This is a genomic window from Clostridium sp. 2218st1_F5_2218SCRN_220325 (assembly GCF_039062665.1).
Lineage (GTDB): Bacteria > Bacillota > Clostridia > Peptostreptococcales > Peptostreptococcaceae > Intestinibacter.
In genome coordinates, this window is record NZ_JBCLNH010000010.1 from 57,672 (window position 1) to 99,755 (window position 42,084).

A 42,084-nucleotide genomic window follows, 5' to 3' on the forward strand; every position below is an offset into this window, starting at 1 on the left:
TATACGGAGATTCAGACAGAACGATGGATTTAGGTGATAATAAAGTACTACATATATTTGAAGGCCGTAAATTCGAGCTTGCTTTATTTGACTCAAATGATGTCGCTATAGGAGCTGCCACTATATTTGGAGGGGGATTTAAAACTTATTTAAATGAAAAACAAATAGAAGAGATATTTGTAGTTCAATCAATTGAACTCAAATAATATATTTTAATAAATTTTTTATAATTATATATCAATCTTATAATTATATATCAATCTTATAATTATATATCAAAATGGCGAACCAAATGGTTCGCCATTTTTTATATGTTAAATTAGTTATAATAAGTAACTAATTTATAAATTCTATTTTATATTAGACACAATATGATTCTTATTGATCAGCTAATCTCTTATAGCTTTCTAATCTATCTTTAGAAGATTGTTCAGCCATAGCAAATAATTCTTCAGCTTGTTCTGGGAATTGTTTAGCTATAGAAGCATATCTTACTTGTCCAAGTATGAAATCTCTGAAGCTTTCAGTTGGTTCTTTAGAATCTAATGTGAATGGATTCTTACCTTGTTCTTTAAGTTCAGGATTATGTCTGTATAAATGCCAGTATCCACATTTAACTGCATCTGCTTCGTTTTGTATAGTTTTACCCATACCACATTTTAATCCGTGGTTTATACATGGAGCGTAGCATATGATTAGAGATGGTCCATCATAAGCTTCAGCTTCAACTATAGCTTTAACGAATTGGTTATAATCAGCACCTATAGCAACTTGAGCAACATATACGTTACCATAAGACATTGCCATCATACCTAAATCTTTCTTTCTAGATCTCTTACCAGCAGCAGCGAATTTAGCCATTGCAGCAAGTGGAGTAGCTTTTGAAGATTGTCCACCAGTATTTGAGTAAACTTCTGTATCGAATACTAATATGTTTACATTTTCACCAGAAGCTAATACATGGTCAACACCACCGTAACCGATGTCATAAGCCCAACCGTCTCCACCAAGGATCCATTGAGATCTCTTAACTAGGTAGTCTTCTCTAGATTTTATACTTTCTATTAAAGCTTTTGCTTCTTCGTTTTCTGGTTGAGCGTTGTTTAATAATTCAACAACTGCTTTAGAAGCTTGTACTGAAGCAGCACTATCTTCTTTAGCATCTACCCAAGCACCTAATACTTGAGAACATTCTTCAGAACCACAAACGTTCATTAAAGCTTTCATATCATCTTCTAATTTATTTCTCATTTGTTTAACTGCAAGTCTCATACCTAAACCATATTCAGCATTGTCTTCGAATAAAGAGTTTGCCCAAGATGGACCTTTACCTTCATGGTTGCAAGTATATGGAGTTGAAGGTGCAGAACCACCCCAAATTGATGAACAACCAGTTGCATTAGCTATCATCATTCTATCTCCGAATAATTGAGTTACTAATTTGATGTATGGAGTTTCACCACATCCAGCACATGCACCACTGAACTCGATAAGTGGTTGTTTAAATTGACTTCCTTTAACACTGTTAGGGTTCATTAAGTCAACTTTTGGAGCAACTTTCTTAGTATCAACAGCGTAAGCCCAGTTATCAACTTCTTGTTCTTGAGTTTCTAATGGTTCCATAACTAATGCTTTTTGTTTAGCTGGACAAACGTCAGCACAGTTTCCACATCCTGTACAGTCCATTGTACTAACTTGCATTCTGTATTTTAATCCTTTTAATTCTTTACCTTTAGCATCAACAGCTACAAATGATTCTGGAGCTTGAGCTAATTCTTCTTCAGTTACAAGAACTGGTCTTATACATGCATGTGGACAAACAAATGAACATCTATTACATTGTATACAGTTTTCTGGTTTCCATTCTGGAACATTAACTGCTATACCACGTTTTTCATATGCTGCTGTACCACATGGGAATGTACCATCTTCGTATCCTAAGAATGAAGATACTGGAAGGTCATTACCTTTTTGAGCAACCATAGGTCTTAATATATCTTTTATGAATGCTGGTTCATCTACTTCTGGTTTTTCGCCTTCAATAGCATCAGCCCAAGAAGCTGGAACATCAACTTTTACTAATGAATCTATACCTGCATCAACAGCTTTATAGTTCATGTTTACTATAGCTTCACCTTTTTTACCGTAAGCTTTAACTATAGATTCTTTTAAGTATTTAACAGCATCTTCTACTGGTATTATATCAGCTAGTTTGAAGAAAGCAGCTTGACATATCATGTTTATTCTGTTTCCTAAACCTATTTCTTGTCCTATTTTAACAGCATTTAATGTGTAGAATTGTATATCATTTTTAGCGATATATTGTTTCATTTCAGCTGGTAAATGTTCATCTAATCCTTCAGCGTCCCATATAGTATTTAATACGAAAGTTCCGCCTTTTCTAAGTCCTTTTAATAAATCATATTTGTAAACATATGATTGGTTGTGACAAGCTATGTAATCAGCTTCATCTAATAAGTAAGTTGATCTGATTGGAGTATCACCAAATCTTAAGTGAGACATAGTTATACCACCAGATTTTTTAGAGTCATAATCGAAGTATGCTTGAGCATATTTGTCAGTATGGTCACCTATTATTTTTATAGCTTGTTTGTTAGCTCCAACAGTACCGTCAGATCCTAATCCCCAGAATTTACATCTTACAGTTCCTTTTGCAGATATTTTTATTGGTTCTGCAGCTGGAAGTGAAGTGTTAGTAACGTCATCAACTATACCTATAGTGAATCCGTCAGCTGGTTGTTCTAAGTTTAAGTTTTCAAATACTGCATTTAAGTCAGTAGGTGTAGTATCTTTAGAACCTAATCCGTATCTACCACCAACTATAAGTGGAGCATTTTCAACACCTTTGTAGATGTTGCATATATCTAAGTATAATGGTTCTCCTAATGAACCTGGTTCTTTTGTTCTATCTAAAACTGCTATTCTTTCTACAGTTTCTGGCATTGCAGCTAAGAAATGTTTTTTAGAGAATGGTCTGTAAAGGTGAACTTTAACAACCCCTAATTTTTCTCCCTTAGCATTTAAGTAATCTATTGTTTCTTCTAAAGCTTCTGTAACAGAACCCATAGCAACAACTACATGTTTAGCATCTTCTGCACCATAGTAATCGAATAAACTATGTTTTCTTCCTGTTAATTCACTAACTTTAGCCATATTTTTTTCTACTATATCTACAATATTTTCGTAGTATTTATTTGAAACTTCTCTTGTTTGGAAGTAAATATCAGGATTTTGAGCAGTACCACGAGTAACAGGGTGATTTGGAGATAATGCTTTATCTCTAAATGCTTGAACAGCATCCATATCTAGTAATTGTGCATATTCTTCGTTATCCATTAATTCAACTTTTTGTATTTCATGTGAAGTTCTGAATCCATCAAAGAAATGTAAGAATGGTAAAGAACCTTCTATAGCAGACATATGAGCTACTGGAGCTATATCAGCAACTTCTTGAACAGAACCTGAACATAATAAACATGCTCCTGTTTGTCTACATGCCATAACGTCTTGATGATCACCAAATATTGATAAAGCTTGAGATGCTATTGCACGAGCTGTAACGTGGAATACACCTGGTAATAATTCACCTGCTACTTTGTACATATTAGGTATCATTAATAATAACCCTTGAGATGCAGTAAATGTTGAAGTTAATGCACCTGCTTGTAATGAACCGTGGAATGCCCCAGCAGCACCTGCTTCTGATTGCATTTCAACAACATTAACTTGTTGTCCAAATATATTTTCCCTTCCTTGTGAAGCCCATTCATCAACTAATTCTGCCATAGTTGAAGAAGGAGTTATTGGATATATAGCAGCAACATCAGTAAACGCATAAGCAACGTGAGCAGCAGCTGTATTTCCATCTACAGTTTTCATAAATTTAGCCATTTTAGTACTTCCTCCTTATAAATAAGTAAATATTATTCTTAACATATAATTTGCCATCATAATATTGTTCTATTTTTAACAAAGTGTTTATATTTAAACATTCCTATCTAAAATTCTATATTCATTGTCAAAATCCTCTTAAAAAATTATTTTTTTTTTAAAATGTAAGTATTTATTATAATTGTTTATATTATTTATATATTTTTATTATTTTTCTTAAATAAATAAATAACTTAAAATCATATTGCCTCTATTACTAATTTTTTGATAACTTAAATTAACAAAAACACCCCGTTAATTGATTAGTTTTTTAACAATTTATCAGAGGTCAAATATGTTTTGACAATTTTTACAGTTTTTAAATTTACAACTATTTTTCCCGTATGAGGATTTTTTATAATATGTATATTTTTGTAATATATAAATACGTAATAAATTATATTTAGGTTGAGTAAAAACGCCCTATTTTCTACAATTTTCCAATAAACATATTTTGGTAAATATAAACTTATTTGCAATTATTATGTTAGCACATCTAAAATTTTTTTTAAAGTATTAATAATTTTTTCTTTTTTTTTTAGTAATTTTCTTAATTTAGTTAAAAAAAAAAGAAGTGTATACTATATACATACACTTCTTATTACTTTTTTAATCATAAAATTTTATAAATAGATAAAATTATTTTATTAACTCTACTAAATCTCCGTTTTTAACGCCAGCTGCATTTCCTTCTTCTATGTCAACGTGCATTTCTAAAGCAAAGTTAGCATTAGCTCTAACTAATATGTTGTGGAAAGTTAATCCTCTTAATCCTTCAGTTTTAACACTTACTACATCTTTATCTTTAACACCGAATTTTTCAGCATCTTCAAGACTCATGTGTATATGTCTAGCTGCTACTATTATACCTTTTTCACATTCAACTTCACCATTTGGTCCTACTAATTTGAATGCTGGAGTTCCATCTATATCTCCTGATTGTCTAACTGGAACTGATAAACCTAATCCTCTAGCGTCTGCTAAAGAAACTTCAACTTGAGATTCTGGTCTAACTGGTCCTAAAACTCTCATTGTTTGTTGTCCTTTAGGTCCTACTACAGTAACTTTTTCTTCACATGCATATTGTCCTGGTTGAGATAATGGTTTAAATGGAGTTAATTGGTATCCTTCTCCGAATAATACATCAACGTCAGCTTGACTTAAATGTACGTGTTTATTTGATAATGCTATTGGTAATTTCATAATAAAAACCTCCTGAAATATAGTTTAATTTTTAATAACCGCAATTAAATTATATCTAAAATTTATAATAAAATCAATTGTTATAATATATTCGTATATTGTATATTACAATCTTTTACTTTATTTATTAAATCTTTTACATTTTTTAACATCATTTTATTGCATAATTTATACTATTTAGCTAAATCTCTTAACAAATCAAAGTATCCAGGGAAAGATATATTTATACAGCTAGGATCGTCAAGAATAACTCTAGAATCACTTACTAAATCTGCTATAGAGAAAGACATTGCTATTCTATGGTCTTTAAATGTTTCTATAGTAGCTCCATGAAGTTTAGTTTTTCCTTTTATTATCATGCCGTCTTCTAATTCTTCTATATCTGCACCCATTCTCTTTAAGTTGTCTACAACAGTTTTTATTCTGTTGCTTTCTTTTACTTTTAATTCTTGAGCATCTTTTATTATAGTCGTACCTTCAGCCTGTGTTGCCAAAACGGCTATAACTGGTATTTCATCTATTAATCTAGGAATTATAGTTTTATCAATTGTAGTTGCAGTTAAGTCTTTAGAGTATTTAACAAGTAAATCTCCTACTTTTTCTCCACCTACTATTCTTTCATCTATAATTTCTATATTTCCATTCATATTTCTGACAACATCTATTATTCCAGTTCTTGTTTCATTTAATCCGACATTTTTTATTAAAACTTCAGAACCTTCACTTATTAAAGCTCCTACTATTATAAAAGCTGCAGAAGATATATCTCCAGGAACATAAATATCCTGGTTAAATAGTTCATCTACAGGATTTACAATTATATCTAGTCCATCTTCTTTTATATCTGCACCAAATGCTTTTAACATTATCTCTGTATGATTTCTCGATTTAACTTTTTCTCTTATTATACTTTGTTTATCAGCATATAAACTAGCAAGTATAATTGCTGATTTTACTTGGGCTGATGCAACGGGCATTTTATAATCTATACTGTGTAAATGACCACCTTTAACTGTTATAGGCGTAAAGTTTGCATCATCTTTTCCAGTTATGTCACATCCCATCATTCTAAGTGGGTCTGTCACTCTCTTCATAGGTCTTTTACCTATAGAGGCATCACCTATTAATGTAGATTCAAAATCATTTCCAGCAAGAATACCCATAAGTAGTCTTATTGTTGTTCCTGAATTTCCTACGTCTAATATATCAGTTGGTGCTTTTAATCCTCTAAGCCCATTTCCTTTAATGAATACATCTTTCCCATCTATTTCTATGTCTACTCCCATTTTTCTAAAGCATGCAACTGTACTTAAACAATCTTGTCCCATTAAAAAGTTACTTACTTTATTGTTTCCTTTTGATATAGCAGAAAACATTATCGATCTATGAGATATAGACTTATCCCCTATTAATTCAAAACTTCCTCTAAGCATATTTGCACTCCTTTATTATTTCTAAAATTGTCTCATCATCTACATCATTAAATAAATCCACTTTACCATGTTCTACTGGCAAAATCATATTTACTTTTGAAAAACTATTTTTCTTATCAGTTTTCATTATAGATAGCACTTCTTGTTCGCTTGGCCCCTCAAATTCTGTTGGCAAATCAAATACCTTACATATATTTAAAAATTTATCATAATATTCTTTAGTTATTAAATTTTTTCTTAAAGAAAGTTTAAATGCCATATTCATACCTATGCTTACAGCTTCCCCATGAGCTATATGGCAAAGTTTCTCTACTCCATGGCCGAAAGTATGTCCAAAGTTAAGGATTTTTCTAAGTCCTCCTTCTTTTTCATCCATTTCAACAACATGAGCTTTAATTCCTGCACATTTTTTTACTATGTATTTTAATGTTGAATCTATTTTGTCTAATATCTCTTCACTATTTTCTAATAAATAATTTATAAATTCATAATCATATATAAATCCATATTTAACAACTTCGCTCATACCGTTTCTAAATTGGTCATCTGGCAAAGTTCTAAGTGCTGATACATTTATAAAAGTAAATTTAGGTTGATAAAATGCACCGATTACATTTTTATAAGTTCCTAAATTTATGCCTGTTTTACCACCTATAGATGAATCTACTTGTGCTAAAAGAGTTGTAGGTACTTGTACAAAATCTATTCCTCTCATATATGAAGAGGCAACATATCCTGCTAAATCTCCTATAACACCACCACCTATAGCTATTATAAGTGATTTTCTAGTAAGACCAGCCTTTATCGCATGTTCTAGTATTTTTTGAAAAGTATCAAGGCATTTAGATTCTTCCCCTGCTGGAACTATATATTCACTTACAAATTTAGCTCCTAAAGAATCTATAAATTTATTTAATTGTGTTTTATATACATTTTCATCTGAAATTACTAGTACCATATCGTAAATTTCATTTATATTTTTATTAGTTGTGCCATTTACTTCATTTAAAGCTTTATTAAAACTTCTATAGCTATCATCAATAAAAATATTGCATACTTTGTTTTTTATTTTTTCCATCCTCTTTCACCCAACCTCTGAATATATGAATTATAATTTCTTTTTACGTCTTCTAAACTACTTCCTCCTATTGTTTCTAAGAAGAATTGACATATAACAAAAGCAACTACATTTTCACACACAACGCTACAAGCCGGAACTGCACAAGTGTCTGAACGCTCTACTGTAGCTTCATAGCGTTCTAATGTATTTATATTTATTGAGTTAAGAGGCTTGTATAGTGTTGGAATTGGCTTCATAGCGCATCTTATTATGACTTCTTCTCCAGTTGTCATTCCACCTTCTATACCACCTAATCTATTTGTAACTCTCTTTATTCCATCTTTTTCATTATATATTATTTCATCCATTACTTGAGAACCTGGAAGTTTTGCTACATCAAATCCTATACCGAATTCGACCCCTTTTATAGCTTGAGTTCCCATTAGATGCATTGCTAATACACCGTCAATTTTTCTATCAAATTGAGTGTATGACCCAAGTCCTGGAATTAAGTTTTTTATTCTAACTTCTACAACCCCACCGATTGTATCTCTTTCACTTTTTATTTCGTCTATTTGTGCAATCATCTTAGCTTCTACTTCTTTATTTGCACATCTAACTTCTGAATTATCTATATTATTTTTTATATAATCAAAATCATATATATTTTCATCCTTCACATTACCAATTTGTATAACATGAGAGACAAAGTCTATATCGAAATTTTTTAATAGCTGTTTGCAAATCGCTCCTACTGCTACCCTACTTGCTGTTTCTCTTGCTGATGACCTTTCCAGTACATTTCTTGCATCATCAAAATCGTATTTTAAGCAACCGACTAAATCTGCATGACCTGGTCTTACATTGTTTACTTTTCTAGTTTCAAAATCTACTTCATCCATTGGTGCCATATGTTCAGTCCAGTTTTGGTAGTCTTTGTTTTTTACTTCAATTGATATAGGTCCCCCTAGTGTTTTTCTTCCCCTAACACCACCAAGAATATTTACTTTATCACTTTCAATTTTCATTCTGCCACCACGGCCATAACCACATTGACGCTTTTTAAGTTCTAAGTTGATTTCATCAAAGTTTAGTTCTATATTTGATGGCAGTCCATCAATTATAGATATTAAACTCTGCCCATGTGATTCACCACTTGTCAAATACCTTAACATAATTCATCGCCCCTTACTTTTAGTATTAATTATTTTCTTTAATTCTTTTTATATATTCATCAACATCTCTGTTGAATCTAGCTTTGAAATCTTCATTTTCCATAAAAGGAACTTCATCTGAATTAGATAGGTATAAATTATAATCTAAATCTGTATTTATCGATTTATAAAATATATCCATTACAATTTGTCCACCTAAAAATTGATCTTTAAATTCAGGTTGTCCACCAATTGCAATATACATTCCCAGTCTAAATTTATCTCTATCTATAGATGGTTTTTTTAATATATATTTACTAGCGAAAAATGCTTGTGTTCTATCTACTACTGTCTTTACTTTTGTAGATACACTTGAAAAATACATAGGACTTACTGTTATTGTCCCTGTACTTTTATTAAATTCTTCATATATAGGTGTCATATCGTCTTTTATTCTACAGTAGCCTGTCTTTTCACAAGCTCCACATGCAGTACAATACTCGATATTCATTTGATATATGTCTAATACTTTGTAATTAATGTTGTTATCTTCAAATTTTTTTGTTATCTCTTTTATAATAGAGCTACAGTTTTTGTTTTTACGAGGACTTCCATTAATTATTAATACTTTATCATTTTTCCCCATATGAATCCTCCTATTTTAATGTTAAATCTTTTATGTGTTTTCATATTAATTATTATAGCACTTAATATGAATTTCTTTATATTATTTATTGCTCAAGCATACTACTAGTATATCATCATCAAAATTATGTTTAGGTACAAATTCACCTAATTCTTTTTTCAATGCATTTATAAAGTCATCTTTTTCTAACATATAATTCTTAAGTAAAAATGACTCAAACCTCTCTATTCCAAATTCTTCTTTATCTTTATTTTTTATTTCAATTATTCCGTCTGTATACATACAAATCATAGAACTATCTTTTATAGAGATTGTGCTTTGCTCATAATTTATATCTTCTAGGACGCCTAATGGAATATTTTTTTTGCATAGAGTACCATCAGTACATTTGAATTTTCCGGAATTATCTATTATTATTGGACAATAATGACCTGCATTAGAGATATCTAATGTATTACTTTTACTATCTATAATTCCCACTATACATGTTGTAAAAACATCCATTTTATCAAATTCATCATATAATATTTGATTTAATTTATTCATAATTTCTGCTGCAGTTTGATAATTATAACATAATGTCTTGAAGCATCCCTTTATCATTGCAACAATATAGTTTGATACTATACCATGTCCCATAACGTCGGCAATTATATATGCGACTTTATCTTCATTTATAACTTGTGCGTGATAGAAATCCCCACCTATAACTGTTGCTGGTTTATGGTAGAAATATAAATCTTTATCATTAGATAAATTCATTTCACTTTCATTCATTATAAGTTTTTGCTGCTTATTTAATATATTTAGTTCATTTGCAATTAATTTATGTTTTGTTTCAGCTTGATTGTATTTATATAATTGCATACCTAATACGATTTGTTTAGATATTAATTCTAATATATTAAAATCATCTTCAGTATATCCATGTCTATTGTTTGAGCATAATATACAACCTAATAACTTATTTCCATCTTTTAGTTTGTAGTACATGTAATTTTCTACTTCTATCTCATCTATAATTATAGATTTCGCTTGATTTATATAATTTCCATCTTCGTTGTATTCATCTATTTTAAGTAATATCTTTTGGAAATCAATTTTTTTCTTTAGTCTATTTTCCATAGCACTAAAAATTTTATAATCATAATTTAAGTCATCAATTACTATAAATGCCTCATCACTTTTAGTAAGTTTCTTGGCTTGACTGTTTAATGATTCCATAAACTCATTTACATCATTATTTAAGTGTAGTTTTGTCGTTATTTCATTTATATTACTTATTGATTCTCTAAGTTTGTCTATTAGTTCTTTAGTGTGTTCATTATCAAAAGTTATTTCTATTGATAATGATATAAGAGATACTACAGAAGATATAAATGTTATATCTGATTCTTCTAATGAATCTTCTTCAGTTAAAAAGCACGTCATAAATCCTATAACATTGTAATTTAAAATTAAAGGAAATACTATTCTTCCCTTATATCCTTCCATTTTAGCTAGTTCTCTTTCATCAACTGCTTTTGGATTTTCAAATATATCCTCTATATATATAATTTTTTTCTGTTCAACTGCCTCATGTATATATTTAGGATAAGATTTTTTAAAGTTTAACTTTGTTCCTATTTTTTGATTTGGTGGAAATACCTTTGGTATATAATCTAAGGTAGCTGAACAAACTAAATAAGCATGTTCAAAATCATTATCATAAAATAAGTTAATACATGCTTTAGTTGGCTCAACTACCTCTAACATTTTATCTACAATTTGGTCTTTTATTGCAAAAAAATTAGTGGACTGAGTTACCATAGCTGATATATCAACTAAATTTTTCATTAATTTTCTATACTTTTCCATCAAGCATCCTCCTTGATTGTTTCTCTAAAAAATTCCTTTAATTGTAGATAAATTTTATCACAATAATTATCATAATCCAAGTAATGTCATATAATCTTATTAATATTTAAAATTAAATAATCTTTAGTTTTTTCATAATCTTTTAAATATATTTTATATACTATTTTTATAGTTTAAATATATATCTCTGATTGTTACTCCCAATACTATACAAAAACTTAAAATTATAATCCAACTAAAATGTGTAATTACTCCAATTAATAAGATTGATATTAAAAATGAAATATCTTTTTTACCTTTTTGTTTTAAAATTTGTTCTCCATTTGTATTTATATTATTTTTTATATTTTCTATCTCAGATACTACTTTTGGCTTTAAGCTTTTTTTATAAAGTACATATATTATTTCTGTTAAAAATACTCCTATACCAAAATATATATTTATTTTAGAAGCAACAAACAATACAACTAGTGCAATTAAAATTTTAAATACTAAAAAAAGTACTTTATCAATCTTGATAGAAATTCCTTGTACCTTTTTAAATTGATCGTTAACTTCATATTGTCCATTTGGCAACTTGCTCATTTTATTTTTAACTACTTCTGTATAAAATAATTTCATTATTCCATTTATCATAAAAATACCTCCTAATTTATATTAGCTATATTCAAGTTTTTATTACCTTTTATTCATATTTTTGACTAAAAAATGATTTTTATACAAATATAAAAACTACACATAATCTTAAATTTTTATATTTACATATATGTATAGCAATGTCTTTTTTTGTTAAAAATAAAAGTAGCACAATTATTATTCTAAATAAATTTCAAGCCATATTTTGTTTTATAAATATCCAATTAATAAATTCTAAAAAGGAGGTTTTCTCACACATCATGAGAATATAAATATTATGCAAATAGAAGAATTAGACTTAAACACACGAAATCAAATTTACAATACGACCAAAAGAGTAATAAGAAAATATCAAAAAGGCATTAGCTCAGGAAAATTAACTGCTGAAAAATTTGCTGACAATATATTTGCAAACAATATACTTTTAGATATTTTAGATGAATCAGTTATAAACCAAGCTGAATTTCAAAATTCATATATAAACTATATAAACTCCTTAATGCAAAATCAAAACGAAAACTTTAAAAATTATATGGAGTCTAAATACAATAAAAATACGATTAAATCTACCGTTTCTCTACAGATACTTTTGAAAAATATTCTTAAAAATAGTGACTGTTCATTAAATATCCCTATAAAATATTTAAATAAAAAAGACATTGAAGCTATTATAAAATATATTCAAACTGATCAAATAGATATTGGTAATGAAAAAATATACAAATACGTAAGCAAAACTAAAACAAACTAAATTATAAATAAAAGAGCTGTTTTTATATTGCATTTTCTCTATTAGAATTTTAATCTAATTGATGAAATACTATAAAAACAGCTCTTATTTTGTAATATGTTTTTATTACTAGCCCAATGCCTTTTCTAATTTTGATAAGTATTTTATAGGATAATATTTTAATAATTCCCTAAACTGTTCTGTTGTAAGGCCTTCTGTTGTTGTATAAATACGTATTTTTTCATCTAAATCCGCATTTATAAAATCATTTTTTATTTTTTCAAAATCTGCTGCCATAATAATACACTCCTATATCTAAAATTTAAATGATTATAGCTTAATCATATATAAGTAAATTTGATATCTTCATAAAAGATATCTCCTATTTATGTTTACCTACAAGCAGAAAAATATAAGTGTATAATTCAAAAATATAATTTCTTTTTATTAATACTAAAATTAATAAAGTGGTAAACACTTTAAATTATTAAGCGCTTACCACTTCTATTTCACTAAAATCTTATTATTTTAAATTATTTTCTACTATTATTGTTGTTTATACTTGTCCTTTACCTGCCATTTGTTGTTCTGCCATTTCTACTAATTTTTTAGTCATGTATCCACCAACATAACCATTTTGTCGAGCTGTTAAATTTCCTTTGTCAACTTGTTGATAATCAGCCATTCCTAATTCATTAGCTATTTCTAATTTCATTTGATTTAATGCTTGTTTAGCTTGTGGAACTACTGTTTTGTTATTATTATTGTTTGACATATTTAATACCTCTTTTCTAGTGATTTTTGTTTCTTGGTAGTATTATATGAGATATTTGTTTTATAATACATACAATTTGTGACAAAATTCTTAATAGTTGGTACCAAACAAGAATCTCAATTTTTAGACTTTAATTTAAAATATATTTAATTATGTTTAAGCTTTATTTAGCAGTTTATACCTGCTAAATATGCAGTTGAAAATGCTATTTGTAGATTAAATCCACCTGTATATGCATCAATATCTATTACTTCACCTGCAAAGAATAACCCAGATACTAATTTAGATTCCATAGTACTTGAATTTATTTCGCTAGTTTTTATTCCACCTGAAGTTATTATAGCTTCTTCAATAGGTCTATAATTTTTAACTGTAAAACTTATATGTTTTATAAGGTGAACTAAATTTTTTCGTTCTTCTTTAGATATTTGATTTACCTTTATATATGGATCTATCTTGCTTAATTTAACTATTGTAGGTATTAGTTGTTTAGGCAATAAATCATTTAAAGAATTCTCGAAGTTTTTATTTGAGTACTTTTGGAAATCTTTTTGTATTCTTTTATCTAATTTTTCTTCATCTAAAGCAGGTTTTAAATCTAATACTATTTTATAATTATCTTTAGATAAATCTCCCATACGACAACTTGCAGATTTTATGATAGGGCCATCTATGCCGTATTTAGTAAATTCCATCTCGCCAAAATCATCATATATCTTTTTATTTTTACTATTATAAACTTCTATACTAACATTTCTAAGTGATAATTTAGCTAAATCAGCAACATAATCTTCCATAACTTCTAGTCCTATAAGAGATGGCTTTGGAGTTATTATTGTATGTCCTAAATTTTTGGCAAATCTATATCCATCTCCAGTAGAACCTGTTTTTGGATAACTAACTCCTCCTGTTGCAACGATTACACTATCACATTCTATTTCTCTTTTATCAGAAAGAACTACTTTTTTTACAGCTCCATCTTCTGCTATTATTTTATCTACTTTGGAATTTAATAAAACTTCTACATTTTTATTACTATTCATTTGTCTTTCTAATGCTCTTACTACATCTACAGCTTTGTCACTAACTGGAAAGACTCTTTTTCCTCTTTCTGTTTTAGTTTCAACACCCAAATCATTAAACATGTCTATTACTTGGTCATTTGTAAATGTATAAAAAGCACTGTACAAGAATTTTCCGTTTGTCGGAACATTTTCTATTAGTTCCTCTATTTCACAGTTATTAGTTATATTACATCTACCTTTTCCTGTTATCAATAACTTCTGACCACATCTTTTTTGCTTTTCTAATACTGTTACTTTATATCCTCTGTCTCCAGCAACTTTTGCAGCCATCATTCCACTTGCACCAGCGCCTATAATTACTACTCTTTTCAAAAAATCATCCTCTCAATATATTAAATTCCAATTAATTCAAACCAAATCTCTCAAACAGAAATGGTACTCCTGCAATTCCCCAAAATACAACTATAGTATATCTTATATAATCAGCTAGTAGTGATATTCCTTCAATAGTATCTATTTGAAGTAATATTACTAAAGATTTTAATGCAGCATATACAATACCTAGCGTGATTATCCCAACTATAAATCTAAGTATCTTTGTACTTAATTTTGGTTTTGATTTTGCATTTGTAAAAATATTAGCTTTTTTCTTACTTTCTTCCGTGCTAAAATCTATAAATTTATCTTCTACAATATACCCTAATACAAATCCTGTATATAAAGCAAAACTTTTTACTAGCTCTTCTCCCATAAAGAAGTAAACTATTACAGCAAATGCAATTAGAGTTAAAAATAATATGTAATAATTTTTATTTTGATCTACATAATCAAATAGTCTCACAAAAACTATGCTGACTAATATTCCAATAATCCATCCTGCAAGTACATCTTGTGGCCAATGAACACCTAAATAAAGCCTAGAAATCCCTGCACCTAATATCATTATAATTCCAAGTAAAGCTATCCACCATTTTCTAAAGTAGTCTATAATGGCAGTCCAAACAGTAGTAGCAGTTTGAGTATGACCACTTGGGAACGAATATCCTGTCGCAGTTTCAGTTCTTAAAGATTGTAAATTTTCACTATCTATTGGTCTTGGTGATTTAAAAAAGTTTTTTAATGCGGAGTTTATAGTTATACTTCCTGTAACGGCAAACAATAATCTCTGTCCACATTTTTTATCTACACACCAATACATTATCGCCGCAATTAAAACAACTGCTACTTGTTCTGTGCATATTGTAAATCCGGTAAATATAGTAGTTAAAATATCACTTCTTATACTTTGAAAATATAAAAGTATATCCATATTCATCACCTTCCCTTTTTACTATCATCTATTTTACATAAAATTATTACATAAATATATATTTTCACTTTAGATTTATTTAAAAATCTTTTAAATTATTTACAATTTCCTATATATACATACATTTTACAAGAAAATCTTTTTAATCTAAAGGTATTTTAAGTTAATTTTTATTAAATATTAAAATAGACTGTAGAACTAATATTTATTATTTCTACAGTCTATTTTAATACAAATATTGTATAAAATTATAGTTTAATCTTATACATCTTCAACTATACCTATATATGGTAAGTTTCTATATTTTTCAGCATAGTCTATTCCGTATCCAACTATGAATTTATCTTCTATAACAAATCCAACATAGTCAACTGGTATATCAGCTTTTCTTCTTTCTGGTTTGTCTAAAAGTGTACATATTTTTAAAGCTTTTGGTCCTCTAGCTTGTAATTCTCTTGTTAAGTTACTTAAAGTTAATCCTGAATCTATTATATCTTCTACTATTAATACGTTTTTATCTTTTATATCAACATCTAAGTCCTTAAGTATTTTTACTGATCCAGAAGATTCCATTGCATTTCCGTAACTAGAAACACTCATAAAGTCCATATTTACATCTAAGTTTATATTTCTTATTAAATCAGCAACAAATACACTTGCTCCTTTAAGTATACCTACTACTAATAAATCTTGTCCTTCAAAATCTTTTTCTATTTGTTTGCCTAGTTCTGCTACCTTAGCTTTTATTTGTTCTTCAGTTAGCATTGTTTTTGTAATCTTAAACATTTTTATCCTCCTGCATATACATATGTTTCTATTATATATTTTATTTTTAATTGTATCAATACAAATATTTTTTTTAATAACATTAATAAATTTCAGAAATTATTTACTTTTATTGTTTTTATTAGTTAAAAATGATATTTTCATGAAATTTTTTTATTTTTTTAACATATATTTATTTTTATTTAAAAAAGCAAATCCATTCATTTTTTTAGTTGTGCCTTTCAAAAAAATGTGGTTATATATATATTATTGATTATATTTTTATATATATTATACTCTAAATAAGAAAATAAATTTTTTTCAAGATTAAAATGTATTTTCTTTATATTAACGTTTAGGGAGGATTTAAAATGAGTGTAAATCATGGTGCAAATTTATATGATTTATCAAGTAAATATGGATTTTCAAAAGATGAATTTATGGACTTCAGTTCTAATATAAATCCTTTTGGTACTTCAAATAAAGCAAAAGAATATATAATTAACAATATAAATATGGTATCTATGTACCCAGACCCAGAATATGTATCTTTAAAAAAATCTATATCTAAATACTGCAATTGTCTAGATGAAAATATAGTTTTAGGAAGTGGAGCTACAGAATTAATTTCATCATTTATAAAAACTGTAAATCCTAAAAAAACTCTACTTTTATCACCTGCATATTCTGAATATGAACATGAATTAAATAAAATAGGTTCTGATATTATAAAATTTTTCTCTAAAGAAGAAAATAATTTCGCAATAGATATAGAGGAATTAGTAACTGATATAAATAAAGGCAACTATGATTTAACAATTATCTGTAATCCAAATAACCCTACAGGATTTGCCTTTTCTAGAGATGAAATTGAATATATATTAAAAAATACAAATTGTTATATTATGATTGATGAAACTTATATTGAGTTTACTGATACAAATACTTATTCATCTACTAAATTAGTAGATAATTATGATAAGCTTTTTGTAATTAGAGGTACATCAAAATTCTTTTCTACACCGGGAATTAGACTTGGATATGGTCTTATTGGAAATAAAGAAGTAAAAAATAAAATAAATGAAAATTTAGATTTATGGAATATAAATATAATTGCCGCTTCAATGGGAGAAATAATGTTTTTAGATAATATGTTTATTTTTAAAACTATCGATGCAATGCTTAGAGAAAGAGATTACTTAACTAATGAGTTAAGCACTATAAATGACTTAACTGTTTATCCTAGCAAAGGTAATTTTATATTATGCAAAATATCTTCAAAGAAGTTTACTGCTAAAGAACTTCGTGATAAACTCCTTCCAGAAAAAATTATAATTAGAGATTGTAATTCTTTCGAGGGGCTTTCTGAGTACTATTTTAGAGTTTGTATTTTAAAACCAAATGAAAATAAATTACTTGTAAAAACATTAAAAAATATATTTAAATAAATATCTGTACTTATATATTTTCTTTAAATATGCAAGTAAAGTTTAGATTTTAAAAGAATTTCAAATTAAATATATTATAAATATAAAAAAACTGCTTATTTTATAAGCAGTTTTTTTGCGGAATCATATTCATTGGGGATAGAAATACAACTCCATGGCATTTTAAAATTTTTTAAAATTGCCGTTTAAGTGGATATTTTAATTTTAGTTGATTACGTAATTAGTCTTAAGAAATTTTTCTAAGTGATTCAATTTCATAAAGCCACTTTTGAAAAAATTCTGTTTCTTTTCTTTCATTGTAGATTTTTCTTAGAGATTTTAAAGATACATTTCTAACTTCACTATGAGTATCTTTTAAACCTTCTTTTATTTTAGAAAGCACTCCGTCTAAATCTACAAAATTGCCAAGCGCTGTATATGCTGCAGCCCTTATCTTATAATTTTCTGATTTTGTACAAGCTATTAGTTTCTCCATTAAAGCATCTTTTTTTTCAAACTGATTATTCATTATAATCCTCCTTTATTGATTAAAACTTATGCTCCCTAGATTTAAAATTTAATAACCCTTAACAATTTCTTTTATTTTATATCTAAATTATAAATAAGAAATATGAACTTAATATAAATTATATCTTATGTTTTTCTTAATGAATATTAATATTTTCCTATTTTATTCGACCATATATCTTATAATATATATTTTTTTAACTCCTTTAGACAATTTTTGGTATATAATAACTATTATAAGATATAATTTTAATATTTAATTATACAAAGGGGGCACAATAATGGAATATAATTTTTCAAACAGATTTAAAAACTTAAAACCATCTCCAGCAGGAGATATATTAGCGACAATGGGGGATCCTAGTTTAATTAAATTTTCAGGCGGAAATCCTGCCACAGATTCATTCCCAATCGATAAAATAACAGAATTTTCAAATGAAGTTCTTACAAATAAACCATTATCTATACTAGAATATGGATTAACAGAAGGTTATCATCCTTTATTAGATGAAGCAAAAAAATTCTTTAATAGAGATGGAAGTGTTGTAAAAGACGGCGACATGATGATTTGTACTTCTGGTAGTCAACAAATAGCTGACTGTTTAGCAAAAATAATATGTAATGAAGGCGATACCGTTTTAACAGAAGATCCATCATTTCTTGGTGTTCTTGATTCAATAAGAAGCAATGGTGCTAATTTAGTTGGAGTAAAGATGGAGGATGACGGTATAGATTTAGCAGATTTAGAAGAAAAACTTCAAATAAAACCAACACCTAAATTTATATATGTTATACCTAATTTCCAAAATCCAACAGGTATAACAATGTCTCTTGAAAAACGTAAAGCTGTTTATGATCTATGTAAAAAATATAATGTATTAATTCTTGAAGATAATCCTTATGGACAATTGAGATTTAGTGGAGAGCCACTTCCACCTATAAAATCTTTTGATGAAGAAGGAATAGTTATATATGCAGCTAGCTTTTCAAAAATAATTGCACCTGGTATAAGAGTTGCCTGTGCAGTTGGTAAACCAGAAATTATAGGTGCACTAAAAAAAGTTAAATTCTTAAATGATGTACATAGTACTACTTGGAGCCAAGTTATATGCGAAAGAATTTTAGCTACTTGTGATATGGATGCTCAAATAGAAAAATTAAAAGATATCTATGGTGCAAAAAACAAAATAATGCAAGAAGAAATGGCTAAAAACTTCCACCCTAGTGTTAAATATACTAAGCCAGAAGGAGGTATGTTTGTCTGGGTTACATTACCTAATGGCGTTGATATGATGAAGTTTGTAGGTGAAGCATTAGAAAACAAAGTCGCATTAGTACCTGGAACAGCATTTTTAGCTGATACATCAATGCCTTGTCAAAGTTTCAGAATGAACTTCTCTACTCCATCTGTTGAAGATATAATAAAAGGAATAAGAATATTAGGCGAATTAACTTATAAATACTGTAAATAGTTATAATTAAAGCGAAGGAAATAACTAAATTAATTTGTTATACCTTCGCTTTTTATTTTATATGATTGCTTATTATTTTATTTTTTTATACTCTCTTCAATCTCAATTTTCTTCTTTATATTGTTTCAAAAAATCCTTATAGTCTTCTCTTGTAAAATTAAATGTCTTTATATAAGCAATTTTGCTTCCCACAAGTTTCTCTCCCGGCTTTGTATAATTATGATTTCCATAAGGCCATGCAACTCCAACTTCTATGCGGATTTTATCCACATTTTTATTATTATATAATTTTTCTATCTTATCCATAACCTCTTCTGTAGCCTCTTCTTTGACTTGGTTGTATATTTTATCATCAGAAGCTGAGCTTTTTTCTTCATCTGAAAGATTATTCTTTAATGCCTTTTTATAATTTTCTAAAGAAGGCACCTTAACTAGATAAAAAATATATGTCCTATCTCTTTCATTTGATTTTTCATTTATATGAACGATTCCTGTCCCCGTTGTTGAGCTATATTCCCCAAATACGGCATATATCGCATCTTTCTCACTGCTCGTCTGTGAAAATTCTTTAGTTGAATCTTTACTACACCCACACATAAAAATAGCAATTAAGTAAATCATCAAAAATAATTTTATTCTTTTCATAAAATTCCCCCGTTTAACAATCGTCTCGAAAAACCAACGTAAAATTTACCATTCTTAACATATATTATAGCAACAAAATCATCTTTAGTATCTGACTTTTTTGTAAGTTTACTAAATAATTTTAATATTTATTTTTAAATGTGATTATTCATCATCGTGGATTTCCCATTTAACATTTTCTATAATTTTTGACTTTGGACTATTTTCAAATTCAACCTTATATTTATTAAGTTCTTCATTTATTAGACCTATAGACCATACCAATATAAAAACATCATCTATAAATCCTAATCCTCCCAATAGAATTTCTGGTATAAAATCTATACTAGACATAAAATAAAATATAGTCACTAAAAATGTAGACACTATTTTTATTTTAGAAAAAACATTCGCCTCCCTATCCTTAAAAAATTCTGGAAGTATAAATAAATTCTTTATAAAAAATATCCCAAATCCCGCATTTTTAAATCTAACTAAAACAAGTTTAAACCAATCTAACAATCTATTTATTATACTTAATTTATCATTCATAATTTTTCTCCTTATTCTTTATTATATAAAAATAACAAATTTTATATTTTTTTAAAACAACTTTTTAATAAATTTAAAATTTCTTAAGATATTATTATCTAAAGTTTTCTTTTTAAAATAATATATATCTATATTACAAAAATACAACAATAAACACTAAAATTATACATATATAAAGTTACATTTTCTAACTATTTGATATAAAATATAATTATATCTTATTTTTAAGGGGGCAAATTTATGTTGAGTAAAGATTTAGAAAAAGTTATTAATGATCAAGTTACTTTTGAATTTTATTCTTCTTATACTTACTTAGCTATGGCTGCTTATTGTGAATCTATAGATTTAAGTGGTTTTGCTAACTTCTTTAGAGTACAAGCACAAGAAGAAATCGATCATGCAATGAAATTTTATGATTATGTATTCCAAAAAGGTGGCACTGTAGTCCTTGGCCAAATAGACAAACCAAAAGAAACTTATACTGATATTATAGAAGTATTTGAAACTGGTTTAGCTCATGAAGAATTAGTAACAAGAAAAATATATAACATAATGGATATAGCCGTTTCTGAAAAAGAACATGCAACTATTAGTTTTTTAAATTGGTTTGTCGATGAACAAGTTGAAGAAGAAGATAATTTCACAACTTTACTTAAAAAGGTAAAAAGATGTGCTGATAATCCTCATGCATTATACATGCTAGATGATGAGTTATCACAAAGAGTTTATGTAGCTCTTGCAACAAACGAATAATATATAATTTCCTTAGAATTAAAAAAATTCGCTTCGCTCATGGCGCCAACGAATCAAAGATTCCGTTGCTTAAGTTAATAGGTTGGAAATTATAAATTATCCACAGACCAGATAATATCTAATTTCCTTAGAATTAAAAAAGGTGTGAGAAATCAATCTGTCCCACACCTTTTATATTTATATTAAATTTATACCAACCCTTTATTTTCTTCTGTAGGCTTATCTTCTATTAAAAGACCTAATTTTTTAGCAACAAACTTTGTACTTGATCCCTGTATAATCAAAGTTATAAGTATAGTCATAAATACTACTGATGATATAATTTCTTTTCCCGGAATATTCATTGATGTTACTATACCACAAAGAGCTGCCGGTATAACACCTGTCTCTCTTACCCACATCATAAAAAATATCTCATTTTTCTTCCATTTTGCCTGTCTATCAACTAAAGTACATGCTAATACACTTATCGGTCTTACAATAAACATAAAACATGCAACACTTATAACTGATGGTACAAAGTATTTTCCTACTACTTGTAAATCAACTTGACTACCTAAAATTATAAATATACACATTCTACAAATTGTACCTAATGTTTCTGCTACATGACAATCTGCATCGTAGGATTTCTGACTTAGCCATAATTTGAAGTTTTGTTTATTTCCTGTAACTATACCTACTATAAAGCATGACATATATCCACTTCCGCCAAGTGCTGTAGATAATTCATATGCTATTATTACAGATATTATAGATATTATAGGTGTGTAATCTTGGAATATTCCCCTTGGACTGTCATTTACTAATGCTAATAAAATAACTCCTGTAAGCAATCCTACTACTAAACCTATTACTATCATCAATACAAGTTCATATAAGTTCTCTTGTAATGAGAATTTTCCTGATAACATAATAGCTAGTACAGCTGAAGTTAAAATTGCACCTGTGGCATCATTAAAAGCAGACTCACTTATAACTGTCTGTGATACCTTTCTATTTATTTTAATTTGGTTAAAAATAGGTACTAATGTTGCTGGGTCAGTTGAAGCAATTATACTTCCTGCTAAAAGTGCTACCATTGCACTTGTTTTAAATGAAAAACCTATTACTTGTTGCATAAGAAATGCTGATATTAAAACTCCTACAGTTGAAAGTAGTAACACACTTATTTTTACATTTTTTAATACCTTTAAACTTATCTCTTTACCACCCATATATAATATAAAAGCTGATCCAAATGTAAGTATAAGTTGATTTTCGACTTGATATTGGCTAATATCAATAAATTTTAATACTGATGGACCAATAAAAATACCTGCTATTAAAAATAATACAACGTCAGGAATCTTCAAAATATCACTTAATTTACTACATATTATTCCTGTCATTGTAACTACTGCAAAGAGTATCAATAAATGATTACATGCAATTGTGTGTATAGATGACTCCATAATATCCATCCCCTTACATTTATATTCTATATATTTATAGTAAGCTTTTTCCAAGTCAATTGCACTGGTTTTAACACTCTTTTAACATTTTTAACTGTATTTTAAAATTAAATATAAATTTATATTTGATATTTTTTTAACACTCTTTTCAAACACGAAAAATGCTATCGCAATAAAACACGATAGCATTTTTTATATAAATAGGTGTTTTTTTAAATACAATTAAATTTGGCTTAATACAAACTCAACTGCTTTTTTAGGATCTCTAGTTAAATTAATATATTCTACACCTTTTGTAGCAATAAGTTTCACATTAAGACGATCTGCATCTGCTTTTATGTCATCATAATATGAAGCAACTTGAGGTGCTAATATTATCATATCAAAATCCTTCATTATTTCATAATGAGAACCATATGCACCTGCTGTAGCAGATATTGGAAGATTTAATTCCTTAGCTCCTTCTACAAGTGCATTTGCAAGCATAGCACTTGTACCAGCCCCTGCACATAATACTAATACATTTGTTGGTTTAACTTCTTTATTATTATTTTCAGTTGCATCCTCATCAGATACTGTAGCTGCAACTTCTTCTTTTACTTGAGCTTTTTCTTTTGCTTCAATTTTTTCTTCTTCTTTTTCTTCTTCAGCATTATTTCTTTCTTGTTCTAATAGCTCATCATCATAAGCTTTAAAGAATGGGAAATAAATCACAAAATCAACTACTAGTAATACTACTACTAGTACAAATGCCCATATACTAAATCCTGTACCTAATACTAAACCTAGTGGAGCAGGAGTAGCCCATGGTAACACGTACATAAAACTGTTCATTCCTATTACATCTACAAAGAATTTAAATATACATACATTCACAATTGGTGCACATATAAATGGTACAAAGAAGTATGGATTTAAAATTATTGGTGTTGCAAATAATAATGGTTCATTTACTGCAAAACAAACTGGTACAACAGAAGCCTTTCCTACCGCCTTTAATTGTTTTGATTTTGCAAATAGTAAGAATATAAAAGGTAATATTAAAGTTGCACCTGTTCCTCCCATAGTACCTACAAAGTTACCAAGACCAACAGTTAAAACATTTGAAGCGTGTTCTCCAGCTTGATATAAAGCTAAGTTTGCATCTACATTTGCATATATTATCGCTGCTATAGCTGGTTCTACTATTGATGGACCATGCACACCCATAAACCAGAATAGTGCCATAGCTCCCCAGATTATAGATATTCCTACATATCCATCTGCAGCTGTAAATAATGGTTGTAATAAAGTTATAATAAATTCAGCAAATGAAGCTCCTGTTATATTTCTAACTACTAAATCTACAAGTACTATTAGAAATACAGATAAAGCAAAAGGTATTATATCTCTAAAAGTTTGAGATATTGTTCCTGGAACTTCTTTTGGCATTTTTATAGTTATATCTCTAATAACACAGAATTTATAAACATTAACTACTATAAATGCTGAAATAAATGAAGCTAATAAACCTTTAGTTCCCATATAAGTTGTAGAAAATCCTCCATCTATTGGATCTACACTTAATAGTAAAAAGCCTACTATTGAAGCTAACATTGTTGATACAGCATTTATTACTCTATTTTTTGGCATTGATCTATTCATAGATTCACTTAAACATCTAGCTGTTGTAGCTGAAACAAGTAAACCAACAACACCCATAGAATAATTATAAACTTTCCAAAGCCAAGTAGATACATTTTCTGGCCAATAAAAATTAAATACTTCTGGTACAGCTGCTATTAATATAAATATACTAGAAAATAATATTGCAGGCATAGCAGCTAAAAATCCATCTCTTATCGCACCTAAATAAATATTTCTTGAAATCTTTTCAAAAAATGGCTTCCCTTTTTCAATTTGTTTTATTATCGCTCCCATAAAAAAATCTCCCCTTTTTTATTAAAATACTATTTAGTTCTTTTATAAAGTTCTACAAAATCTTGAACAACTTCTTTTAATAATAAAGTTGTCATTAAGTGATCTTGTCCATGTATAAATATGAATCCTATATCTAAATCTTCACCAGCTGCTTCTTGAGATAATATTTTTGTTTGTGAACTATGAGCTAAATTTAAATTTTCTTCTGCTTCTTGTAAATATTTTTCTACATTTTCAAAATTTCCACTTCTAACTTCTTTTAATAATTTCATTAATGCGCTTCTAGCATCGCCTGCATAAGCAACTATTTCAAATCCAAGCATTCCTAATTCTTGTTTATTCATCTTATCTCCTCCTAAATACATATCTCATTATTTTTAATTATTACAAGGGTATATTATTATAATATTCCCTTGTAATATCATATTTTTATTTTAAAAATTTTCTATATTATTACCTTTGTTTCACTTACTGTTTTATACCAATAAGCTGATTCTTTTGGATATCTCTTTTGTGTTTCAAAATCTACATAGAATAGTCCGTATCTTTTATTATATCCATTGCTCCATGAGAATAAATCCATTAATGACCATAAGAAATATCCCTTTACATTTACACCATCTGCTATTGCATCACTTATAGCTTCTAAATAAACTTTTATGTAATCTATACGAGCTTTATCCATTATTATTCCATCTTCAAATTCATCTTTATATCCCATACCATTTTCTGTAATATATATTTTGTTATAATTTGGATAATCTTTCTTTATTCTCATTAATAAATCATATAGACCTTCTGGATATATTAACCAGTCCCAATCAGTTCTTTGTAAACCTTCTTTGTATATTCTTTCTCCTATACCTTTTACTCTATAAACTGAACTACCTTTATCTCCAGTTCCATTATGATGAATCATACTTTCTCCATCATAAGCTTTTATAAAATGACATTGATAGTGATTTATTCCTAAGTAATCATTTCTATTTGCTGCTTTTTTCATTATTTCAAAATCTTCATCTCTAAAATCATAAGTAGCATTATTAACTTTACAAATATGATCTATAGCTTCCATTGTTTCTTTTGAGTAATATCCTAAATATGTAGCATCTAATAAAAATCTTATTGAGAATGCATCTTCTATAAAAGCTGCTCTCTTATCTTCTTCTGAGTCAGTTGCTGGATATTTAGTTTCTAATGAATGAACTACACCTATTTCACCTTCATAGTTGCCATCTTTAAATAGATTTACTGTCATAGCATGAGCTAACATCATATTGTGAAGACATTGTATTATTTTTGTAAAATCAAATTTTATTCCTGGAGGGAATATTCCCAATAAGTATTGATTAGTTGCCACAGGATAAATTTCATTAAATGTAGACCAATAATGAACTTCTTTAAATTCATTAAAACAAAATTCTGCATATTTAAGGAAAGCATCTATTGTATCACGATTTAAAAAATCTCCGTTATCAAATAATGTCTTTGGTGTATCGAAATGATGTAGTGTTACAAATGGAGTTATATTTCTTTTTTTGCATTCTTCAAATACTCTATGATAGTAATCTACACCTTCTTGATTTACTTCCCCTGTTCCAGTTGGAAAAATTCTTGTCCATGCGATAGATATTCTTATAGAATCTATACTAAATTTTTCACATAATTTTATATCTTCTTCATATCTGTGATAAAAATCACTTGCTGGATCTGGACTGAATCTTCCTTGTTTTTCTAAGAATTCATCCCAAGCTACTGCCCCTTTTCCACCTTCTTTAGTAGCTCCTTCTGCTTGATATGCAGCTGTTGCTCCACCAAGCATAAAATCTTTTGGTAAAGTTTTAAACATACGATAGTCCTCCTGTACATTATATTTCATTGATTTATTGTATTTATTTATTTTTAATCTTTTTAAACGTTTTTTAATGTTTGTTATTGTTTTCTTTTGTTTAATTATACATCTATATATCTATTAAGTCAATCGTTTTCCAAATTTTTTTCCAAGAATTTCAACATATTTTATTCAAATATAAAATCGTTTACTTTCAATATATTCCTAGCTCATATGAATATTTTTCTACACACCTATAGCAGTATCATTTCTAACTTTATTTTTTGTTTGTTTTTGTTTGTTTTTATTGACTTAATATTTAATATATGATAAATTATGTTTAAAGCAAGGAGTGATAACTATGTTAAAAAGAGAGAGATTATATAAAATTGTCGAAATGGTAAATTCTAAAGGTATCATAAATGTGAACGATATAATAAATGAACTTAACGTTTCTGATATGACAGTTAGAAGAGATCTAGACGAATTAGATAAAGCAGGAAAACTTGTCAGAATCCATGGAGGAGCTCAAAGTATTTCTTATTCTATAAATCAAGAACTCTCACACACAGATAAAAAGGGGCTCCAAATCGATGAAAAAAGTAAAATTGCACAATTAGCTGCTTCTTATATACAAGACGGAGATACTATATTTCTCGGTCCTGGGACAACTATTGAGTTATTAGCTCAAAATATAATAAATAAGCGCATTCGTGTAATAACAAACAACTATCCAGTTTTTGATATTCTAAAATTATCAGACACTATAGAGTTAATATTAACTGGTGGTAACTTTAGAAAAAATACTAGAGCATTAGTTGGACCTGTAACTAATGCAAATTTAAAAAAATTAAATTTTAATAAATCGTTTATAAGTGCAAATGGTATACATAATGAAGCTATATGTAATTACAATATCGAAGAAGGAAAGGCTCAAGAAATCGCATTAGATAATTCAAGGGAAAAATACCTTCTTGTCGATCATAAAAAGATAAATAAAGATGATTTTTATGTATTTTATAACCTTCACAATATCGACTATCTTATAACTGATTGGGGTATCAATAGCGATGTACAAAAGCACTATGAACAATATGTAAATATAATAATAGCAAAAAAATAATACAAACAAAGGAGTAATTTATGAAAGGAATAATTTTTGATTTTAATGGAACAATGTTTCAAGACTCACACTTACATGAAGCCGCATGGGTTCATATGGTAAAAAAATACTCTAAAGGAGAATTAACTGAGCATGATATCTCTGTAAATCTTCATGGTAGAACAAATAAAGAAATTCTTAATTTCTTTGTTTCTGATTCTTTAACTGATGAGGAAATAGAAAAATTATCTTATGAAAAAGAAGCTTACTACAGAGAGTTATGTCTAGAAAGACCTGAAGAATTAAAACTAACAAATGGATTAACTGATGTTTTAGATACTCTAAAAGAAAATAATATACCTAGAACTATAGCTACTGCTACAGTTAAAGAAAACTTAGATTTTTATTTTGATATATTTAAATTAGGAAATTGGTTTGATATTAATAAAGTCGTTTACGATAATGGAACTTTTCCTGGTAAACCAGCACCAGATATCTTTTTAATAGCATCTAGTAAATTAGGATTAGATCCTAGTGAATGTTTAGTTGTTGAAGATGCATTCTCTGGAATTAAAGCTGCTAGAAAAGCAAATATAGGTAAAATAATGGCTATAGATCCTTTTGGAAAAAATGCTGAATTATTTGCTGAAAATAATATGTGTAAAGATGGTTTAATTAAAGATTTTACTAATTTCTTCGAAGTTTCTAAAGAATTTAAATAAAACTATAAATCATAAGAAAATGAGCTGTTCTATCTCAAGAGGACTATGAACAGCTCATTTTTTTTAAATTTTTTCAAAAAAAAGCCATCGCACTAATATAAAATTACGATAGCTTTGTATAAAATATAAAAATATATGTTATATATGAAAACAATCAAATTTAAATCATTACAAATTCAATTGTTTTGGGAGCTTTAATTAAATATTTATTTAATCAATCCAAAAGAATAAGTTGTGCTTTGAAGATATTGTTCATTTTCTTTTAATATAGATCTATCTATAAAGCACATATCTTTTCCAATTGGAGGTGCTTGTGTTTCAAAACAAATTCCATGGCGTATAGGAGGTAATTTTCCCATATAAGTATTTTTCTTTTGTTGAGAATTCATAGTATAAATAACTACAGCGTCTTGGCTGGTTTGAATAGTCATATTACGTTTACTTTTTGGATCTTCAACGTATATTTTTTTATCGTCTTTTAATAAAAACGCATGATCATACCCCTTGCCAAATTTTATTTGCTGATTATTATCATCGATATCTTTTCCTATAGATTTAAGTTCTGTAAAATCAAACGGTTTATTATCCTTTACTTTTAAAATTTTACCTGTTGGAATAGAAGTCTCATCAAGTTCTAAGAAACTGTCACAATCAAGCTTTAAATTAAAATCTGTTACAGGTCTTTTTATATTACCGCTTAAGTTAAAATAACTGTGATTTGTCATATTAACTAAAGTCGTTTTATCACTATCTGCCTTATAAATAATGTCTAATTTAAAATCCTTATATATTTTATAAACGACTTCAGCATATAATTTTCCAGGGTAATTCTCTTCTTTATCTTGTGAAACTCGACTTAAATTTAATAAAACATACTCTTCAGTTTCTTCAACTGCTACATCCCATATTTTTTTATTGAAACCTTCATCGCCTCCATGACCTTGATGTAAACCGTAGTTTTTATTTAGTTGATATTCTTTACCTTCTATAACTACTTTTCCATTACAGATCCTTCCACCTGTTCTTCCTATAATTGCACCATAATAATGTGGATTTTCTATATAGTCGTCTATATCTTCATACGCAACTACTATATTTTCTAAATTACCATCTTTATCAGGAGTTATTATTTTAGTTATAACACCTCCTAAATTAAGTACTTCTACTTCAAATCCATTTTCAAACTTTACATTATAAGCTACAATATCAGAATTATTCAAATGCCCTACTACTTTTTTTTTACATTTTAAAGTTTTTTTTTCAATACAATTTTTAAGATCTTCTAGATATCTTTTTATACCTTGTTGTCCTTCTTCATCCCATTTGAAAACACCACAATCTTCTAGCACTTTTTCAAATACGAATCCTACTTCATTTTCTATTATTGAATCTACATTTGATTCATTTATATTTACATATTTAGATTTAATTGAATTAAACCAATCTAGATGAGGTACTAAAGCTTCATCTTCATGCATTAAATGTTCTTTTGAACTATCTAATAAACATATTTTTACTTTAGCTAACTCTTCCTTAAGTCTAGCTGGTAATACAGCTAATCCTAGTACTTCTATTAGACCTATATTTTCTTTTTTGATATGATGAAGCTCTTTGTGTGGATGGAATATACCATCTGGATGCTCATCATCACATCTATTATTTCTTAAAACTAAATCTAATTCATAGTTTTCTCCTCTTCTTCTTGATATAGGTGTAATTGTATTATGAGGAGTTTCATCTGTATATGCATATATTCCTACTTTTTCATCACTGTAATTTCTCCAATGATTTAATATTTTATCTCCTAATTCACTTATCTTTTCTCTATCCTTGCCATTTATTCTGATAACTGATAATGGCCATTTTACTACAGATATTTTTAAATCTTCATATCCTTCTATATCTATATCGTAAACGGATTCAGCCTTTGCCATTGCAAATTCATATCTACCACCTTGATAATGATCATGAGTTAGTATTGAACCTCCTACTATAGGTAAATCTGCATTAGACCCTATGAAATAATGTGGAAATTTTTCTACAAATTCTAGATTTCTGTCAAAAGTCTTTTTGCTTATTTTCATAGGAACATGTTCACTAGATAACACTATGCAATGTTCATTATAATAAGAATATGGTGAATATTGTAAATTCCATTTTTCTCCTTGAAGTTCAAAAGGTATTATTCTTATATTTTGTCTAGCTGGATGATTTAATCTACCTGCATATCCAACATTTTCCTTGCATAACAGGCATTTTGGATAAGAAGCACTCTTTATATTTCTAGCTGCTGCAATAGCTTTAGGGTCTTTTTCTGGCTTAGATAAGTTAATTGTTATATCTAATTGACCGTATTTTGTATCTGTTTTCCAAGTCATATTTTGAGCAATTCTAGAAGTTCTAACATAATCACATGCTCTACTTAAGTCGTATAAATAATCTGTCGCTTTTTTTTCATCACATTTATATAATTCATTAAATTTATTGATAACTTGTGATGGTCTAGGCATTAATAATCCCATTATTTTTGTATCTAACAAATCTCTATATACTGGTGAATTAGATTCTAAAATACCTACTTCATATGCATAATCTAATATATTATTCATTATAGGTGTAACATTTTCTAAATCTTCATCTTCTACTTCTTCTACTACATATTCATCTATTTTAAATAATTCTATAAGAGAATTTCTCATAAAAATTACGTCTTCTTTTTCAAATAATTTATTTTTTAATCCAAAATTTATCAATCTTTCAAATTCTACAAATATATCCATAACAAATTCTCCTTATTATTTTTCAAATCCATTTGGATGACCTTGGTGCCATTTCCAAGCTGTTGCAATCATTTCTTTTATATTTTCATGCTTAGGATTCCATCCTAATTCTGTTCTCGCTTTATTTGATGCTGCAACAAGCTTAGCTGGGTCCCCTGCTCTTCTTTCACAAATCTTAGCTGGTATTTCATGTCCTGTAACTTCTCTTGCTGCTTGTACCATTTCTTTTACTGTAAATCCATTTCCACTACCAAGATTGTAAATGTTACTATCAGATCCACTTCTTAATTTTTCAACTGCTAGTATATGTGCATCAGCTAAGTCAATAACATGTATATAATCTCTTATACATGTTCCATCATGTGTGTCGTAGTCATCTCCAAATATTGATATAAATTCTCTTTTTCCTAGAGGAACTTGAAGTATCAATGGTATTAAATGTGTTTCTGGATTATGATCTTCTCCTATTTCTCCACTTTCATGAGCACCTGCAACATTAAAGTATCTAAGTGAGATATATTTTACACCATGTGCACAATCTGCCCATTTCATCATTTTTTCCATACAAAGCTTTGTTTCTCCATAAGCATTTGTTGGACAAGTTTGGTCAGTTTCTAATATTGGTATTTGTTTAGGTTCACCATAAGTTGCTGCTGTAGATGAAAATACTATCTTTTTAACACCATTTTTAATCATAACCTTTAATAACACTTCTGTTCCGTGCACATTATTATTGAAATATTTTAAAGGGTTTGTCATACTTTCGCCTACTAAAGAATTTGCAGCAAAATGTACAACTACATCTATATCATTTTCTTCAAATACTTTATTTAATTCTTGTTCATTTCTTATATCAACTTTGTAAAATTTAGCTTTTGGATGTATTGCATCTTTATGTCCTGTTTCTAAATTATCTACTATTACTACATCTTCACCCTTATCGATAAGTTGTCTAACTGCATGACTTCCTATATATCCTGCTCCACCACATACTAATATCATATTATTCATCTCCCGTATTTATATTTCTCTTGTTCCATCACCTATACTAGCCACATAAAAATCTGCATCGTATCCTATAATTTTTTTGTAATTTTCTCCTACAAACTTTTTGAAATCATCTACTTTAGATCCTTCGACTATAGATACTGTACATCCACCAAATCCTGCGCCTGTCATTCTACTTCCTACAGTAGCTTCGTGTTTTAATGATAAATCAACTAATGTGTCTAATTCTTTTCCTGTAACTTCATAATCATCTTTAAGCGAATTATGTGATTCTATCATTAATTTTCCAAAAGCTTCTATATCATTTTCTTCTAAAGCCTTTACTGCTTTTAAAGTTCTTTGATTTTCATAAACAGCATGTTTAGCTCTTTTTATCCTAACTTCATCTTTTATTAAGTATTTATTATTTTCAAATTCTTCTTCAGTAAGCTCTCCTAAAGATTTTATATTTAATTTAACTTGAAGTTCTTTTAACGCTTGTTCACATTCACTTCTTCTTTCATTGTATTTTGAATCTGCAAGACCTCTTCTTTTATTAGTATTAGCTATAACTACGACCTTATCTTCTAATGCTACTGTACTGTATTTATAAGATAAAGTGTTGCAATCTAATAATATAGCACTATCTTTTTTACCCATTCCTATGGCAAATTGATCCATTATACCGCAGTTAACACCTATGAAGTTATTTTCTGCTTCTTGGCAGTATTTTACTAAATCTACTCTATCTACATTGAATTTAAAAATATCATTTAACATAACAGCCATTAACAGCTCAAGTGATGCTGATGATGATAAACCTGCGCCATTTGGAATATTTCCATATACCACCATATCAAATCCTTGTTCTATATCATATCCATGATTTCTAAGAGCTTCTATAACTCCTTTTGGATAATTTGCCCAATCATGTTCTTTTTCATTTTTTAAATCATCTATATTAAAAGTAATAATTCCTTTATCTACAAAGTTTTCTGAATACATTCTAACAATTTTATCACCTCTTAGAGAAATAGCACCATAAGTACCAAAGCTCAAAGCACAAGGAAATACATGACCCCCATTGTAATCAGTATGTTCACCTATTAAATTAACTCTCCCTGGAGAAAAAAATATTCTTAAATTTTCATCGTAATTAAAAATATCCTTAAATTTTTCTAAAATAAATTTTTTCACTATATTGCCCCCTATATAAAATTTTTCGATTTCTATATTTTCATATTATCATAAACAAATAATAATAACAATATTTTTACTAAAATTTTACTAAAATTTTAGTAAATTATTATAAAAAAATTCTACATCTATAATTTAAAAAGATGTAGAATTTTTTACTTATTATTTAACAGCTCCTGTACTTTGTCTTATAATCAATTGACTCGGTATTATAACTTTTTTACTGTATTTTCTATTTTTCGAAACCTTTTCTAAAATTAAATCTACAGCCGCATTGGCTAAATTCTCTATATGGACCCTAACTGTAGTAAGCGGTGGAATTGTGTGTTGTGATGCTATTAAATCATTAAATCCAATAATGCTTATATCCTCTGGTACTTTTATATTACATTCATATAAAGCCCTTAAAGCTCCCGTTGCTATAGTATCTGTTTCAACAAAAAAAGCAGTTGGAAGTTTATCATTATTTAATATAAATTCTTTTGTCTTATTGTATCCATCTATAGAGGTAACATCCATAGTATCAATAATATAATCTTCATTATATAGATTTTTAGATTTCATATAGGACTTATAAAATTCTACTCGTTTATCTAAACTCTTGTTTTTATAATCATCTAAAGTTTTAAAACTTCCTATAAAGCCAATTTTCTTATGACCTAATTCAATTAGGTGATTAAGTGCCATTATTGTACCTAATTTAAAATTTATTTTTACCGAATCATAGTTGATTTCATCTGGTGAAGAATCTAAAAACACAATGTTTTTATTTATCTCGCTTATTTTTTTTACTTCTTTTTTACTAAATTTACCTATAGCGATAATACCGTCTATTGGCTCTTCTCCTATATACTTATATTCCTCATTGTTTTTATATAAATTCACAACTTGTATTTCATTTTCAAAACATTCTCTATCTACTACACTTCTAAGTAATAAATAATATGGATCCTCTAGTTGTTCACTAGGATTGTACATTTCAACTATTCCCACTCTAATTTTGTTATTTTCAATCTTATTATTTATTTTCCTTTGCTTCAAAGTTTTATATTGCATTTCTTCTGCCATATTAAATATTTTTATTTTTGTTTCATCACTTACACTTATACTAATATCATGATTTAATACTCGTGATACTGTACCAACTGAAACCCCAACTGCATTAGCTATCTCTTTTAATGTCGCCAATATAAATACCTCCTTATTTGTATTTTTACAAAATAAAAATAACTGCGCATTTACTTTATTATAAAACATATATAATAAAATAATAAACCCAGTTATTATAAATATATACCCTTATCTATAAATTACTTTTATGATAAACGAATTAAAAATGCAATCGATAAAATAAATATAATAAAATTTATTAAAAAACTAACTTATCATTTCATCATTTAAATTATTATCATTAAATGCTATTTTTAAAAGAATCGGTGCAATAATAGTTGTTATTATTACTACTATTAATATAGGTGCAAAAATTACATTTGATATAATTCCTAATTTTACGCCTTTATTTGCTACTATAAGGGCGACTTCTCCTCTTGAAACCATACCTGCTCCAATTTGAAGAGATTCTTTATTTGAAAACTTAAATATTTTAGCACCTAATGCACATCCCCATAACTTTGATATAACTGCTACTATAGATAATACTATTGCAAATGCTACTATTATTATACTCATTTTTGGTAAAACTAATTTAAGACCTATACTCACAAAGAATATTGGTGATAAAAATGCATATGATAAATCATCTACTGCAAACATAATTTTTTCTTTTTTAAGACCAACTGCTGATATAATAAGACCTGTTACAAACGCACCTGTTATGTCTGCAACACCAAAGTACTCTTCAGATATATAAGCTAGTAATAAACATAAACCAATTACTGCTATTACTTGTCTTTTAAAGTTTTCTTTATCCATAAACCAATTTTTTAATATTTTATAAAGTACAAATGATACTATTGCCATAAATACAAAGTATAATAATATTTTTAACAATATAATATTTACTTTTACAGAAGTATCAGCAAAGCTTGAAACTAAAGACAGTGCTATTATACCTAATATATCATCAATTATAGCTGCACCTAATAATGTATTTCCTACATTTGAATTTAATTTGCCCATTTCTCTAAGTGTTTCTACAGTTATACTAACTGATGTTGCAGTTAAGATCACACCTACAAATACACTTTCTAAAAATAAACTACTATGTCCCATAATATCCTGCATTCCAAACTTACCAAATAAATAAGTTGTTACCAGTCCTAATATAAAAGGAATTAATACACCTAAAACTGCTATTACAAAACATGCTTTCCCTTGTTTTTTTAATTCGTATATATCAGTTTCTAAACCAGCAATAAACATCAAGAATATTACCCCTATTTCTGATAATTGCATTATAAATTCACTTTCCACAACTAAATTTAATACACATGGGCCAATTATAATCCCAGCCAATAATGCCCCAACTACTTGTGGTAGTTTAATTTTTCTAGATATCAATCCTAATAATTTAGTCGAAAATAAGATTAATGATATCTCAAATAAAAAATAATAAGAATTCATATTAATATGTCCTCTACTTTCATAATATTTAATTTATAAAATTTTCCTTCCCTAACGCAACTGATATTATACACCCATTGAAATAATATATCAAAAGAAAATTTCAATCTTTTTCCAACATTTCAAAAGAAAACATTTATTCCAAAGGTTTTAGTTATGTAATTTTTTCCACTTCTTATTATGTAATAAATCTATTTCCATAGAAAGTTTATAAGAAATATAATAACGAGTAAATTTATTTTCTAATGTAAAATAAAAAGACGTTTTTAAAAAACGTCTTTTTATATAAACCAATTATAAATATTTATCATTTTTTATGAGATGCTACTATAGCTCCATATGCTATAGAATATAATTTTGATTCATGAGTATCTGCTCTTGATACTAAAACTATTGGAGATTTTGCACCCATTATTATACCTGCTGATTTTGCACCTGCAGCATATGTAAATGCCTTGCCTATTCCGTTTCCAACCTCAATTGTCGGCATCAATATTATATCTACATCTCCACCAACTTGTGTTTTAAACTTCTTAACTTCACATGCTTCTTTTGATACTGCCAAATCAAACGCAAGAGGACCTTCAACAATTACATTGTCTCCAAATTCGCCATTTTTACCTGCTTCTTCTAATTGTTTTGCATCGATAGTTGCTTGCATCTTAGGATTTACCTTTTCTTTTGCTGCTAAAGCTGCCACTTTTATAGTTTTTAGTCCCAATGGCTCTGTAGCTTCTATCGCATTTTTTAATATTTTTACTTTTTGTTCATAATCAGGGGCAATATTCATACCTCCATCAGTTGTTACTAATAATTTATGATAAAAATCTACTTCATAAATCATAACATGACTAAGCAAACTGTCTGTTCTAAGTCCCCATTCTTTATTTAAAACTGCTTTTAAAATTACAGATGTATCTAAAAGTCCTTTCATAACAAAGTCTGCTTCTTTGGAAGAAACCAATTTTACAGCTACCTCTGCGCATTCTTCTATAGTTTCTTTATTTATTATTTTTATTCCATTTAAATCAAAGTTTATTTCTTTTGATATATTTCTTATTTCATCTTCATGCCCCACTAATATCGGTGTTATTATTTCCATCTCAGTAGCACTTTTTATTGCAAGTAATACTTCCTCATCATGCGCAGCTGCAACTGATAAGATTGCTTTTTCACTACCTTTTAAAACATCTAACATTTCATCTAGTTTTTTAATCATACAATCTACTCCTTACTGGTATTTGAATTTCTGAAACCATTTCACTCTCACAAGTTATTAAACTAGGGTCTACTAATTGTATCTCTATTGAATCATCGATTATTTCATAATTATTTTTTATGATATATTCATCCAACTTTTTATAATATTTTGGGGCATCTTTGTGGTATCCATTATATCTAATAGATAAATATTTCGATTTTGGAAATACTTTTACTATATTTTTTTCATACTGTCCTTCTTCAACTATAACAAATGCACGATTATATTCGGTATATATCTTATTTTTTAAGTTATCCTTTGAAATCGATATCCCTACATCTCCGTAAGTTAAGCTTACCTTATATTCAGATACCTTTGCTAATTTTCTAACTAATAATTCAACACCTTTATAGGATATGTTTTCTTTGTATTCAATTACACACCTTTGTTCAAAGTCAATTTCTCTTATCTGATCTAAAAAATCTAATTGTACCGCATCTTGTATCTGAAATATCTTTTTATTTATTTTTTGTTGAATTAGTTTTAATTCATTTATTTTTTCTTCTATAATCTTATTTTGATATTCTAAAGAATCTACTATACTACTCAAATTCAATGTATTTAAATGATATTTTATTTTGCTTAAACTAAGCCCTAATTCCTTTAAGTACTGTATTGTCTCTAGACATTCAAATTGATCTATTGAATAATATCTATATTTATTATGTTCATCTACATAACTCGGCTTAAATAAGTCAATCTCATCGTAATATCGAAGTGTCTTACTATTTATATTAAATAATTTTGAAATTTCTCCAATAGTAAAAAATTCTTTCATATATCACACGCCCCTAAAATTATACATTACTCTTCTTTATAAATTCTAGCTTCTTCTTCTCCCCTTAAAACTCTAAGTCCTCCAAATGCAAGGGCTTCTAATTCATTTTCTCCAGGTAGTATTTCAACAGGAGCAATAAATTGAACTCTTTTTTTAATACTCTCTGTCATATATTTAGAATAAGCTATTCCCCCTGTTATAATTATAGCATCAACAACTCCATTTACAACAGTTGCTAATTCTCCTATTGACTTAGCTATTTGTAGCGCCATTGCATCGTATATTAATTTTGCATCTTCATCTCCATCGCTTATTTTGGATTCCACTTCTCTAGCATCAAAAGTGTGCATATATGAATATATTCCACCTTCTCCTCTAACTCTTTTTTTCATCTCTTTATGAGAGTATTTCCCGCTATAACATAAGTCTATCAAACTAGTTACAGGTAATCTTCCTGCACGACTAGGTGAAAAAGGTCCCTCTTCATCAGATACAAAATCTATCATATGTCCCTTTTCATGTACATTTAAACTAATTCCACCACCTAAATGTGCAACTATAAGGTTTAAATCTTTATATTCTTTATTATGCATTTTTGCATATTTAATAGCCATAGCTCTTGTATTTAAGGCATGAGTTAAACAGTGTCTATCCATTCCATTTAGCCCTGAAGGTCGTGCTATATCAATACATTCGTCTACACAAACTGGGTCATATATATATGAATCTACTCCAATTTCATTTGCAAGCGAATAAGATATAACAGCTCCTAAATTTGATGCATGTTCTAAAGTTGGATTATTTCTAAGTCTATCTATCATTTCATCATTTATCTTATATGCTCCACTTTTTACAGGTGGAAGACCTCCACATCTTCCTACTATCGTATTTATACTTTTTAAGTCTATATTATTTTCATCTAATACATTGTGTATCTGTTCTTTTCTCATTTTATATTGATCTAATATATTATCAAACTTAGATATTTCAGCTGCATCATGCTCTATTGACTTTGTTAGTATTGGCTTTTCATCTTCATATACAGCAAACTTTGTAGATGTTGATCCTGGATTTATAACTAAAACTCTATAAGACATACCTCTTCCTCCCATTTTATATAGATAAAATTATATAGATAAAAAGCTATTATAAGTCTTTTCTCATAACAGCTCTTTACCTTAAATAAATTTTTATTTAAATATAACTATTTAACTTTTATTATCTATTTAAATTAGATAAATTAACTTACTAATTCCATTCCTTCATGTAAAGCTCTTATATTTATATCAATAAACTTCTCTTTTACATTGTCTTTTATAATTTGTTCCCAATCTATCTCTTCCAAATGCATTCCTTTTATAACTGTACCTAGTAAAATTATATTCATAACTTTTTCATTTCCAAGTTCAACTGCTTTATCAGCTGCATTTATAACTTTTGCATGTAATTCTTTTAATTTTTCGTCCACTTCTTCTACCTTATATTCAGCGCTACCTGTTATAGTTGCTACTGATTCCATCTTATAGTTATTAGCTACTATTGTTCCACCTTCTTTAAGATATTTTAAATATCTTAGTGCTTCTACTTTTTCAAATGAAACTATCATATCTGCTCCACCAATTTCAATAACTGGAGAATAAACTTTATCTTTTGAATATCTAATTTGAGATGAAACTGAACCTCCTCTTTGGCTCATACCGTGTATTTCACTCATTTTCACATCGTATCCTTCTTGCATTAGACCTATTGTCAACAATTTACTAGCTAAAATAGTTCCTTGACCACCTACACCAACTAACATTATGCTTTTAGTCATTTTATTTTTCCTCCTTTACTATGGCGTCTTTTGGACAAACTTGTAAACAAACTTCACAACCTAAGCATTGGTTTTTATCTATTAAAGCTTTTTTCGTTTCTTTATTAACTGATATTGCTGGACATCCAGTTTTTGTGCATTTTTTACATCCTACACATTTTTCTTCATCTACAACACATTTATCTGTAAATACTTTTCCGAATTCGTCTATATCTGCTTGTGAAAATCTCTTAAGAGCACATGGCCATCTAGTTATAATAACTGACGCTTCGTCTAAACTAATTGCCCAATCTAGTGCATCTCTTACTTCATCTAATTTATTTGGATTTATGACTCTTATATTTTTCATTCCTAAAGCTCTTACTACTTGTTCAATATTTATTGCTGTTGTATCATCACCTTGTAGTGTAAAACCTGAGCCTGGATTTTCTTGATGTCCTGTCATTCCTGTTATTCTATTGTCTAATATTATTGAAATTGAATTTCCCTTATTGTATATAACATCGATTAAGCTGTTTATTCCTGTGTGGAAGAAAGTTGAATCTCCAAGTACACCTATTACTCTTTTTTCATTTCCATCAACCATATTAAGTACCTTTTGACATCCATGAGCTGAACTTAAACTAGCCCCCATACATACAACAAAGTCCATCGCATTATATGGTGAAGCAAATCCTAAAGTATAACATCCAATATCTCCAGCAACTACAACGTCTTTTCTCTTTCCTAATTCATAAAATAGACCTCTATGTGGACATCCTGCACAAAATGTAGGAGGTCTTGGTATAACTAAGTCTGGATCTATATCTTCATGTTTAAAGTTTTCTTTAAATATGCTCTTTCTAATTACATCAGGAGTCATTTCACCATATGCAGGTAGTATATCTTTTCCTATACAATCTACACCTAATGATTTTACATGTTCTTCTATAAATTTATCATTTTCTTCTACTATGTAGATTTTTTCTACTTTAGAAGCAAATTCTTTAATTTTTTCATCTGGCATTGGATTTGTAAATCCTAATTTTAGATAAGATGCATTATTATTAAAGACTTCTTTTGCAAAATTGAAACACATTCCTGAAGATATAACGCCGACTTTAGCTCCTTCATTTATTTCCATATAATTTACTTCTGTTTCATTTGAGAATTTATATAATTTCTTTTCTCTTTCTTCTACATCTACTCTTAATAATCTAGCATTAGCAGGTACTGTTACTCTTTTTACTACTTTTTCATAAGGTTTTATACCAACTTCATTTCTATCTTCACATTCAACTAAGCCCTTTGAATGGCAAAGTCTTGTAGTAAGTCTCATTATTACTAAAGTATTGAAATTTTCACTTATTTCATAAGCCATTTTCATCATATCTTTTGCCTCTTGGCTTGTGGATGGTTCTAATAGTGGTACTTTTGCTGATTTTGCATAATTTCTATTATCTTGCTCGTTTTGAGATGAATGCATACCTGGTTCGTCCGCAGTTATTACTACAAATCCTCCATTTATACCAGTATATGCAACTGTGAATAATGGGTCTGCTGCCACATTAAGTCCAACATGTTTCATAGATGCTAAAGTTCTTGCCCCTGCAAATGCTCCACCTGCAGCTGATTCTAATGCTACCTTTTCATTTGGAGCCCATTCAGCTACTATATCATCTTTATATAAAGCTATATTTTCTAATATTTCTGTACTAGGAGTTCCTGGATATGCAGACGCATATTTAACACCAGCTTCATAAGCTCCACGTGC

At 28.1% G+C, this 42,084-nt stretch carries 37 protein-coding genes and 1 pseudogene (1 of these 38 cut by a window edge); 7 read left to right on the forward strand and 31 right to left on the reverse strand.

All coding sequences use genetic code 11. The features are described 5' to 3' along the window. Window positions 1-206 carry the 3' portion of a hypothetical protein gene (locus ABCM86_RS07680; protein ID WP_195931308.1) on the forward strand. It extends 172 nt beyond the left edge of the window, so only the last 206 of its 378 coding nucleotides appear in the window; its start codon lies beyond the left edge, outside the window; it ends in the stop codon at window positions 204-206. 172 nt (window positions 207-378) lie between these two features. On the opposite strand, the gene nifJ is transcribed toward ABCM86_RS07680, so the two are convergent. The 8 genes from nifJ to ABCM86_RS07720 form a co-directional block, all read right to left on the reverse strand. Beyond that, complete coding sequence (nifJ, locus tag ABCM86_RS07685; protein WP_295732976.1) at window positions 379-3,912, reverse strand: pyruvate:ferredoxin (flavodoxin) oxidoreductase; 3,534 nt, start codon at window positions 3,910-3,912, stop codon at window positions 379-381. Window positions 3,913-4,590: 678 nt separating this feature from the next. After that, window positions 4,591-5,154, reverse strand: coding sequence for a phosphate propanoyltransferase (locus tag ABCM86_RS07690; protein ID WP_343003792.1), 564 nt, complete (start codon window positions 5,152-5,154; stop codon window positions 4,591-4,593). A 173-nt stretch (window positions 5,155-5,327) separates the two neighbouring features. Then, window positions 5,328-6,587 carry a 3-phosphoshikimate 1-carboxyvinyltransferase gene (gene aroA, locus ABCM86_RS07695; protein WP_195931506.1) on the reverse strand — a complete coding sequence of 420 codons (1,260 nt, stop codon included), beginning with the start codon at window positions 6,585-6,587 and terminating at the stop codon, window positions 5,328-5,330. Continuing rightward, window positions 6,580-7,665: a 3-dehydroquinate synthase gene (aroB, locus tag ABCM86_RS07700; RefSeq protein WP_343003793.1), complete on the reverse strand. Its 1,086-nt coding sequence runs from the start codon at window positions 7,663-7,665 to the stop codon at window positions 6,580-6,582. The genes aroA and aroB overlap by 8 nt, the downstream gene beginning before the upstream one ends. Further along, on the reverse strand, window positions 7,653-8,822 hold the full coding sequence (gene aroC, locus ABCM86_RS07705; protein ID WP_343003794.1) for a chorismate synthase: 1,170 nt from the start codon (window positions 8,820-8,822) through the stop codon (window positions 7,653-7,655). Before aroC ends, aroB begins: the two co-directional genes overlap by 13 nt. 25 nt (window positions 8,823-8,847) lie before the next feature. After that, window positions 8,848-9,447, reverse strand: coding sequence for a flavodoxin family protein (locus tag ABCM86_RS07710; RefSeq protein WP_195931509.1), 600 nt, complete (start codon window positions 9,445-9,447; stop codon window positions 8,848-8,850). A gap of 81 nt (window positions 9,448-9,528) precedes the next feature. Next, complete coding sequence (locus ABCM86_RS07715) at window positions 9,529-11,304, reverse strand: GAF domain-containing SpoIIE family protein phosphatase (RefSeq protein WP_295761522.1); 1,776 nt, start codon at window positions 11,302-11,304, stop codon at window positions 9,529-9,531. 153 nt (window positions 11,305-11,457) lie between these two features. Continuing rightward, the gene (locus ABCM86_RS07720; protein WP_295571440.1) at window positions 11,458-11,940 is read right to left on the reverse strand and encodes a hypothetical protein; all 483 of its coding nucleotides are present in this window, start codon (window positions 11,938-11,940) and stop codon (window positions 11,458-11,460) included. A gap of 277 nt (window positions 11,941-12,217) precedes the next feature. On the opposite strand from ABCM86_RS07720, the gene ABCM86_RS07725 reads away from it, so the two are divergent. Beyond that, complete coding sequence (locus ABCM86_RS07725) at window positions 12,218-12,691, forward strand: hypothetical protein (RefSeq protein WP_195930073.1); 474 nt, start codon at window positions 12,218-12,220, stop codon at window positions 12,689-12,691. A 108-nt stretch (window positions 12,692-12,799) separates the two neighbouring features. Here ABCM86_RS07725 and ABCM86_RS07730 read toward each other — a convergent pair whose 3' ends face one another. From ABCM86_RS07730 to hpt, 5 genes are all read right to left on the reverse strand, one after another. After that, entirely contained in the window at window positions 12,800-12,967 is a 168-nt protein-coding gene (locus ABCM86_RS07730; protein ID WP_195930072.1) for a hypothetical protein, read from the reverse strand. A 259-nt stretch (window positions 12,968-13,226) separates the two neighbouring features. Continuing rightward, entirely contained in the window at window positions 13,227-13,445 is a 219-nt protein-coding gene (locus ABCM86_RS07735) for an alpha/beta-type small acid-soluble spore protein (RefSeq protein ID WP_295677545.1), read from the reverse strand. Between the two features lie 167 nt (window positions 13,446-13,612). Beyond that, window positions 13,613-14,842 carry an NAD(P)/FAD-dependent oxidoreductase gene (locus ABCM86_RS07740; protein WP_195930070.1) on the reverse strand — a complete coding sequence of 410 codons (1,230 nt, stop codon included), beginning with the start codon at window positions 14,840-14,842 and terminating at the stop codon, window positions 13,613-13,615. A 31-nt stretch (window positions 14,843-14,873) separates the two neighbouring features. Further along, complete coding sequence (locus tag ABCM86_RS07745) at window positions 14,874-15,779, reverse strand: phosphatase PAP2 family protein (protein WP_295677544.1); 906 nt, start codon at window positions 15,777-15,779, stop codon at window positions 14,874-14,876. Between the two features lie 261 nt (window positions 15,780-16,040). Beyond that, the gene (gene hpt / locus ABCM86_RS07750; protein WP_195930068.1) at window positions 16,041-16,565 is read right to left on the reverse strand and encodes a hypoxanthine phosphoribosyltransferase; all 525 of its coding nucleotides are present in this window, start codon (window positions 16,563-16,565) and stop codon (window positions 16,041-16,043) included. 350 nt (window positions 16,566-16,915) lie between these two features. Between hpt and ABCM86_RS07755 the strand changes: the two genes are divergently transcribed. Beyond that, on the forward strand, window positions 16,916-17,992 hold the full coding sequence (locus tag ABCM86_RS07755; protein WP_307993905.1) for a histidinol-phosphate transaminase: 1,077 nt from the start codon (window positions 16,916-16,918) through the stop codon (window positions 17,990-17,992). Window positions 17,993-18,218: 226 nt separating this feature from the next. On the opposite strand, the gene ABCM86_RS07760 is transcribed toward ABCM86_RS07755, so the two are convergent. Further along, the gene (locus tag ABCM86_RS07760) at window positions 18,219-18,500 is read right to left on the reverse strand and encodes a HEAT repeat domain-containing protein (protein WP_195931734.1); all 282 of its coding nucleotides are present in this window, start codon (window positions 18,498-18,500) and stop codon (window positions 18,219-18,221) included. 280 nt (window positions 18,501-18,780) lie between these two features. On the opposite strand from ABCM86_RS07760, the gene ABCM86_RS07765 reads away from it, so the two are divergent. Next, the gene (locus ABCM86_RS07765) at window positions 18,781-19,971 is read left to right on the forward strand and encodes a PLP-dependent aminotransferase family protein (RefSeq protein WP_195931735.1); all 1,191 of its coding nucleotides are present in this window, start codon (window positions 18,781-18,783) and stop codon (window positions 19,969-19,971) included. Window positions 19,972-20,073: 102 nt separating this feature from the next. Here ABCM86_RS07765 and ABCM86_RS07770 read toward each other — a convergent pair whose 3' ends face one another. Then, a complete protein-coding gene (locus ABCM86_RS07770; protein WP_195931736.1) occupies window positions 20,074-20,616 on the reverse strand; it encodes a hypothetical protein in 543 nt (180 codons plus the stop codon). A gap of 144 nt (window positions 20,617-20,760) precedes the next feature. Further along, window positions 20,761-21,147 carry a DUF1232 domain-containing protein gene (locus ABCM86_RS07775; protein ID WP_295571432.1) on the reverse strand — a complete coding sequence of 129 codons (387 nt, stop codon included), beginning with the start codon at window positions 21,145-21,147 and terminating at the stop codon, window positions 20,761-20,763. A 240-nt stretch (window positions 21,148-21,387) separates the two neighbouring features. Here ABCM86_RS07775 and ABCM86_RS07780 point away from each other — a divergent pair, with 240 nt between their 5' ends. Continuing rightward, the gene (locus ABCM86_RS07780) at window positions 21,388-21,900 is read left to right on the forward strand and encodes a ferritin (protein ID WP_295676567.1); all 513 of its coding nucleotides are present in this window, start codon (window positions 21,388-21,390) and stop codon (window positions 21,898-21,900) included. 188 nt (window positions 21,901-22,088) lie between these two features. Here the strand turns inward: ABCM86_RS07780 and ABCM86_RS07785 are convergent, their stop codons facing one another. The 4 genes from ABCM86_RS07785 to lacG form a co-directional block, all read right to left on the reverse strand. Next, the gene (locus ABCM86_RS07785; protein ID WP_295676568.1) at window positions 22,089-23,354 is read right to left on the reverse strand and encodes a cation:proton antiporter; all 1,266 of its coding nucleotides are present in this window, start codon (window positions 23,352-23,354) and stop codon (window positions 22,089-22,091) included. Between the two features lie 222 nt (window positions 23,355-23,576). Beyond that, window positions 23,577-25,274 carry a lactose-specific PTS transporter subunit EIIC gene (locus ABCM86_RS07790; protein ID WP_195930897.1) on the reverse strand — a complete coding sequence of 566 codons (1,698 nt, stop codon included), beginning with the start codon at window positions 25,272-25,274 and terminating at the stop codon, window positions 23,577-23,579. A gap of 29 nt (window positions 25,275-25,303) precedes the next feature. Next, window positions 25,304-25,618, reverse strand: coding sequence for a PTS lactose/cellobiose transporter subunit IIA (locus tag ABCM86_RS07795; RefSeq protein WP_195930896.1), 315 nt, complete (start codon window positions 25,616-25,618; stop codon window positions 25,304-25,306). A 101-nt stretch (window positions 25,619-25,719) separates the two neighbouring features. Continuing rightward, window positions 25,720-27,123 carry a 6-phospho-beta-galactosidase gene (gene lacG / locus ABCM86_RS07800; protein WP_195930895.1) on the reverse strand — a complete coding sequence of 468 codons (1,404 nt, stop codon included), beginning with the start codon at window positions 27,121-27,123 and terminating at the stop codon, window positions 25,720-25,722. A 343-nt stretch (window positions 27,124-27,466) separates the two neighbouring features. Here lacG and ABCM86_RS07805 point away from each other — a divergent pair, with 343 nt between their 5' ends. Both ABCM86_RS07805 and ABCM86_RS07810 read left to right on the forward strand, forming a co-directional pair. Beyond that, the gene (locus ABCM86_RS07805) at window positions 27,467-28,228 is read left to right on the forward strand and encodes a DeoR/GlpR family DNA-binding transcription regulator (protein ID WP_195930894.1); all 762 of its coding nucleotides are present in this window, start codon (window positions 27,467-27,469) and stop codon (window positions 28,226-28,228) included. Window positions 28,229-28,248: 20 nt separating this feature from the next. Next, a complete protein-coding gene (locus ABCM86_RS07810) occupies window positions 28,249-28,929 on the forward strand; it encodes an HAD family phosphatase (protein WP_195930893.1) in 681 nt (226 codons plus the stop codon). 206 nt (window positions 28,930-29,135) lie between these two features. On the opposite strand, the gene ABCM86_RS07815 is transcribed toward ABCM86_RS07810, so the two are convergent. The 11 genes and pseudogenes from ABCM86_RS07815 to iorA form a co-directional block, all read right to left on the reverse strand. After that, complete coding sequence (locus ABCM86_RS07815) at window positions 29,136-30,149, reverse strand: aldose epimerase family protein (protein ID WP_243269589.1); 1,014 nt, start codon at window positions 30,147-30,149, stop codon at window positions 29,136-29,138. 63 nt (window positions 30,150-30,212) lie between these two features. Next, a pseudogene (gene galT / locus ABCM86_RS07820) lies at window positions 30,213-31,709 on the reverse strand (UDP-glucose--hexose-1-phosphate uridylyltransferase); the annotation flags it as partial. Between the two features lie 15 nt (window positions 31,710-31,724). Then, window positions 31,725-32,711: a UDP-glucose 4-epimerase GalE gene (gene galE, locus ABCM86_RS07825; RefSeq protein WP_195930891.1), complete on the reverse strand. Its 987-nt coding sequence runs from the start codon at window positions 32,709-32,711 to the stop codon at window positions 31,725-31,727. Between the two features lie 18 nt (window positions 32,712-32,729). Then, window positions 32,730-33,893 (reverse strand): galactokinase, encoded by a 1,164-nt coding sequence (locus ABCM86_RS07830; protein WP_343003796.1) that lies wholly within the window; start codon window positions 33,891-33,893, stop codon window positions 32,730-32,732. A 162-nt stretch (window positions 33,894-34,055) separates the two neighbouring features. Next, window positions 34,056-35,081, reverse strand: coding sequence for a LacI family DNA-binding transcriptional regulator (locus ABCM86_RS07835; protein WP_343003797.1), 1,026 nt, complete (start codon window positions 35,079-35,081; stop codon window positions 34,056-34,058). Between the two features lie 189 nt (window positions 35,082-35,270). Next, the gene (locus tag ABCM86_RS07840; RefSeq protein ID WP_195931412.1) at window positions 35,271-36,476 is read right to left on the reverse strand and encodes a cation:proton antiporter; all 1,206 of its coding nucleotides are present in this window, start codon (window positions 36,474-36,476) and stop codon (window positions 35,271-35,273) included. Window positions 36,477-36,783: 307 nt separating this feature from the next. Next, window positions 36,784-37,695, reverse strand: a complete 912-nt coding sequence (locus ABCM86_RS07845) for a phosphate acyltransferase (protein WP_295761532.1) — start codon at window positions 37,693-37,695, stop codon at window positions 36,784-36,786. Then, on the reverse strand, window positions 37,688-38,515 hold the full coding sequence (locus ABCM86_RS07850; RefSeq protein ID WP_295761534.1) for a MerR family transcriptional regulator: 828 nt from the start codon (window positions 38,513-38,515) through the stop codon (window positions 37,688-37,690). Before ABCM86_RS07850 ends, ABCM86_RS07845 begins: the two co-directional genes overlap by 8 nt. A gap of 26 nt (window positions 38,516-38,541) precedes the next feature. Continuing rightward, entirely contained in the window at window positions 38,542-39,612 is a 1,071-nt protein-coding gene (buk, locus tag ABCM86_RS07855; protein WP_195931409.1) for a butyrate kinase, read from the reverse strand. A 143-nt stretch (window positions 39,613-39,755) separates the two neighbouring features. After that, window positions 39,756-40,331: an indolepyruvate oxidoreductase subunit beta gene (locus tag ABCM86_RS07860; RefSeq protein WP_195931408.1), complete on the reverse strand. Its 576-nt coding sequence runs from the start codon at window positions 40,329-40,331 to the stop codon at window positions 39,756-39,758. A 1-nt stretch (window position 40,332) separates the two neighbouring features. Further along, window positions 40,333-42,084: indolepyruvate ferredoxin oxidoreductase subunit alpha (gene iorA / locus ABCM86_RS07865; protein ID WP_343003799.1), on the reverse strand; the 1,752-nt coding region annotated here is incomplete at its 5' end.

Excerpts from the sequence above, each read along its gene's own strand:
- ABCM86_RS07710 (WP_195931509.1), bottom strand. The coding sequence starts at position 9,447 with ATGGGGAAAAATGATAAAGTATTAATAATTAATGGAAGTCCTCGTAAA.
- ABCM86_RS07845 (WP_295761532.1), bottom strand. The coding sequence starts at position 37,695 with ATGATTAAAAAACTAGATGAAATGTTAGATGTTTTAAAAGGTAGTGAA.
- nifJ (WP_295732976.1), bottom strand. The coding sequence starts at position 3,912 with ATGGCTAAATTTATGAAAACTGTAGATGGAAATACAGCTGCTGCTCAC.
- ABCM86_RS07735 (WP_295677545.1), bottom strand. The coding sequence starts at position 13,445 with ATGTCAAACAATAATAATAACAAAACAGTAGTTCCACAAGCTAAACAA.
- ABCM86_RS07795 (WP_195930896.1), bottom strand. The coding sequence starts at position 25,618 with ATGAATAAACAAGAATTAGGAATGCTTGGATTTGAAATAGTTGCTTAT.
- aroA (WP_195931506.1), bottom strand. The coding sequence starts at position 6,587 with ATGCTTAGAGGAAGTTTTGAATTAATAGGGGATAAGTCTATATCTCAT.
- galE (WP_195930891.1), bottom strand. The coding sequence starts at position 32,711 with ATGATATTAGTATGTGGTGGAGCAGGATATATAGGAAGTCATGCAGTT.
- ABCM86_RS07730 (WP_195930072.1), bottom strand. The coding sequence starts at position 12,967 with ATGGCAGCAGATTTTGAAAAAATAAAAAATGATTTTATAAATGCGGAT.
- ABCM86_RS07810 (WP_195930893.1), top strand. The coding sequence starts at position 28,249 with ATGAAAGGAATAATTTTTGATTTTAATGGAACAATGTTTCAAGACTCA.
- ABCM86_RS07725 (WP_195930073.1), top strand. The coding sequence starts at position 12,218 with ATGCAAATAGAAGAATTAGACTTAAACACACGAAATCAAATTTACAAT.
- ABCM86_RS07780 (WP_295676567.1), top strand. The coding sequence starts at position 21,388 with ATGTTGAGTAAAGATTTAGAAAAAGTTATTAATGATCAAGTTACTTTT.
- ABCM86_RS07790 (WP_195930897.1), bottom strand. The coding sequence starts at position 25,274 with ATGGGAGCGATAATAAAACAAATTGAAAAAGGGAAGCCATTTTTTGAA.
- ABCM86_RS07775 (WP_295571432.1), bottom strand. The coding sequence starts at position 21,147 with ATGAATGATAAATTAAGTATAATAAATAGATTGTTAGATTGGTTTAAA.
- ABCM86_RS07785 (WP_295676568.1), bottom strand. The coding sequence starts at position 23,354 with ATGGAGTCATCTATACACACAATTGCATGTAATCATTTATTGATACTC.
- ABCM86_RS07805 (WP_195930894.1), top strand. The coding sequence starts at position 27,467 with ATGTTAAAAAGAGAGAGATTATATAAAATTGTCGAAATGGTAAATTCT.
- ABCM86_RS07720 (WP_295571440.1), bottom strand. The coding sequence starts at position 11,940 with ATGATAAATGGAATAATGAAATTATTTTATACAGAAGTAGTTAAAAAT.
- buk (WP_195931409.1), bottom strand. The coding sequence starts at position 39,612 with ATGTCTTATAGAGTTTTAGTTATAAATCCAGGATCAACATCTACAAAG.
- ABCM86_RS07715 (WP_295761522.1), bottom strand. The coding sequence starts at position 11,304 with ATGGAAAAGTATAGAAAATTAATGAAAAATTTAGTTGATATATCAGCT.
- lacG (WP_195930895.1), bottom strand. The coding sequence starts at position 27,123 with ATGTTTAAAACTTTACCAAAAGATTTTATGCTTGGTGGAGCAACAGCT.
- ABCM86_RS07745 (WP_295677544.1), bottom strand. The coding sequence starts at position 15,779 with ATGGATATACTTTTATATTTTCAAAGTATAAGAAGTGATATTTTAACT.
- ABCM86_RS07770 (WP_195931736.1), bottom strand. The coding sequence starts at position 20,616 with ATGAAAAGAATAAAATTATTTTTGATGATTTACTTAATTGCTATTTTT.
- ABCM86_RS07840 (WP_195931412.1), bottom strand. The coding sequence starts at position 36,476 with ATGAATTCTTATTATTTTTTATTTGAGATATCATTAATCTTATTTTCG.
- aroB (WP_343003793.1), bottom strand. The coding sequence starts at position 7,665 with ATGGAAAAAATAAAAAACAAAGTATGCAATATTTTTATTGATGATAGC.
- aroC (WP_343003794.1), bottom strand. The coding sequence starts at position 8,822 with ATGTTAAGGTATTTGACAAGTGGTGAATCACATGGGCAGAGTTTAATA.
- ABCM86_RS07690 (WP_343003792.1), bottom strand. The coding sequence starts at position 5,154 with ATGAAATTACCAATAGCATTATCAAATAAACACGTACATTTAAGTCAA.
- ABCM86_RS07765 (WP_195931735.1), top strand. The coding sequence starts at position 18,781 with ATGGAATATAATTTTTCAAACAGATTTAAAAACTTAAAACCATCTCCA.
- ABCM86_RS07755 (WP_307993905.1), top strand. The coding sequence starts at position 16,916 with ATGAGTGTAAATCATGGTGCAAATTTATATGATTTATCAAGTAAATAT.
- ABCM86_RS07860 (WP_195931408.1), bottom strand. The coding sequence starts at position 40,331 with ATGACTAAAAGCATAATGTTAGTTGGTGTAGGTGGTCAAGGAACTATT.
- ABCM86_RS07850 (WP_295761534.1), bottom strand. The coding sequence starts at position 38,515 with ATGAAAGAATTTTTTACTATTGGAGAAATTTCAAAATTATTTAATATA.
- hpt (WP_195930068.1), bottom strand. The coding sequence starts at position 16,565 with ATGTTTAAGATTACAAAAACAATGCTAACTGAAGAACAAATAAAAGCT.
- ABCM86_RS07760 (WP_195931734.1), bottom strand. The coding sequence starts at position 18,500 with ATGAATAATCAGTTTGAAAAAAAAGATGCTTTAATGGAGAAACTAATA.